55 protein-coding genes and 8 tRNA genes (2 of these 63 running past the window's edge) are annotated in these 55595 nt (G+C 71.0%); 26 read left to right on the forward strand and 37 right to left on the reverse strand.

The genetic code is table 11. The features are described 5' to 3' along the window. The 6 genes from ABIA32_RS19090 to ABIA32_RS19115 all read left to right on the forward strand — a co-directional run. Positions 1-53: the end of a hypothetical protein gene (locus tag ABIA32_RS19090; RefSeq protein ID WP_370096691.1), read on the forward strand. The gene continues 208 nt to the left of window position 1, outside the view; 53 of the gene's 261 nt are visible here — the last part of the coding sequence; its start codon lies beyond the left edge, outside the window; the stop codon is at positions 51-53. A 282-nt stretch (positions 54-335) separates the two neighbouring features. Beyond that, positions 336-728: a hypothetical protein gene (locus ABIA32_RS19095; protein WP_370096693.1), complete on the forward strand. Its 393-nt coding sequence runs from the start codon at positions 336-338 to the stop codon at positions 726-728. 302 nt (positions 729-1030) lie between these two features. Next, positions 1031-1252: a hypothetical protein gene (locus tag ABIA32_RS19100; protein WP_370096695.1), complete on the forward strand. Its 222-nt coding sequence runs from the start codon at positions 1031-1033 to the stop codon at positions 1250-1252. A 389-nt stretch (positions 1253-1641) separates the two neighbouring features. Beyond that, positions 1642-1773 (forward strand): hypothetical protein, encoded by a 132-nt coding sequence (locus ABIA32_RS19105; protein ID WP_370096696.1) that lies wholly within the window; start codon positions 1642-1644, stop codon positions 1771-1773. A 393-nt stretch (positions 1774-2166) separates the two neighbouring features. Beyond that, the gene (locus ABIA32_RS19110; protein WP_370096698.1) at positions 2167-2421 is read left to right on the forward strand and encodes a hypothetical protein; all 255 of its coding nucleotides are present in this window, start codon (positions 2167-2169) and stop codon (positions 2419-2421) included. Between the two features lie 206 nt (positions 2422-2627). Next, positions 2628-2867 carry a hypothetical protein gene (locus tag ABIA32_RS19115; protein WP_370096700.1) on the forward strand — a complete coding sequence of 80 codons (240 nt, stop codon included), beginning with the start codon at positions 2628-2630 and terminating at the stop codon, positions 2865-2867. 127 nt (positions 2868-2994) lie between these two features. Here ABIA32_RS19115 and ABIA32_RS19120 read toward each other — a convergent pair. After that, positions 2995-3070 (reverse strand) — tRNA-Lys (locus ABIA32_RS19120). Positions 3071-3237: 167 nt separating this feature from the next. On the opposite strand from ABIA32_RS19120, the gene ABIA32_RS19125 reads away from it, so the two are divergent. Then, positions 3238-4209, forward strand: a complete 972-nt coding sequence (locus ABIA32_RS19125) for an SPFH domain-containing protein (RefSeq protein ID WP_370096702.1) — start codon at positions 3238-3240, stop codon at positions 4207-4209. Here the strand turns inward: ABIA32_RS19125 and ABIA32_RS19130 are convergent. Beyond that, positions 4190-4930, reverse strand: a complete 741-nt coding sequence (locus ABIA32_RS19130; RefSeq protein WP_370096704.1) for a DNA polymerase beta superfamily protein — start codon at positions 4928-4930, stop codon at positions 4190-4192. The genes ABIA32_RS19125 and ABIA32_RS19130 overlap by 20 nt on opposite strands. 121 nt (positions 4931-5051) lie before the next feature. Between ABIA32_RS19130 and ABIA32_RS19135 the strand changes: the two genes are divergently transcribed. After that, positions 5052-5882, forward strand: a complete 831-nt coding sequence (locus ABIA32_RS19135) for a metallophosphoesterase (protein ID WP_370096706.1) — start codon at positions 5052-5054, stop codon at positions 5880-5882. Positions 5883-6174: 292 nt separating this feature from the next. Here the strand turns inward: ABIA32_RS19135 and ABIA32_RS19140 are convergent, their stop codons facing one another. Together ABIA32_RS19140 and ABIA32_RS19145 are read right to left on the reverse strand one after the other, a co-directional pair. Further along, complete coding sequence (locus ABIA32_RS19140; protein ID WP_370096708.1) at positions 6175-7461, reverse strand: RNA polymerase sigma factor; 1287 nt, start codon at positions 7459-7461, stop codon at positions 6175-6177. A 13-nt stretch (positions 7462-7474) separates the two neighbouring features. Then, entirely contained in the window at positions 7475-7837 is a 363-nt protein-coding gene (locus ABIA32_RS19145; protein WP_370096710.1) for a YciI family protein, read from the reverse strand. Positions 7838-8056: 219 nt separating this feature from the next. Here ABIA32_RS19145 and ABIA32_RS19150 point away from each other — a divergent pair, with 219 nt between their 5' ends. Next, positions 8057-9496: a DHA2 family efflux MFS transporter permease subunit gene (locus tag ABIA32_RS19150; protein WP_370096712.1), complete on the forward strand. Its 1440-nt coding sequence runs from the start codon at positions 8057-8059 to the stop codon at positions 9494-9496. A 183-nt stretch (positions 9497-9679) separates the two neighbouring features. On the opposite strand, the gene ABIA32_RS19155 is transcribed toward ABIA32_RS19150, so the two are convergent. The 3 genes from ABIA32_RS19155 to ABIA32_RS19165 all read right to left on the reverse strand — a co-directional run bounded on the left by ABIA32_RS19155 (position 9680) and on the right by ABIA32_RS19165 (position 13068). Continuing rightward, entirely contained in the window at positions 9680-11926 is a 2247-nt protein-coding gene (locus tag ABIA32_RS19155) for a DEAD/DEAH box helicase (RefSeq protein WP_370096714.1), read from the reverse strand. A gap of 182 nt (positions 11927-12108) precedes the next feature. Continuing rightward, positions 12109-12639, reverse strand: a complete 531-nt coding sequence (locus tag ABIA32_RS19160; protein WP_370096716.1) for a hypothetical protein — start codon at positions 12637-12639, stop codon at positions 12109-12111. A 78-nt stretch (positions 12640-12717) separates the two neighbouring features. Further along, positions 12718-13068: a metallopeptidase family protein gene (locus ABIA32_RS19165; RefSeq protein WP_370096718.1), complete on the reverse strand. Its 351-nt coding sequence runs from the start codon at positions 13066-13068 to the stop codon at positions 12718-12720. 102 nt (positions 13069-13170) lie between these two features. Between ABIA32_RS19165 and ABIA32_RS19170 the strand changes: the two genes are divergently transcribed. From ABIA32_RS19170 to ABIA32_RS19180, 3 genes are all read left to right on the forward strand, one after another. Next, a tRNA-Glu gene (locus ABIA32_RS19170) sits at positions 13171-13243 on the forward strand. 31 nt (positions 13244-13274) lie between these two features. Continuing rightward, positions 13275-13348: transfer RNA gene (locus ABIA32_RS19175), tRNA-Asp, on the forward strand. 28 nt (positions 13349-13376) lie between these two features. Beyond that, a tRNA-Phe gene (locus ABIA32_RS19180) sits at positions 13377-13450 on the forward strand. Between the two features lie 340 nt (positions 13451-13790). On the opposite strand, the gene ABIA32_RS19185 is transcribed toward ABIA32_RS19180, so the two are convergent. From ABIA32_RS19185 to ABIA32_RS19210, 6 genes are all read right to left on the reverse strand, one after another. Continuing rightward, complete coding sequence (locus ABIA32_RS19185) at positions 13791-14981, reverse strand: hypothetical protein (protein ID WP_370096720.1); 1191 nt, start codon at positions 14979-14981, stop codon at positions 13791-13793. Positions 14982-15247: 266 nt separating this feature from the next. Continuing rightward, on the reverse strand, positions 15248-15658 hold the full coding sequence (locus ABIA32_RS19190) for a hypothetical protein (RefSeq protein ID WP_370096722.1): 411 nt from the start codon (positions 15656-15658) through the stop codon (positions 15248-15250). 187 nt (positions 15659-15845) lie between these two features. Continuing rightward, positions 15846-16400 (reverse strand): Clp protease N-terminal domain-containing protein, encoded by a 555-nt coding sequence (locus tag ABIA32_RS19195; RefSeq protein ID WP_370096724.1) that lies wholly within the window; start codon positions 16398-16400, stop codon positions 15846-15848. A gap of 1 nt (position 16401) precedes the next feature. Further along, complete coding sequence (locus ABIA32_RS19200; RefSeq protein ID WP_370096726.1) at positions 16402-16653, reverse strand: hypothetical protein; 252 nt, start codon at positions 16651-16653, stop codon at positions 16402-16404. Between the two features lie 105 nt (positions 16654-16758). Next, positions 16759-17853, reverse strand: a complete 1095-nt coding sequence (locus ABIA32_RS19205; protein ID WP_370096728.1) for an alpha/beta hydrolase — start codon at positions 17851-17853, stop codon at positions 16759-16761. Positions 17854-18004: 151 nt separating this feature from the next. Further along, on the reverse strand, positions 18005-18709 hold the full coding sequence (locus ABIA32_RS19210; RefSeq protein ID WP_370096730.1) for a M23 family metallopeptidase: 705 nt from the start codon (positions 18707-18709) through the stop codon (positions 18005-18007). 381 nt (positions 18710-19090) lie between these two features. Here ABIA32_RS19210 and ABIA32_RS19215 point away from each other — a divergent pair, with 381 nt between their 5' ends. Together ABIA32_RS19215 and ABIA32_RS19220 are read left to right on the forward strand one after the other, a co-directional pair. Beyond that, the gene (locus ABIA32_RS19215) at positions 19091-19726 is read left to right on the forward strand and encodes a VIT family protein (protein WP_370096992.1); all 636 of its coding nucleotides are present in this window, start codon (positions 19091-19093) and stop codon (positions 19724-19726) included. Positions 19727-19770: 44 nt separating this feature from the next. Further along, positions 19771-19844: transfer RNA gene (locus ABIA32_RS19220), tRNA-Asp, on the forward strand. A gap of 257 nt (positions 19845-20101) precedes the next feature. Here ABIA32_RS19220 and bldC read toward each other — a convergent pair. Beyond that, positions 20102-20308: a developmental transcriptional regulator BldC gene (gene bldC / locus ABIA32_RS19225; RefSeq protein ID WP_033321412.1), complete on the reverse strand. Its 207-nt coding sequence runs from the start codon at positions 20306-20308 to the stop codon at positions 20102-20104. A gap of 631 nt (positions 20309-20939) precedes the next feature. Further along, complete coding sequence (locus tag ABIA32_RS19230) at positions 20940-21893, reverse strand: hypothetical protein (protein WP_370096732.1); 954 nt, start codon at positions 21891-21893, stop codon at positions 20940-20942. A gap of 191 nt (positions 21894-22084) precedes the next feature. On the opposite strand from ABIA32_RS19230, the gene ABIA32_RS19235 reads away from it, so the two are divergent. Together ABIA32_RS19235 and ABIA32_RS19240 are read left to right on the forward strand one after the other, a co-directional pair. Next, entirely contained in the window at positions 22085-23212 is a 1128-nt protein-coding gene (locus ABIA32_RS19235; RefSeq protein ID WP_370096734.1) for a Glu/Leu/Phe/Val dehydrogenase dimerization domain-containing protein, read from the forward strand. 354 nt (positions 23213-23566) lie between these two features. Next, complete coding sequence (locus tag ABIA32_RS19240; RefSeq protein WP_370096736.1) at positions 23567-23821, forward strand: DUF3073 domain-containing protein; 255 nt, start codon at positions 23567-23569, stop codon at positions 23819-23821. Positions 23822-24057: 236 nt separating this feature from the next. On the opposite strand, the gene purM is transcribed toward ABIA32_RS19240, so the two are convergent. From purM to ABIA32_RS19255, 3 genes are all read right to left on the reverse strand, one after another. Beyond that, on the reverse strand, positions 24058-25137 hold the full coding sequence (purM, locus tag ABIA32_RS19245; RefSeq protein WP_370096738.1) for a phosphoribosylformylglycinamidine cyclo-ligase: 1080 nt from the start codon (positions 25135-25137) through the stop codon (positions 24058-24060). Positions 25138-25189: 52 nt separating this feature from the next. After that, the gene (gene purF / locus ABIA32_RS19250) at positions 25190-26764 is read right to left on the reverse strand and encodes an amidophosphoribosyltransferase (protein ID WP_370096740.1); all 1575 of its coding nucleotides are present in this window, start codon (positions 26762-26764) and stop codon (positions 25190-25192) included. Between the two features lie 90 nt (positions 26765-26854). Then, complete coding sequence (locus tag ABIA32_RS19255; RefSeq protein WP_370096742.1) at positions 26855-27655, reverse strand: sterol carrier family protein; 801 nt, start codon at positions 27653-27655, stop codon at positions 26855-26857. A gap of 219 nt (positions 27656-27874) precedes the next feature. Between ABIA32_RS19255 and ABIA32_RS19260 the strand changes: the two genes are divergently transcribed. After that, positions 27875-28843 (forward strand): DMT family transporter, encoded by a 969-nt coding sequence (locus ABIA32_RS19260; protein ID WP_370096744.1) that lies wholly within the window; start codon positions 27875-27877, stop codon positions 28841-28843. Here the strand turns inward: ABIA32_RS19260 and ABIA32_RS19265 are convergent. From ABIA32_RS19265 to purS, 7 genes are all read right to left on the reverse strand, one after another. Next, the gene (locus tag ABIA32_RS19265; protein ID WP_370096746.1) at positions 28785-29540 is read right to left on the reverse strand and encodes a hypothetical protein; all 756 of its coding nucleotides are present in this window, start codon (positions 29538-29540) and stop codon (positions 28785-28787) included. The genes ABIA32_RS19260 and ABIA32_RS19265 overlap by 59 nt on opposite strands. Positions 29541-29685: 145 nt before the next feature. Then, positions 29686-30258, reverse strand: a complete 573-nt coding sequence (locus ABIA32_RS19270) for a transglutaminase domain-containing protein (RefSeq protein ID WP_370096748.1) — start codon at positions 30256-30258, stop codon at positions 29686-29688. 194 nt (positions 30259-30452) lie between these two features. Continuing rightward, the gene (locus ABIA32_RS19275; RefSeq protein WP_370096750.1) at positions 30453-31328 is read right to left on the reverse strand and encodes an RNA polymerase sigma-70 factor; all 876 of its coding nucleotides are present in this window, start codon (positions 31326-31328) and stop codon (positions 30453-30455) included. Further along, a complete protein-coding gene (locus ABIA32_RS19280; RefSeq protein WP_370096752.1) occupies positions 31325-31882 on the reverse strand; it encodes a carboxymuconolactone decarboxylase family protein in 558 nt (185 codons plus the stop codon). The genes ABIA32_RS19275 and ABIA32_RS19280 overlap by 4 nt, the downstream gene beginning before the upstream one ends. A 148-nt stretch (positions 31883-32030) precedes the next feature. Further along, positions 32031-34286: a phosphoribosylformylglycinamidine synthase subunit PurL gene (purL, locus tag ABIA32_RS19285; RefSeq protein ID WP_370096754.1), complete on the reverse strand. Its 2256-nt coding sequence runs from the start codon at positions 34284-34286 to the stop codon at positions 32031-32033. Further along, entirely contained in the window at positions 34286-34966 is a 681-nt protein-coding gene (gene purQ / locus ABIA32_RS19290) for a phosphoribosylformylglycinamidine synthase subunit PurQ (RefSeq protein ID WP_370096756.1), read from the reverse strand. The genes purL and purQ overlap by 1 nt, the downstream gene beginning before the upstream one ends. Next, on the reverse strand, positions 34963-35229 hold the full coding sequence (gene purS / locus ABIA32_RS19295) for a phosphoribosylformylglycinamidine synthase subunit PurS (RefSeq protein ID WP_370096758.1): 267 nt from the start codon (positions 35227-35229) through the stop codon (positions 34963-34965). The genes purQ and purS overlap by 4 nt, the downstream gene beginning before the upstream one ends. A 369-nt stretch (positions 35230-35598) precedes the next feature. Between purS and ABIA32_RS19300 the strand changes: the two genes are divergently transcribed. The 4 genes from ABIA32_RS19300 (at position 35599) to ABIA32_RS19315 (ending at position 36505) form a co-directional block, all read left to right on the forward strand. Continuing rightward, positions 35599-35925 carry an Lsr2 family protein gene (locus ABIA32_RS19300; RefSeq protein WP_370096760.1) on the forward strand — a complete coding sequence of 109 codons (327 nt, stop codon included), beginning with the start codon at positions 35599-35601 and terminating at the stop codon, positions 35923-35925. A gap of 163 nt (positions 35926-36088) precedes the next feature. Next, positions 36089-36160, forward strand: a tRNA-Gly gene (locus ABIA32_RS19305). A 94-nt stretch (positions 36161-36254) separates the two neighbouring features. Continuing rightward, positions 36255-36330 (forward strand) — tRNA-Gly (locus ABIA32_RS19310). 99 nt (positions 36331-36429) lie between these two features. After that, positions 36430-36505: transfer RNA gene (locus tag ABIA32_RS19315), tRNA-Gly, on the forward strand. A 159-nt stretch (positions 36506-36664) separates the two neighbouring features. On the opposite strand, the gene ABIA32_RS19320 is transcribed toward ABIA32_RS19315, so the two are convergent. The 4 genes from ABIA32_RS19320 to purD all read right to left on the reverse strand — a co-directional run bounded on the left by ABIA32_RS19320 (position 36665) and on the right by purD (position 42719). Further along, entirely contained in the window at positions 36665-37570 is a 906-nt protein-coding gene (locus ABIA32_RS19320) for a phosphoribosylaminoimidazolesuccinocarboxamide synthase (protein WP_370096762.1), read from the reverse strand. A 139-nt stretch (positions 37571-37709) separates the two neighbouring features. After that, the gene (locus tag ABIA32_RS19325) at positions 37710-39206 is read right to left on the reverse strand and encodes a N,N-dimethylformamidase beta subunit family domain-containing protein (RefSeq protein WP_370096764.1); all 1497 of its coding nucleotides are present in this window, start codon (positions 39204-39206) and stop codon (positions 37710-37712) included. A 186-nt stretch (positions 39207-39392) separates the two neighbouring features. Continuing rightward, on the reverse strand, positions 39393-40898 hold the full coding sequence (locus tag ABIA32_RS19330) for a hypothetical protein (protein WP_370096994.1): 1506 nt from the start codon (positions 40896-40898) through the stop codon (positions 39393-39395). A 567-nt stretch (positions 40899-41465) separates the two neighbouring features. Further along, positions 41466-42719 carry a phosphoribosylamine--glycine ligase gene (purD, locus tag ABIA32_RS19335; protein WP_370096766.1) on the reverse strand — a complete coding sequence of 418 codons (1254 nt, stop codon included), beginning with the start codon at positions 42717-42719 and terminating at the stop codon, positions 41466-41468. 293 nt (positions 42720-43012) lie between these two features. Between purD and ABIA32_RS19340 the strand changes: the two genes are divergently transcribed. Beyond that, positions 43013-43804 (forward strand): SLATT domain-containing protein, encoded by a 792-nt coding sequence (locus ABIA32_RS19340; RefSeq protein ID WP_370096768.1) that lies wholly within the window; start codon positions 43013-43015, stop codon positions 43802-43804. A gap of 223 nt (positions 43805-44027) precedes the next feature. On the opposite strand, the gene ABIA32_RS19345 is transcribed toward ABIA32_RS19340, so the two are convergent. From ABIA32_RS19345 to ABIA32_RS19370, 6 genes are all read right to left on the reverse strand, one after another. Continuing rightward, the gene (locus ABIA32_RS19345) at positions 44028-44675 is read right to left on the reverse strand and encodes a hypothetical protein (protein ID WP_370096770.1); all 648 of its coding nucleotides are present in this window, start codon (positions 44673-44675) and stop codon (positions 44028-44030) included. Positions 44676-44716: 41 nt separating this feature from the next. Then, positions 44717-45469: a GntR family transcriptional regulator gene (locus ABIA32_RS19350; protein ID WP_370096772.1), complete on the reverse strand. Its 753-nt coding sequence runs from the start codon at positions 45467-45469 to the stop codon at positions 44717-44719. A gap of 177 nt (positions 45470-45646) precedes the next feature. Then, positions 45647-47020, reverse strand: coding sequence for an aspartate aminotransferase family protein (locus tag ABIA32_RS19355; RefSeq protein ID WP_370096774.1), 1374 nt, complete (start codon positions 47018-47020; stop codon positions 45647-45649). A 79-nt stretch (positions 47021-47099) separates the two neighbouring features. Further along, positions 47100-47558: an N-acetyltransferase family protein gene (locus tag ABIA32_RS19360; protein WP_370096776.1), complete on the reverse strand. Its 459-nt coding sequence runs from the start codon at positions 47556-47558 to the stop codon at positions 47100-47102. Positions 47559-47570: 12 nt separating this feature from the next. Continuing rightward, complete coding sequence (locus ABIA32_RS19365) at positions 47571-48191, reverse strand: GNAT family N-acetyltransferase (RefSeq protein ID WP_370096778.1); 621 nt, start codon at positions 48189-48191, stop codon at positions 47571-47573. A 142-nt stretch (positions 48192-48333) separates the two neighbouring features. Further along, entirely contained in the window at positions 48334-49620 is a 1287-nt protein-coding gene (locus ABIA32_RS19370; RefSeq protein ID WP_370096780.1) for an adenylosuccinate synthase, read from the reverse strand. A 132-nt stretch (positions 49621-49752) separates the two neighbouring features. Between ABIA32_RS19370 and ABIA32_RS19375 the strand changes: the two genes are divergently transcribed. Both ABIA32_RS19375 and ABIA32_RS19380 read left to right on the forward strand, forming a co-directional pair. Then, the gene (locus ABIA32_RS19375) at positions 49753-50568 is read left to right on the forward strand and encodes a diacylglycerol kinase (protein WP_370096782.1); all 816 of its coding nucleotides are present in this window, start codon (positions 49753-49755) and stop codon (positions 50566-50568) included. A 277-nt stretch (positions 50569-50845) separates the two neighbouring features. Further along, positions 50846-51766, forward strand: a complete 921-nt coding sequence (locus ABIA32_RS19380; protein ID WP_370096784.1) for a class I SAM-dependent methyltransferase — start codon at positions 50846-50848, stop codon at positions 51764-51766. A 40-nt stretch (positions 51767-51806) separates the two neighbouring features. Here ABIA32_RS19380 and ABIA32_RS19385 read toward each other — a convergent pair whose 3' ends face one another. Continuing rightward, positions 51807-53030 carry a cytochrome P450 gene (locus ABIA32_RS19385; RefSeq protein ID WP_370096786.1) on the reverse strand — a complete coding sequence of 408 codons (1224 nt, stop codon included), beginning with the start codon at positions 53028-53030 and terminating at the stop codon, positions 51807-51809. A 13-nt stretch (positions 53031-53043) separates the two neighbouring features. Then, positions 53044-53463, reverse strand: a complete 420-nt coding sequence (locus tag ABIA32_RS19390) for a DUF3151 domain-containing protein (RefSeq protein ID WP_370096788.1) — start codon at positions 53461-53463, stop codon at positions 53044-53046. Positions 53464-53755: 292 nt separating this feature from the next. On the opposite strand from ABIA32_RS19390, the gene ABIA32_RS19395 reads away from it, so the two are divergent. Together ABIA32_RS19395 and ABIA32_RS19400 are read left to right on the forward strand one after the other, a co-directional pair. Continuing rightward, positions 53756-54994, forward strand: coding sequence for an IS701 family transposase (locus tag ABIA32_RS19395; RefSeq protein WP_370096996.1), 1239 nt, complete (start codon positions 53756-53758; stop codon positions 54992-54994). Then, positions 54987-55595, forward strand: partial view of an XdhC family protein gene (locus ABIA32_RS19400; protein ID WP_370096790.1) — the 5' portion only. Its footprint extends 507 nt past the window's final position; 609 of the gene's 1116 nt are visible here — the first part of the coding sequence; its start codon is at positions 54987-54989; the stop codon falls past the right edge of the window. Before ABIA32_RS19395 ends, ABIA32_RS19400 begins: the two co-directional genes overlap by 8 nt.

Below are 55595 nucleotides of genomic sequence, written 5' to 3' on the forward strand. Positions count from 1 at the left end.
TGCGCGGACCGACGCCCGAGGGCGCGAGCCCGACCGCGGCCTACGGCCTCTGAGGCCCCGCTGACGGGGAAGTTCAGCGGGGCCTCGATGCTCTGGTGATCGGCACGCGGCGACACGACCTTGATCCTTGTTGCTGATCGGTGGCAGGAGCGGGACGCGATCAGGATCAAGCTGATCATGCGAGGAGACGCGGCTCGCCGGGCTTCCGGCCAAGCGGGCCAAGCGGAACGCCGATCAGCTTTTCGGTTCTGCCCCTAAAGGCTGGCCATGAACACGTCGCACGCGGTCAACTCTTCCCCGGCTCTCGACGGGCGGGAGCCGGGGAGGGGAACGGCATGAACCTCGTCAAGCGCCTCGCCACCGCGACCGCAGCACTTGGCTTGGCCTCTGCTGGCGTGATCGGCCTCAGCACGTCGGCTCACGCCACGGGCGGGGCCGACTACACCACCGTCTACGGCGCGCACGTTTCCACCAGCAGCTTTAGGAGCGGTTCGTATGAGTACGTTTCGTGGAACATCGACACCTCCGGGTCGCGCACGGACGAGCGGATGTACTTCGAGATCATCTGCAACGGCCAGGTGGTGTGGAGCAAGAGCGTGAACGACTGGTACGACCACGACAACGTGGACAGCGGCCCGTGGATCTACTGCAACGGCAACGTCTATGCGCATACCTTCACCACGGAGTCGGGCATAGGGATCGAGCCGTTGACGGTCTACGACTACTGATTCCGCATCCCCCACGAGCTGTGGGCCCGCCTACGGCCGGGTTACCGAGCGGCTGGACACCGGCCGGACCGCGATTCTCCCGGGCCACGTCCGTGCCGACATTCGCGGGCATGGCGAGGAGGCTGATCTCGGCGCCCCAACCGCGCCGCGCACACAAGGGCGGCCAGGCTGCTTACTCGATCGAGTGAGCGGGATCGTTCCGGCAGGCAACAGGCTCGTGGCGGATCCCCCGGGTGCCCTAGCGTGTCCGCCATGCTCGACGCCGAAGGCATGAAGCAGCGTCAGGAATCAGAGGCCGGCGAGTGAACCGCGGCGAGCTCCAGCGCGCCCTCGACACGGCAGGAATCCGCCCGGACATATACAGCCTCCACGGTGGGCTGCCCGACCAGGCGCTCTGCCTCGGGCGGCGCGGGAAGCGCTGGGTGGTGTACTACTCCGAACGCGGCAGCAACGCGGTCCTCGCCGTGTACGACACCGAGGACGCGGCCTGCCAGGCGATGTACGAGCGGATCATCGGCGACTGAGTGCGGCCCTGGGCGCAGGCGCTGAGTGAGCCACGCGGGCGGGAGATCGCACAGGCCCGGTGCAGTGAATCCTGTGGTGGCCCTGCCGGACCCCGTGACAAGGCCACCATCGTCGCCCCCGCACACAGCAGCGCTACCAGGAGCGAAGGGTGGCCCGCAGCCATCGGGGCGGTCGCGGGCCTTGATCATCCTTGCGGTTGATCGTTCACCAACCCAGCACGACACGCGCCGACCACCCACACGGCGCAGCGAACGTCAAAGGCCCCGCGCCGGCGAACCGGGCAGGGCCTTCCCCTGAATGCCGTCAGGAGTCGTCCTCTGTACCCGCTCCCGGCCGTGTCGACGCGCCTGTTGTCCAGCGACTCGGGGGCGGGTACACGTAGCGGGCGATGGTCGTACTCACCCACCCGATGCAGAACCCGGCGAAGACCAGCAGCGCCCGGCGGAAGGCCGACTCCCCACGCATTCCTGCCGTCAATCCCAGCACCACAGCCCAGGCCACGCCGAGCCCGCAGCTGTAGACCCAGTAGTTCCGGTACCGGCGGATGCTTCTCCTCCACTCACCGCTGCTGCGGATGACCGCCAACACGCGTGACCCGATCAAGGTCCACGCGCAGGCCGACCCGAACGACAAGTACGCACTGCTCATCCTCGAGGCGCAGTAACAGCATCTCAGGCGAGCGGCCCACGACCACCGTCGTGGGCCGCTCCGGAGTGAAGTCTCCCGCCCGGGTCTTCGCCCCCCCAGGCGTCCCGGACGGGTGCTTGCGTGGTCTTGGAGGCCGCGCGGACAGAAATGCCCTCGGTGCCGCGGACTCGGCATCTGGGGCATTCATTGTTGCTGGTCAGGGAGGTACTGGCAGTGAACGTGCTGTCGCCGAGCAGGGCCGGAGCCACCACTCCACACTGGAAGCATGACCACGAACAAAGACGCTGCCGAGCGTCGGATCGGCGGAGTGAGGGTCACTTTCGGCAGGATCGTTCTCGCGGTCGTGACGATCTTGGCGGTGTGGTTCATCCTCATCAACAGAAGCACGGTCAAGATCCACCTTTGGGGGATCACCACGCTCAACGCCAAAATGTGGCTGGTCCTCCTCATCATGCTGCTCGCTGGATGCCTGATCGGGACACTCAGCTACATGCGGAGGCAGGCGCGCCGCCGCCGCTGACAACGTGATCGTGATGCAGCCGCCGCTTGGCCGACCAAAGCCCGGCTCCGCAACCGGTGAGAGGGGTCCATGTCCCCATCGATCTCAGACGCCGACCATCGGCGATCACCCCGAACCCGGCTGAGGCCCCGCTGACGGGGAAGTTCAGCGGGGGCTCGATGCTCTGGCCCACCCCTCATCCGCGCAGGTCCCGCCACAGACCACGTATGACGATCGCCATGAGGGAGCGGGCGAGCGCGGCCAGTCCCAGGGCGACGGGCTGGTCGGACAACCCGGATCTGGGGTTCCACGTTGTTCCTGACGATGTGGCCGCTGATCCCCTGCCCCTTGCTGACATCCGCGAGCACGGCGACGAGGCGGATCTCGCCGATCTCGACCGCCCTGAGCGGGAGTTGGCGGAGCGTCGGGCGCGCAAGGACGGCCGACCCCGCCGCCGGGACTCTTGAACCCTCGACGGGCCCAGATCATTTACCGTTCGTCCCAGCAGCGCCCAGCAGGGATCCGGATCGATCTCCCACAAGACACAGAGAAGCCCTCACTGGAAGCTAACTCCCTGGTGAGGGCCTCATTGCGTGGTGGGGCGCGTGGGGCTCGAACCCACAACCTACGGATTAAAAGTCCGCAGCTCTGCCAATTGAGCTAGCGCCCCGTGGCCGGTCTGCCCGGGTGGGCGGTGGACCGGCCAGGCGTAGCCTACCTGCTGGCACGGCTGAACGTGTCGATCATTAGGCTGCGGGGGCGCCGGACGCGGCGTACAGTCCTGGCTGCTGCCGTAGGGAACGGCACACAGAGGACTGTACGAAGCGGGTGGGGGACATGAGGCGCAAGCGCGTCGTCTACGGGGTGGCCGCGGCGATTGCCGGGATTGTTCTGCTCAATGTCGGGCTGTCGTTCTCCGACGCCTTCGACCGGACCGACGGCGGGCAGGTCGCCGTGGTCCGCAACGGAGGGCCGTTCGACGACAGGAACATCCGGCAGGTGATCCAGCCGGCGTCCGGGCTGACGTGGATCGGGTGGTACTCGGAGAGCCACAAGTATCCGTCGCAGCAGCGGTTCTACACGATCACCGCGGACCCGAAGCGCGGCGACCGCCCCGGCGTCGACGTCGTGCACACGCCCTCCGCCGACGGAGTCGACATGGGCATCGAGGGCACGCTCTACTTCTCGCTCAACCTGGACGACAAGACGCTGCGCGACTTCGACACCAAGTTCGGCACCCGCACCTTCACCGCGTCGGACGGCAACGCCTACCACGCCTACGACGGAGACGCGGGCTGGTCCGCTTTCCTGGACCAGATCATCCGACCGGTGATCGACAACGACCTGCGTCAGCAGATCGGCAGCTTCCGCTGCAGCGAGCTGGTCTCGTCCTGTGCGCTGGTGCAGAACAACGGCTCCTCGCCCGTCGCGCCGGGCGGGGCAGGGGCGAACAGCAACTCCAACATCGCCGCCGTCCAGAACGCCATCAACACCTCCCTCGCCCAGGACCTGGAGAGCACGCTCGGCGACAAGTTCCTGGTCAACCTGCGCTTCAACCTGGTGCGGGTGACCCTCCCGGACAACGTGCAGGCCGCTGTCGACCAGGCCCAGGCCGCCTTCGCCGCGGTCTCCGAGGCGCAGGCCAAGGTCGCCCAGGCGAAGGCCGAGGCCCAGGCCAATCTGATCCGTCAGCAGGGCTACGCCGCCTGCCCCGCCTGCGCGACCATCGACGAGATGAAGGCCATCCCGCCGACGGTCACCACCTTCGCGCCCGGCTCGGGCTTCGCGGTCACACCAGGGTCGAAGTAGCGGAACCCAAGGGGACAGCCAGCTGCGCCAGCCGGACCCGGCGCAGCCAGGCGGTCGCCGGGCGTTCGTCCGGAGCGTCCGGGAGGACGCTCCGGCGCGAGAACTGATCCTCCGCCCAGGCCAGCCGCGCCTCCGCCGCCGACGGCTCCGCGGCCAGCCGCTCGCCCTCGGCGCGCAGGCTCTCCGGATCGGCGACGCGGACCCGCAGCTCACCGCTGCGGTAGAGGTGGACGCCCTGCTCCAGCAGGCGCAGCAGGTGGCGGGCGTGCTTGGCCTGCCGGGCGGGCGGGGCGTCGCCGCGCTCGCCCCTGGCCACCATCTTGCGGAACTGCTGGGTGGCATAGCCGAGATACGAGCTCCGCACCGGCCCGGCCGCGACGAAGGACCGACGCATCGCGATCAGCTCCTCACCGAGCGCGGTGCGCACCTCGTAGCAGTCTTCCGGCAGCCAGACCAGCTCCGATGCGGTCGGATTGCTGCTCAGCGCGAGCCGGCACCACTTCGCCGCCTCGTGCAGGGTGCTGTCCGGGGCGGTCGTCACCCGCGACTCGGCAGGCCGGTGCAGGCCGAAAAGCTGCTCCGTGGGTACGGCGAAGACGCCCAGCCGGTCGAGGTCCGAGCCGGCGTGGGCCAGGCCGTAGGCCGTCGAGCCGACGATGCCACTGAGCAGCACGGCGGGCTCTCGTTGCTCCGGCAGGTCCTTGGCGTCGTCGTCATCCATTCGGGGAGTCTGCACGGCCCGACACCGCGACAGCCACCGAAATTTCCGGCCGACTCCTGGCCACGGCCCTCATCGCCCCTGCAGGATCGACGAGTTGACCAAGACAGGCAGGGAGGCCCGGATGACAGAGGCCCGAAGGCCGGAGAGTCCGATCCGGTACGGCCCGGCGGTGTGGGAGGGGCCGCCGCAGCGGTACGGGCCGGTGGCCCGCGTCGCGGCGCTGTCGGACGTGCACGGCAACGTGCCCGCGCTGGAGGCCGTGCTGGCCGAGCCGGACGTCGTCGCGGCCGATCTGGTCGTGTTCTGCGGCGACATCACCTGGGGCTCGGAGCCGCAGCGCACCTACGAGCTGATCGCCTCGCTCGGCGACCGCGCCCGCGCCGTGCGGGGCAACGGCGACCGCTTCGCCGCCGAGATCGCCGCAGGCAGGCGTGAGCCGGGCAGCGCGCGGGAGCGCTGGATCCCGGCGCAGCACTCCCCCGAGGCCGCGCGCTTCCTCGCCGAGCTCCCGTTCAGCCTGCTCGTGGAGATCGGGACCCTGGGTCCGGTCCTGTTCTGCCACGGTTCCCCGCGCAGCGACCACGAGCTGGTCACCCCCGGCACACCGCCCGCGCGCTTCGCGGAGCTCGCCGCCCTGGCCCCGGCCGAGGCGCGGACGATCGTCTCCGGCCACACCCACCTCCAGTTCGACCGGGCCGTGGCGGGCCTCCGCAGCGTCAACCCCGGCAGTGTCGGCCTGCCGTATCACTGCGGGGAGCCGGGCACCGCGTACTGGGCGCTGCTCGGGCCCGACGTCGAACTCAGGTCCTCCCACTACGACGCCTCCGCCGCCCTGGCCCGTGCCCACGCCTCCGGCGACCCCGCCGCCGCCCGCGTCGAGGAACTGCTGCTCCGGTCGCCGACCCCGGACGAGATCGTCGCGGATGCCGAGTCGCGCGTCTTCGCCAACTGATCGGCAAGTGTTCGGCGACTGATCAACGACGGAGCCGGCCGCGTCGAAAAAACATTGCGGACCCCGAATCGATCTGCCTACGGTAGGTCCACACCGAAAGGAGGTGATCCTGAGTTGAGTACTCCCAGGACGCGTGAGGTGGCTGCGCGCTAGCGCCGCCCTCGCCTACGGCGGTTGGTGCCGTGGGTAGCAACACCGTGCGCGCAAGCGCAATTCACTGCAGTCACCCGGCCCGCAGGCTCACCGGATCGTCCTTCGGTGCCTTGCCCCTCCCCATGGGAGAAGCAAGGAGTCAGCCTGCGGGCCGTCTGCCTTCTCGACCCTCTTTCTCTCCGCCCAGCTCCCACGCCGCGATCCGGCGCAGCCGGTGGGCGCGGTCCGGCTCGGGCAGCGGCACCGCGAGGGAGCGGCGCATGGACGCGGCCGCGTCGGCGAAGCGGCCGGTGCGGGCCAGGAGCTCGGCGCGGATCGCGAGGCGGCGGTGGTCGTGCTCGTCGGGGGTGCGGGCGTCCAGGGTGTCGAGCGCGGCCAGGCCGGCGGCCGGGCCGTACGCCTCGGCGACCGCCACCGCGCGGCCCAGGGCGGCCGGGGTGTTGCCGGGCTGGACGGACATCAGCAGGTCGAAGAGGCGCACGATCTCGGGCCAGTCGGTCTCCACGGCGGTCCGTGCGATCGCATGCTGCGCGGCGATCGCGGCCTGGAGCTGGTACGGGTCTGCCTGCCCGCCGGTGCGGTCCAGTGAACCCGCGAGCAGGCGCAGGCCCTCGTCGATCGCGCTCGCGTCCCAGCGGGAGCGGTCCTGGTCCGCGAGCAGCACCGGCTCACCGTCCGTGCCCAGCCTGGCCGGGCGACGGGCTTCGGTGAGCAACAGCAGAGCGAGCAGCGCCTCAGGCTGTGGTTCGCCCGGCAGCAGCCCGCGCAGCAGCCGGGCCAGTCGCAGCGCCTCCGCGCACAGGTCGACGTCGATCAGCGCGTCGCCCGTCAGCCGGGTGTGCCCGGCGGTGTAGAGGCCGTGGACGACGCCGCAGACCGCGGCGAGGCGAGCGGGCAACTCCTCGGCCGTGGGCACCCGGTAGCGGATACCGGCCTGCTTGATCTTCTGCCGGGTCCGGGTCAGCCGCTTGGCCATCGCGGGCTCGCTGGTGAGCAGCGCGGCCGCGATCTCCTCGACGCCGAGTCCGCAGAGCGTGCGCAGCGCGAGGGCGACCCGGGCCTCGGGGGCGAGCGTCGGGTGGCAGCAGACGAAGATCAGCCGCAGCTGGTCGTCGGGCAGGGCGGCCGCTGAGGGTTCGGGGGTCGGCTCCGGTGCCGTCTGGTCGAACAACTCCGTCGCCTCCCGTTCCTTACGGTCGCGCAGGCCTTCCCTGCGGATCAGGTCGAGCGCCTTGCGCCGGGCCACCACGGTCAGCCAGGCGCGCGGACTCTCCGGCACGCCGGAGGCGGGCCAGTCGCGGAGCGCGGCGATCGTCGCCTCCTGGACCGCGTCCTCGGCGATGCCCAGGTCGCCGACCGTCCGGATGAGGGTGGCCAGGATTCTGGCCCCCTCCAACCGGACGGTCTGCGCGAGCGGGTCCTCCACGGCGCCGCTGCTCCTACTCGGGCTGGGGCTGGGAGAAAGAGGCCACTGGCCGCACCTCGATCGCGCCGTGCCAGGCGCCCGGGATCTTCGCGGCGAGCGCGACGGCCTCGTCGAGGTCGGCGCAGTCCAGCAGGTAGAAGCCGGTCAGGGCCTCCTTGGTCTCGGCGTAGGGGCCGTCGCTGACGACGACCTCCCCGCCGCGCGCGCCGAGCACGCGGACGACGGTTGCGGTGGCGGTCGGTGCGAGGGCCTTCCCGCCGGCAATGTGCTTCTCGGCCTCAGCGCGGAAGGCGGCGTATTGCGGCAGCCACTCCGAGGCGTTCTCGGGCTCGGAGAAGTCGAGGTCGGGGGTGTAGATCAGAGCCGCATAGAGCATGGCGTGCAACCTTTCGGACGCTGTCCGGACCGGGCGGTCGCCCTGGTCCTCACCCTAGGGACGAACGGATCCTCGTGCCCGGGACACTCGGCGGGACAATTTCCCTCCCCGATTTCCTCCCCGATTTGCTACCCGACTTCTGCCGCGATGTGTCCCTTCCGCCAGATGTCGTCCGTCCAGTAGTGCAGGCATACCTCCGGACAGGACGGAACCCTTCCCATGTCCACGCACATCACCTCCCCCTCCTCGCCCTCGTCTCCCTCCGCCGCGCGGATCGACGGAAAGGACGCCGGCTCCGGGACCGGCCACGGCTGGGTCCTCGCGCTGATGTCCGCGGCGGCGTTCATGGCGGTCCTCGACGTCCTCGTGGTCACCACCGCGCTCACCACGATCCAGCGCTCCATCCACGCCTCCCCCGAACAGTTGGGCTGGACGGTCAACGCCTTCACGCTCGCGCTCGCCGTCTCCATCCTCCCGGCGGCGGCGCTCGGCGACCGGTTCGGCCGACGCCGGGTGCTGGTCGCCGGACTGGCGCTCTTCTCACTCTGCTCCGCCGCGTGCGCGCTGGCGCCGTCGATCGGTCCGTTGATCGCGGCGCGGGCGGCCCAGGGCGTCGGCGCGGCGACGATCATGCCGCTGACGCTGGCCATCCTGGGCTCGACCTTTCCTCCCGAGAAGCGCGGCCGGGCCATCGGCATCTGGGGCGGCCTGACAGGCCTCGCGGTCGCGGCGGGGCCGCTGGTCGGCGGCGCGGTCGTGCAGGGGCTCGGCTGGCAGTGGATCTTCTGGGTGAACGTGCTGCTGGGCGCGGTCCTGATCCCGCTGATCGTGCGCCGGGTGCCGGAGAGCCGCGGCCCGGCCGGCCCGATCGACCTACCGGGACTGGCCCTGGTCGCACTGGGCGCGCTCGGCCTGGTCTGGGGCATGGTCCGGGGCAACAGCATGGGCTGGACCAGCGCGGAGATCGTCACCGCGCTGGCCGGCGGCGCCGTGCTGCTGGTCGCCTTCGTCGCCTGGGAACTGCGGACCCGCACGCCGATGCTGCCGATGCCGTTCTTCCGCTCCCGCGCCTTCTCGGCGGGGCAGGCGGCGGGCTTCCTGATGACGGCGAGCCTGTTCGGCGCGGTGTTCCTGATGGCGCAGTACTTCCAGCTGGTCACGCTGTCGTCCCCGCTCGGCGCGGGCCTGCGGCTGCTGCCGTGGACGGCGACGCCGATGGTCGTGGCCCCGCTGGCCGGGGCGCTGGCGGACCGGGTCGGCGAGCGCTGGATCCTCACCGGCGGCCTGGCCCTGCAGGGCGTCGGCCTGGCCTTCGTGGCCCTGATCGCGGGCACCACGACCAGCTACGCCGCGCTCGCGGTCGGCCTGGTCGCGGCGGGCATCGGCATCTCGATGGCGCTGCCGACGGTCCAGACCGCGGTCCTGGGCGCGGTGCCGCCCACCGGGATCGGCAAGGCGGCCGGCAGCAGCAACACCTTCCGCCAACTGGGCGGCGCCTTCGGCATCGCGCTGGCCCTGGCGCTCTTCACCCACTGGGGCGACCTCTCCTCGCCCGCGCACTTCGCCTCCGGCTTCCGCCCGGCGGTCGCCGCCCTCGCGCTGCTCTCTCTGCTCGGCGCCGCCTCCGGCGCGCTGGTGCCGGGACGCCCCCGGCGCTGAGCCGGCACCGGTCGGGGGAGCCGGGCATGCACAGCCGCTTCGCAGGGGGCACACGCCGGACGCAGCGCCGCCGTGTGACGGAGCAGACGCGGCGGGGCAAGGGTCGGCCGGCGCGCCCGAAAAGCGGACAGGCCGCCCCCGCGTGATGCGGGGGCGGCCTGTCCGGTGGGTACTGCTGGTGCGTCAGCTCTTCCAGCGCGGCTTGCGGTCGGCAGCGCCGGGGCCGCCGGTGGCCGGGCGGCCGTAGCCGGCCGGGCCGCGGTCGTCGCGGCGCTGGAAGCCGCCACGGTCGTCACGGCGGTCGTCGCGACGGAAGTTGCCCGAGGCGGGGCGGTGGTCGTCACGGCGGCCGGCGCCGAAGGACGGACGGCTGCTGGTACCGCTGTTGCGGTCACGGTCGCCGAAGGAGGGACGGCTGCTGCCGCCGCTGTTGCGGTCACGGTCGCCGAAGGACGGACGGCTGCCACCGAAGGACGGACGGTCGTCGCGACGCTGGAAACCACCACGGTCGTCACGGCGGTCGCCGCCACGCTCGTCACGGCGCTGGAAACCACCGCGCTCGCCGCCACGGTCGTCACGACGGAAGCCACCGTCACGGTCGTCCCGACGCTGGAAACCACCGCGCTCGCCGCCACGGTCGTCACGACGGAAGCCACCGTCACGGTCATCGCGACGCTGGAAACCACCACGGTCACCACGGTCGTCCCGACGCTGGAAACCGCCGCGCTCGCCGCCACGGTCGTCACGACGGAAGCCACCGTCACGGTCATCGCGACGCTGGAAGCCGCCACGGTCACCGCGGTCGTCGCGACGCTGGAAGCTGCCACGCTCGTCCCGGCGGTCGTCACGGTCGGCGCGCGGGGCGCGGGCCTCGACCACGGCCGGCGCGGACTCATCGCCCACCTCGGCCGTCACAGCGGTCTCGGTCGTGGCGGAGGCCTCCTCGGCCTCGTCCTCGTCCAGGCCGAGCTCGGCGCGCTCGGCGGCGGCGCGGGCCGCCAGGCGGTCGGCCTCCTCGCGGAGGTTCGTGGCGTGGCGGGTGGCCCGCTCCAGCTCCTTGGTCAGTGCGACGACGTCACGCTCGGCCTGCTTGGCCTGCGTGGCCGCCGACTCCGCCTGGACGCCGGTCAGCGAACGGGCGCCGGTGATGCGGACGAGGTCCGCGTCGAAGGAGCCGCCCACGATGTGGCGGGTGGCCTCGACGCCGGCGTCCTCGAGCAGACGGAAGGTGCTGCGACGCTGGTGCGGCAGGATCAGCGTGACGACCGTGCCGGAGCGGCCGGCACGCGCGGTGCGGCCGGAGCGGTGCAGGTAGTCCTTGTGGTCACCGGCCGGGTCCACGTTCAGGACCAGGTCGATGCCGTCGACGTGGATGCCGCGGGCGGCGACGTCGGTGGCGACCAGGACGTTGACGTAACCGTCCTTGAAGTCGGCCAGGGTGCGGGTACGCGCGCCCTGGGTCATGCCGCCGTGCAGGGCGTCGGACTTGACGCCCGCGTCGCGCAGCTGCTCGGCGACCCGGTCCGCGCCCATCTGGGTGCGGACGAAGATGATGGTGCGGCCCTTGCGGGCGGCGATGGCGTTGGTGACCGGGGCCTTGTCCTTGGGCTTCACGACCAGGACGTGGTGGGTCATGGTGGTGACCGCGCCGGCCGACGGGTCGACCTCGTGCGTGACCGGGTTCACCAGGTAGCGCTTGACCAGCGAGTCGATCTCGTTCTCCAGCGTGGCGGAGAAGAGCATCCGCTGGCCGCCGGCGGGGACCTTGTCGAGGATCTCGGTGACCTCGGGCAGGAAGCCCATGTCGGCCATCTGGTCGGCCTCGTCCAGGACGACGATCTCGGTCTCGTCCAGGCTGCAGGCGCCGCGGTCGAGCAGGTCGCGCAGGCGGCCGGGGGTGGCGACGAGGATGTCGACGCCGCGCTCCAGGGCCCAGATCTGCTTCGGCATCGAGGTGCCACCGCAGACGACCTTCAGGTTCAGGCCGAGCACCGAGCCGTACGGCTCCAGCGCGTCGGAGACCTGCATGGCCAGCTCGCGGGTCGGGACCATGATCAGGCCACGCGGGCGCTTGGCGCGGGTGCGGCCCTGCTCCAGGCGGGTCAGCAGCGGCAGGCCGAAGCTGAGCGTCTTGCCGGAGCCGGTGCGGCCGCGGCCGAGGACGTCCTTGCCGGCGAGCGCGTCCGGGATGGTGGCGGCCTGGATCGGGAACGGCGTGGTCACGCCGCGCTTGGCGAGGGTACGGACGATCTCGTCCGGCAGACCGAGGTCGCCGAAGGTGATCGAGGGGGTGTCGGTGGCCTCCGCAGCCTCGGGGCTGTCGGAGGAGGCGGCGTCCGCCAGAACCTCGACAGCCTCGGCGACGACCTCGGCCTGGTCGGCCTGGTCGTTTTCGGGCATGGCGAAGCGGGCGTCGTCAACGAGGAACATGAAAAACCTTCCGGATATCGGCACGCGCCAAATCCGCAGGAATCCAAACCGCCTCGATGCGGTGAGCCACGGAAGTACCGGTACGCGCCAAGGGCGCCTGTACTTACACGGCGCCGGGCAAATTGAGCACAACGATCTACCAAGATAGCGCAGTGGGGGCGGATGCGGCAAACCGCCCCAGTTCACCCCTTGGAAGCGCTGGTCGAAGGGGTGGGAGCGGGTGTCGTGGAGGGGGGCGGCGTGGCGGATGGAGTGGTCGTCGGGCTCAGGTGTTCGGTGGGGGTGGGGCTGGGCTGCGCGGGGGGCGTGGCGGGCGCAGGAGCGCCCGTCGCACTGGGCCCGGGGCTGTTGCCGACCGGCAGGCCGGCGCCGCCGCCCGCACCGCCGGCAGCAGCCGCGGACGGCGCCGCGCTCGGACGGCCGCCGCCCGCACTCGCCGAGGCGCTCGCAGCGGCCTCCGCGCCGGGGGACCCACTCGGGTGGTGCTTCCCCTCGCGCTTGGCGCGGGCGCCGTCCTGCGACGACCCCTCGTCGGCCACGCCCGCCGTCGGCGCCCCGGCCCCGGCCGGCGCGACGGCGGGACCCACCTCCATGCAACCGGCCAGCGATCCGACCACGCCGACCGCCGCCCCGGCCACGACCGCCCACGCCGTGACCCGGCGCACCCCCACTCCGACCTTGCCCAATGCCTCCGGCCCCGCTTCCTCGCCCACGTCCTGGCCCCCGCCCTCTCCCTTCCTCAACGGCGACGGCGACCCAAAGGTCACGGGCCTCTCCGGTTCGCGCGGCGGTCACCCGTAGCCGAGCTCGTGCAGCCGCTCGTCCTCGATCCCGAAGTGGTGCCCGATCTCGTGCACGACGGTCACCCCGACCTCACGCACCACCTCGTCCTCGCTCGCGCACATCCGCAGCGCCGGATTCCGGTAGATCGTGATCCGGTCCGGCAGCACTCCGGCGTACCACTCGCCGCGCTCGGTCAGCGGCGTCCCCTCGTAGAGCCCGAGCAGCTCCGGCGCGCCCACCGGGGGCTCGTCCTCGACGAAGATCACCACGTTGTCCATCAAACGGGTGAGCTCGCTGGGGATCCGGTCGAGTGCCTCCCCGACCAGCTCCTCGAACCGCTCCCGACCCATCTCCAGCACGCCGACGCCCCTGACCTCGATATCGATTTTGGCGATCCCGCTCGCACCCCGTATGCTTCTGAACGTCCCCGACGGCCGCAAGGTAGCCGGGAGGGTCCAACCGCCCTCATCGTCTAGTGGCCCAGGACGCCGCCCTTTCAAGGCGGTAGCACGGGTTCGAATCCCGTTGGGGGCACGGTATTACCGTGCACGCAGGTTGTGCATATGGCTCCGTGGAGCAGTTGGTTAGCTCGCCACCCTGTCAAGGTGGAGGTCGCGGGTTCAAGTCCCGTCGGAGTCGCTCAGGTATCCCCCGCAAGGGGGAGCCTGGCCAGGTAGCTCAGTTGGTACGAGCGTCCGCCTGAAAAGCGGAAGGTCGCCGGTTCGACCCCGGCCCTGGCCACCTTGTTCGATCAGTAGGAAGCCCCGAGCGGATCATCCGCACGGGGCTTTTTCGTTGCCTCACGCCAGCCGATCCCGGCTCGGACTGATCTGAGGTGCCGCCAGGCGCAGCTCAGGAGGCACCACCCATGGACCCGGAGCACTTCGCACTCCTCGAAGAACCTTCCGAGTCAGGCCCTGGAGACGACGGACAATCAGGTCCCCGCTGAGATGGCCGAGATCGCGGTGGAACTGGTCTCACCCTCCAACCCGGAGAACGACTGGGTCGGCTTCGGACGCGGACCGCCCGGAACCCCTCGTGCGGGGTTCCGGGCGGTCGAGCGAGCCGGCTAGCTGATCGGTCAGCCGTCGTTGCGGTCGCCGCGGGAGTCGCGGGAGTCGCGGGACAGGAAGAGCAGGCCCTTCGGGCTGACCAGCTTGATGCCGGTGGCGACCGGGGTAGCCACGCCGGTGCGGGTGTCGACGACCTCGAGCGCCGCGACGTTCGGCAGGTCGCCGGCCTTCGGGGCGGGCTGGGAGGCGAAGAGCGTGCCGGGGCGGAAGCCGCGGGTGTCGGCCTCGTAGATCTTGCCGGCCTTCTGGTCGACCACGAAGAGGACGCCCACGCCGCCGGCCGGGACGATGTCGTCCAGCTGCGGGGTGGCCGCGTCCTTGCCCGTGGCGCCCACGTTGGTCAGGTTCAGCACGCTGAGGCTCGGACGCTTGTCCTTGAGGCCGGAGACGAAGACCAGCTTGCTGTCGGCCTGCGCGTCCTGGATCAGCGTGCCACCGTCGCGGCCGGGCACCCAGCGGTTGGAGTCGGGGTCGGTCAGGCCGAGCTTCTCGGTCTTCGGGCCGCCCTTGACCGGGTTCATGATGCGGGCGGTGTCGTTGACGCCGTAGACACGGGCGAGCTTCGCCGTGGTGCCCTGCAGGGTGAGCGTGAAGGTGGCGGCGGTGTTGTTCGCGCCCGGAAGCGAGACGTCCGGGTTGGAGTGCGCCACGTAGATCGTGCCGTCGGCCGCGACCGAGAGGGCGTCGGTGCCGCCGTTGACGCCGTCCGAGCCCTTCTGCGCCGGGCTCGGGCTGTAGTGGAAGTGCGTGACGACGGCCGACGTCCTGGTCGGCGTGATGGTGTAGAAGGTCGAGTTGAGGTCCTCGTTCACCGTCACCAGCAGGCGGTGGTGGCGCGCGTCGGCCGTCAGGCCGTCGACGCGGCCGGGCAGCACCCAGTGGCGCACGACCTTGCCGGTGCGCAGCTCGAAGCCGACGATGTCGGTCTTGCTGCCGGCCGGGGTGCCGTCGGCGGCGGCGTTGTTCTGGAAGGCGGCGTAGAGCACGTCGCCCAGGCGGGTGAGGTCGTCCGGGTTCTTGTAGCCGGCGGGGGCGGAGGCGAACAGACGCAGCTTCAGCGCCGGCGCGGCCGGCTGGTGCGCCTTCGCGGGCGCGGGCTTCGCGGCGCTGTCGGCCATCGCGGCGGGAACGGCCACGGCGGTGACGGCGGCGACCGCCGTCGCGACACCGAGGGCGGTGCGCAGGGTGCGCAAAGACATGAGTCACTCCAGCGAGCTTCATGGAGGCAGTGCCCCGGCAGCCGCCGGGTCCGCGGTAACCCTGAACGACCGCCGGACACCCGGGCAAGGGCCGCGTCCCGGTTCTGCAGCACTGTTCACCCAAGCGCCGCCGCCCCGTCGCCCGCGCGCCACTCTGGGCGGCGGAGCGGACCGCCCGTCAGCCCCCTCCGTCGCCCCCGTTCCGTCGCGTCCGCGCCGCTGGAACGGGGGGCTGACAGGCGGGCGTCAGGCGGGCGACGGGTGGGCTACCGCGCGCGCAGGGCGAGGCGGGCGCAGAGGGCCGCGATCGGCAGTTCGAGCAGCAGCGCCAGCAGCCAGGCCTGGCTGAGCTCGGCGCCGTGCGAGGTCATCACGTCGAACCAGGCGTCCGTCAGCAGCAGAGCCGCCGTCGCGCCGGCGGTCACCGCGGCGCGCCCGTCGCCGCGGCGGAGCAGCAGGCCGGTGGAGATCAGGCCCGCCGCCTCCAGGACGTCCAGGCCCACCCAGGACCACTCCCCCGACGCGGCCAGCACGCCCATCCACGGCACCAGGGCCAGCCCTATCACGACCAGGACCGTCGGCAGGCCGGGCAGCTTCGGCAGACCGGGCAGCGCCGGCAGAGTCGCCGTACGCGCCGGGAACCCCACGCCACCCTGTATCGCGACCGAGCTCGCCATGACTCCCCCTCAGACCTTCTGCACCGTCAGCCCGTCTGTCGGGCACAGTGATCAGCCTGCTCGGATCGGCACGCGAAATCGGTAGCTCCTACCGCCGACTTGGGGGTGGTGCCAGCTACACCTCCGGCCGGGAGCAAGATACAGACGGGGGTGCAGCCAGCCGCAGCGCAGGGCGTGTTCCGTGAGGTCAGGACCCGTCGGCGAGGCGGGTGAGCACGGCAGGGCGCAGGGCGTCCGCGTCGACGTCGAGGGCGGCGAGCACGTCGACCGCGGCGGGCTCGGGCGGGCTGGGCCCGACCGCGAGCAGGGCGAGCAGCATGTGCTCGGTGCCGAAGCGCTCGTGGCCGAGGGCCTTCGCCTCGCGCAGCGTCTGGACCAGGGCCGCCTTCGCGTGCTCGGTGTAGGCGGGGCGCGGGAACTGGAAGGCGCCCTCGCCGAAGTTGTCGTCCGCGCGGCGCTGGATCTCGGTGACATCGATGCCGAGCGACGCCAGCGCGTCCCTCGCCTGCTGGCCGCCGCCGGACTTGATCCCCGCCGCGTCGAGCAGGCGGACCGTCACCTCGCGGGCGCGGTCGAGCTCGACGCCGCTCTCGGCCAGGAGCGCGCCTGCGGTGGCCTCGGGCACGGCGACGAGACCGAGCAGCAGGTGCTCGGTGCCGATGAAGTCGTAGCCGAGCGCGACCGCCTCGTCCTGCGCCGCGACGATGGACCGCTTCGCGCGGTCGGTGAATTGATCGAACACGTCAGTTCTCCTTGCCCGTGGCCTTGCGCCTGCTCGCGTGCTTCTCGTGCACCGACTGTCGGCTGACCTGCAGCGCGGTCGCGATGCTCTGCCAGGTCCAGCCCTGCTCCCGCGCGTTGTCGACGTGCAGGCGCTCCAACTCTTCCAGCAGCCGACGCAGCGCGACGACGGCGCTGAGCCCGACGGCCGGATCCTTGCCCGTGACCTGACCGAGCAGATCGGCGGCCGGGCTCTCCTTCTCGGAAGGTCCCATGCGTGTCAGGGTAGCCTGACACGCATGGCAGCTGTCAAGGAATCCTGACAGCACGGCACGGGTGTGAACGAACGAGGGGCCGGACGGACGACTACAGGGCCGGGCTCAGCCGAACTGGCGGGAGAGCCAGGCGAGCGCGTCGGGGAGCATGGTCCGCCAGACGTCGGTGGTGTGGCCGCCGCGGGCGACCGTCAGCAGCTGGTTGGGACCGGGCGTGTGCAGGACCGCCAGCAGCGCCTTCGCGTCGGGGACGGTCCCCGGGTCCTGCGCGCTGCCGGCCATCAGCAGGGCGATGTCGGGCTGCCGCTTCTCGTGCTTGAGCAGCGCGTAGGGGTTGTTCGCGCGGGCCAGCGCCGGATCCTTGAGCACCAGCGGCGCCTCGGGCGCGTTGTAGCCGGAGAGGCTGACCGCCGCGTGGAAGGTGCCGGGGTGCTGGACGGTGAGGTTGACCGCGCAGTACGCGCCCGCCGAGTAGCCCATCAGCGCCCAGTCGCGCGCGCCGTGCGCGGTGCGGAAGTTGGCCGCGATCAGCTGCGGCACGTCCTGGTCCAGCCAGGTCGCGGTCTTCGCCGCGCCCGGCACGTCCGCGCAGCCGGGGTCGACGCCGCCGGGCAGCACGTTGAGCTTGGCCGAGACGAGGATCATCGGCTTGACCTTGCCCGCGGCCAGCAGCGGCGCGATCGCGTCCTGGACCTTCATCGAGCCGAACCAGGCCTGCGGCGTCCCTGGGGTGCCTGGCAGCAACTCGACGACAGGGAAGTCGGTGTGCGCGTAGGCGGGGTCGTTGTACTGCGGCGGGAGCCAGACGTAGAGGCTGCCGACGACCCCGGAGGCCGAACCGCGCGCGGTGGTCTGCAGTACGCCCGGCAGATAGGTCTTGAAGCGCAGCTTCTCGCCGGTCTGCCCCGGAGCGCCGCCGTTCGAGGCGCCGCCCGCGACGTTGGTGGCGGTCGCGGACTGGTTGGCGGCACCGCCGAAGAGGTCTTCCCAGTTGTCGTAGAAGGGCCCCATCGTGTTGTTCACGTAGACCAGCACCACGACCACGGCGGCGACCTGGCTGAACATCGTCGCGCCGAGCCGTCCCGCGTAACGGACCGGACGCGGCCCGGGTATCCGGTTCCAGACGAAGGCCAGCAGGGCCATCGCCGCCACCAGCACCAGGAGGGTGACGGCGAAGAACGGCGTCCCGGTCAGGCTCATGAGGACCTCTGCTTGTGCGCGTACCGCGTGGCTCACGCGTCCACGCCCGGCGCAGCGTATCTGGGAGCAGGCTGGGAGTTCCCGGCGGGGCGGCAAACTCTTCCCGAACCTTCACTGGACCGCACTGCGGTCGGGGCGGCAGCCTGAGCTGTCAGAGGCGGCAGCCATGGGCACGGAGGTAGGTCAAGGGGTCGACGACCGCGCCGTACTCGTTGCGGGTGCGGATCTCGAAGTGCAGGTGGGGACCGCGGGTGTGGCCGGTGTCGCCGGAGAGGCCGACCTGCTGTCCGGCCGCCACCCGCTCGCCGGTGCGGACGTCCAGGCGAGACATGTGCGCGTAGAGCGCGAAGTGCCCGTCGGGCAGGCGCAGCACCACCCAGTTCCCGTAGGCGCCACCCCAGCCCGCGACCTCGACGGTCGCCCGCGCGACGGCGAGCAGCGGTGTTCCGGTGAAGACCGCGAAGTCGACACCCGTGTGATAGCCGGCGGCGTACTCGGAGTCGGGCACGCCGAAGACCTGGCTGATCCGGGCCCCCAGCGCGGGGCTGAACCAGTCGGGCGCCGGCAGGGGCACCGGCACCGGCCAGGCGGGGACCGGCGGCCGGTCGTCGAACAGTCCCTCGGCGAAGCGCAGCCGCCCACGCCCGCGCACGAGGGATTCGCCGCGCAGCGCCGCGTCCTGGGCGAGGGACGCGAGCGACACCGGACGCGACGGCCGCACTCCGCCCGCGCCGCCTACTCCTCCGGCCGCGCCCGCCCAGCCCGTCGCGACCGGGTGCGCCCCCGACGGCGCGAACATCGCGGGCAGCAGCGCGCCGACGCCGACGGTGAGCACGGCGCCCCACCCGGTCCGCACGGACCGCACCGGCCGCGCGAGAGCGGCGGGGGCGGAAGGAGCAGCCGAACCGGCGGGACCGGCCGGACGCAGGGGGTCCGGAGGACGCACGGGATCGACCGGACGCGGGAGGGTCCGGTGCGGACCGGCGAGGAGAGGCACACGCAACGTCTACCGGGCCCGACCCGGCGCGGCCAAAGTCCCGTCAGCCGTTCGGACCATTGATCGGCTCGGCCGATTTCGGCGGGTTGCCCGCCGGCCCGGCGCCTGCCGGGCCAGACTGCGGGTGTGAGCAGCGACGATCAGTCCCGCACGCCCTCCCCCGCCCCCTCCGGCGGGCATCCGGGCGAACCGCACCACGGGAACGGGCTCGGCAGCCGCCTCAACTGGCTCCGGGCCGGCGTGCTGGGCGCCAACGACGGGGTGGTCTCGACGGCCGGTCTGGTCGTCGGCGTGGCCGGGGCGGCCGGCTCCTCCAGCGAGCTGCTGACGGCCGGTCTGGCCGGGCTGCTCGCGGGCTCGATGTCGATGGCCGCCGGCGAGTACGTCTCGGTGAGCACCCAGCGCGACTCCGAGCGCGCCGCGCTGGACCAGGAGCGCCGCGAGCTGGCCAGGACCCCGGAGGCGGAGCTCACGGAGCTGACCGGGCTCTACGTCGCCAAGGGCCTCACCGAGGAGCTCGCCCACCAGGTGGCCGTCCAGCTCACCGCCCACGACGCGCTGGCCGCGCACGCCGAGACCGAGCTCGGGATCGACCCGAACGAGCTCACCAACCCCTGGCACGCCGCCGGTGCCAGCTTCCTCGCCTTCACCGTCGGGGCGCTGCTGCCGCTGCTGGCGATCGTGCTGCCGCCGACCTCGGCCCGGGTGCCGGTCACGGTCGCGGCGGTGATCGCCGCGCTCGTGGTGTGCGGCTGGATCAGCGCCAGGCTCGGCGGGGCGCGGGTCCCGCCGGCCGTGGCGCGCAACGTGGCGGGCGGCGCGCTGGCCATGGCGATCACCTACGCGGCAGGCCTGCTGCTCAACGCCTCTTCCTGATTCGACCGGGGCCGCCGGGATGCAGTACAGTCCTACTTGTTCCTGGCTCCGTGGAGCAGTTGGTTAGCTCGCCACCCTGTCAAGGTGGAGGTCGCGGGTTCAAGTCCCGTCGGAGTCGCAGTAAAGATCAGCCCGGATCCACTCGGATCCGGGCTGATCTGTTGTCCGGGACCACCTCTGTGGCTGCCGCGAACCGGTGTGACGGGCATCACTTAACTCATCTTGACGTCGGCTCACGTTCGACCCGCCTCCGGGCCCGCTCATTTTATATGTGCAATTGCACAGCCGGCCAGCGAATTCCGGACACAAAAAACGGCTGCACCGGACCCGGCGGAGTCCGGTGCAGCCGAAAGCTTCTCTACTCGATCAGCCCTTTTAAGCCTCAGTACGCTGCTGCGGAATGCCCGCAAGCAGTGCACGCACCTCCGCCTCGCGGTAGCGGCGGTGCCCACCAAGCGTTCGGATCGACGTGAGCTTGCCTGCCTTGGCCCAGCGAGTGACCGTCTTCGGGTCAACGCGGAACATGGTGGCGACCTCAGCCGGCGTCAGCAGGGGTTCGGCATCAGGGGTACGAGCGGTCATGAGCGGCCTCCTCGGGAGAACCGAACCAACACGGTTCTTTCCTAGAAATTCTGCACCTTGGCATGCGATGCCCGAAATGGCCATCGGCTACCAAGTCGGTAATAGGACGAACGGCTTGTCCTTGGCACTACAACTACACCATCCGTCCAGTCCAATCAGCCAAACCGGCGGAATTGACCCCTGCGGGGCCAAGCTCCACGGATGACGATGGACCGTGTCATAACGGACAGTCGCCGCAAAGCGACCCTCCGTCACAGCACTCCAGACCCCCCGCTTCCCCCGCGAAGGCCCTCAAGGTCCGCAGAACCACTCCAATGTGGGCACAGTGGTCTGCAGTGAGGCTGGTTGTCCTATTTTGACACCCAGTGCGGCCTTCGAGTCAACGGTGAGTCACATCACGTTGATGGGGGATTGACCCGATCCGGGACGTAGGTCCCATGTGGAGAGGGGATAAGCACCCGTGTGACGTCTGAGGAGATGGTGCCACGCATGTCCGACAGGTCCCCTGGATGCCCGCTGGCGTGATCGGTCGTGGCGGAAGTCCGCCAGTGACCCAGTGCTTCGGTGAGGAACCTGTGCCTGACCTGTGCGGACTCGGCGAAAGCGCCGCCGAAGCAGCCAGCGGACCAGGTCAGTTCGCGTACTGGAGCTCCTGGACGCGGCGCCAACGCTCCGTCAGGGAGCGGTAGCAGCGGCCAGCCCGGACCGGGTCACCGGCGCGCAGCGCGGCCACGCCCTGGGCCACCTCCTCCGCCGAGCGGTCCCCGGCCAGACCCTGCTCCGGGATCGCGTGCACCAGGCCGCCGTAGTCGAGTTCGACCAGCGAACGCGGGTGGAACTCCTCCAGCCAGCGGCCGACCTCCTCCACGCCGTCGACCAGCGGGCCGTCGTCCAGGGTCTCCCGCAGCACCCGGAAGCCGCGCGCGACCCGGCGCCTGGCCTGCGCCATCGGCGTGCGGTAGCGCAGCACGGGCGCCGTGCGCCGCTTTGCGCCCGCTTCGTCCTCCTGTGCGCCCGCCGAACGGGGCTCTGCCTCGGGAGCCACGCGGCCCTCCGGGGCCGCCGACCGGCCCTCCAGCGGGGCTTCGGAGAGCTCCGAGGGGATGTACTCGCGCTCCTCGTCGCCGAAGAGCAGGAACCAGCGGACCGGGATGTTCCAGGTGCTGGTCAGGATCCACGGCCGCCCGTCGGGGTGCTGCGCCCGCCAGCGGTCCCAGTCCGACTCCGCCTGCGCCCGGACGACCGGCGGCACCACGGCGTCCAGCAGCGGCAGCGGCAGCTCCTCGGTCAGCTCGGCCAGCGCGAGCCAGCTGCGCAGTCGAGTCCGCCACGGGCAGAGGTAGAGAACCCCGTCCGCCTCGTGCACGAAGGCGTCCCTGCTCTCCTGCTCCGGCACCGCGAGGGGCGGCGTGCCGATCAGGTCCGCCAGCCGACCCCGGTGCTCGTCGACCGCGCCCGGCCGCGGACGCTGCGCGGCGTAGCCCTGCCAGTACGAGCGCTCCGGCTCCGCGAACGCCACCAGCGGCTCGTAGACGCGCAGATATGCGGCGTAGGGGGGATGCACCGAGGTCCGCAGCGTAGGCACCCTCGCATCGTCGCACGCCGAGCCCTCGCTGCGGCCCGGAAGTGCGGGGTCCGTTCCACGGCCCTGTGGCTGACCCCGAGGCGCTCCTCACGTGGGGAGCCCGTACCGCTGGGCGCGGTGGCAGTTCTAGGCTTCAGACAGAACGTCCGCACCACAGCAAGCGGACGCGAGTCGACAATGGAGTCACCACCGTGACCGATGTCAGTGAGCGATCCGGCGTACTCAGCCGAATCTTCTCGAGCGACGCCACCGCGGCGCCCGGCGACAGCCATGAGCAGGTCGTCCTGTGCCACGACCGCGACACCGGCCTGAAGGCCGTCATCGCGATCCACTCCACCGCTCTGGGCCCCGCCCTCGGCGGTACCCGGTTCCACCCCTACGCGACCGAGGAGGAGGCCGTCCAGGACGCCCTCAACCTCTCCCGCGGCATGTCCTACAAGAACGCACTGGCCGGGCTCGACCTCGGCGGCGGCAAGGCCGTCATCATCGGCGACCCGACCAAGATCAAGACCGAGGCGCTGCTCCGCGCCTACGGCCGCTTCGTGCAGTCCCTCGGCGGCCGCTACGTCACCGCCTGCGACGTCGGCACCTACGTCGCCGACATGGACGTCATCGCCCGCGAGTGCGACTACGTCACCGGCCGCTCCCCCGAGTACGGCGGCGCGGGCGACTCGTCCGTGCTGACCTCCTTCGGCGTCTTCCAGGGCATGCGCGCCGCCGCCCAGCACCGCTGGGGCACGCCGAGTCTGACGGGCCGCCGGGTCGGCGTGGCCGGCATCGGCAAGGTCGGCCACTACCTGGTCGAGCACCTGGTGAACGACGGCGCGCAGGTCGTGGTGACGGACGTCCGCGAGGACGCGGTGAACCGCGTCAGGGCCGCCCACCCCGGCATCGAGGTCGTGGCCGACACCGAGGCGCTGATCCGCGCGAACCTGGACGTCTACGCCCCCTGCGCGCTCGGCGGCGCGCTGAACGACGAGACGGTCCCGGCCCTGACCGCGACGATCGTCTGCGGCGCGGCGAACAACCAGCTGGCGCACCCTGGCGTCGAGAAGGACCTGGCCGACCGTGGCATCCTCTACGCGCCCGACTACGTGGTGAACGCCGGTGGCGTGATCCAGGTCGCGGACGAGATCGAGGGCTTCGTCTTCGAGCGGGCCAAGGCCAAGGCCGCGAAGATCTTCGACACCACGCTGGAGATCTTCGCCCTCGCCGAGTCGGACGGCGTCCCGCCGGCGGTCGCCGCGGACCGCCTCGCCGAGCGCCGGATGGCCGAGGTCGGCCGCCTCCGGACGATCCTGCTGCCGCGGGCCCGCTAGCCGCGGACGCCGCGCAGGAGATACCCCCGGACGGGAACCGCGTTCTCACCTGACGCCCCCGTCCGGGGGATACCCCTTGCCCGTACGGGGGATAATCGTGTCGGAACGGTCACTGCGGACGCGCGGCGCCCACTCCCGTGCCTGCCCCATTTTGCGGCTCTGACCTGCATCAATATGGTTACAACCCGGGGTGTTGTGCGCCACGTCGCACAGGCGGCGTACCGTACGGCGCTGTAAGCAGGTACCGTTGTTGCTCTAAGGACCGGCTCTCTCACTTCAGCGAGGAGCCGTTCCGAATCATGAACGCGTGACAAGACTCGGAGCCAGGAGCTCCGTCGTTGAGGGGGTCGAGCCATGGGGCGCGGCCGGGCCAAGGCCAAGCAGACAAAGGTCGCCCGCCAGCTGAAGTACAACAGCGGCGGCTTCGACGCGTCGCGCTTGGCCAATGAGCTGGGCGTTGCGTCAACGGACGAAACGGTCAATCCGGAGCCGTTCGATGACGACGAGGAAGAGGACGACGATCCTTACGCCTCGTACGCACAGCTGTACAACAACGTGGACGACGAAGAAGACGACGTGGACGAGAGCCCCTCTCGCAAACGAGCCTGACGTCACCACCACCTGAAACGACGAAGCCGACCGGGCGATATGCCTGGTCGGCCCTTCGTCGTTCCTGCTCAGTTGTGGGCAAGCCGGGAAGTTGCACTACCAAGGGGCGCGGGGAACTGCGCGACAAGCCACCGGCATGCGAATGGTCCTCAACGCGCAGGGCCATCCGCACAGGGTGGTTGTTCGCGCAGTTCCTCGCGCCCCCCGGGAAGTGCAACTTCCCGGCTTGCCCTAAGTCAGGCGTAGCTGCCATAGAGCGCCGCGCCGCCGCCGTTCGCGTAGGCGTCCGCGCGGGCGACGATGTCGCCCAGGAGCCAGGCTTCCACGTCGCGGTCCTCCAGGACCGCCAGGACGGTGTCCACGGACTCCTGCGGCACGACCGCAACCATGCCGATGCCCATGTTCAGCGTCTTCTCGATCTCCAGCGTCTCCATCCGGCCCACCTCGGCCACCGTCTGGAAGACCGGCATCGGCGTCCACGTGCCGCGGTCCAGGCGGGCGTGCAGGCCGTCCGGGATGACCCGGGCCAGGTTGGCGGCGAGCCCGCCGCCCGTCACGTGGGAGAACGCGTGGATCTCGGTCGCCCGCGCCAGCGCCAGGCAGTCCAGCGAGTAGATCCGCGTCGGCTCCAGCAGCTCCTCGCCCAGCGTCCGGCCGAACTCCTCGACCTTGCGGTCCAGCTTCCAGCCCGCCTCGTTCAGCAGCACGTGCCGGACCAGCGAGTAGCCGTTCGAGTGCAGGCCCGACGCCGCCATCGCGATGACCACGTCGCCCGCGCGCACCCGGTGCGCGCCCAGCAGGGCGTCCGCCTCGACCACGCCCGTGCCCGCGCCGGCCACGTCGTACTCGTCCGGGCCGAGCAGGCCCGGGTGCTCGGCGGTCTCGCCGCCGACCAGCGCGCAGCCGGCCAGGACGCAACCTTCGGCGATGCCCTTGACGATCTGCGCGACCCGCTCCGGGTGGACCTTGCCGACACAGATGTAGTCCGTCATGAAGAGCGGCTCGGCGCCGCAGACGACCAGGTCGTCCACGACCATTCCGACCAGGTCGTGCCCGATGGTGTCGTGCTTGTCCATGGCCGCGGCCAGCGCGACCTTGGTGCCGACCCCGTCCGTCGCGGTGGCCAGCAGCGGGCGCTCGTAGCGCTTGAACGCGCTGGCGTCGAAGAGCCCGGCGAAGCCGCCCAGGCCGCCGACGACCTCGGGGCGGGAGGTCTTGCCGACCCACTCCTTCATCAGCTCGACGGCCAGGTCCCCGGCCTCGATGGAGACGCCGGCTGCGGCGTAGGTGGCACCGGAGGTGGACTGGTCACTCACGGGACGGCCCTTTCGGGTCGGATCTGGAACAGCAGGAAACTTCGGGCGCGGCTCAGGGCCGCCGCAGCGCGTCGGCCGCGCCGGGGCCGCCGAGCAGCGTCTGCACGCCGTCGACGTCCGAGCGGTTGCCGCGCGTGGCCGGGGGCTGCTTGGCGGCGGAGATCTCCGCCTCCAGCAGGTGCTTGCCGAGCAGCTCGGGGTCGGGCAGCTCGACCGGGTAGACCCCGTCGAAGCAGGCCCGGCAGAGCCGGTCCTTGGGCTGGTCGGTGGCGGCGATCATGCCGTCGATGGAGATGTAGGCGAGCGAGTCCGCGCCCAGCGAGGAGGCGATCTCGTCGACCGACAGGCCGTTCGCTATCAGCTCGGCGCGGGTGGCGAAGTCGATGCCGTAGAAGCAGGGCCACTTGACCGGCGGCGAGGAGATCCGGATGTGGACCTCGGCCGCGCCCGCCTCGCGCAGCATCCGCACCAGCGCGCGCTGGGTGTTGCCGCGAACGATCGAGTCGTCCACGACGACCAGCCGCTTGCCGCGGATGACGTCCTTCAGCGGGTTCAGCTTCAGCCGGATGCCGAGCTGGCGGATGGTCTGGTTGGGCTGGATGAAGGTCCGGCCCACGTAGGCGTTCTTGACCAGGCCCGAGCCGAAGGGGATGCCACTGGCCTCGGCGTAGCCGATCGCGGCGGGGGTGCCGGACTCCGGAGTCGCTATCACCAGGTCGGCCTCGACCGGGGCTTCCTTGGCCAGCGTGCGGCCCATCTCGACGCGGGAGAGGTGCACGTTGCGACCGGCGATGGTGGTGTCCGGACGGGCCAGGTAGACGTACTCGAAGACGCAGCCCTTGGGCGCGGCCTCGGCGAAGCGGGAGGTCCGCAGGCCGTTCTCGTCCACGGCGATCAGCTCACCGGGCTCGACCTCGCGGATGAAGGAGGCGCCGACGATGTCGAGGGCGGCGGTCTCGGAGGCGACGACCCAGCCGCGCTCCAGCCGACCGAGCACCAGCGGGCGGATGCCCTGCGGGTCGCGGGCGGCGTAGAGGGTCTGCTCGTCCATGAAGACCAGCGAGAACGCGCCCTTGACCTGCGGCAGCACCTGACGGGCCGTCTCCTCGATGGAGAGGTCCGGCTGGCCGGCGAGCAGCGCGGTCAGCAGGTCGGTGTCGTTGGTGACGGCGGCCCGGCCGGAGCGGGAGACGTGCTCCTCGCCCGGCAGCTGGGCGACCAGCTGGGCCAGCTCGGCGGTGTTGACCAGATTGCCGTTGTGGCCGAGCGCGAGGCTGCCGTGCGCGGTGGCGCGGAAGGTCGGCTGGGCGTTCTCCCACACCGAGGAGCCGGTGGTGGAGTAGCGGCAGTGACCCACGGCGATGTGGCCCTGGAGGGAGTTGAGCGCGGTCTCGTCGAAGACCTGGGAGACGAGTCCCATGTCCTTGTAGACGAGGATCTGCGAGCCGTTGCTCACTGCGATTCCCGCGGACTCCTGTCCGCGGTGCTGCAGGGCGTACAGCGCGAAATAGCTGAGTTTGGCTACCTCTTCGCCGGGGGCCCAGACACCGAAGACACCGCAGGCGTCCTGGGGGCCCTTCTCGCCGGGGAGGAGGTCATGACTGAGTCTTCCGTCACCACGTGGCACAACAACGAGTCTAGGGCAGCGCGGCACGCCGGGCCGACGGCCCAAGATCGGGACGTCGACGGAGCGGTGCTGGACGCGCGTAGACCGGCCTCAGCCCATCACAGGCAGTAGCGAGGACAGATCACTGCGCTCACCACTGGCCGTGAGTTCCGCCACGTCCACCGCGTGGGCCCAGGTCGTCCGGCCGGTGGCCAGTCGGATCCACGGCAGCGGAGCGGTCTCCACGACGTTGGGCGGCGTTCCCCGGGTGTGCCGGGGGCCCTCGACACACTGGACGACGGCGAAGGGCGGAATCCGGAGCTCGACGGCCCCGCCGGGCGCCTGCGCGGCGAGCGCGTCGGCGAGCAGCCGGCAGACGGAGGCGAGGGCGTGCCGGTCGTGCGGGAAGTCACTGATCTTCAGCGCGTCGGCGAGGTCGTCGGCGTGGACGACGGTCTCGACCAGGCGGGTGACGATGTAGTCGTCCAGCAGCATGGCGCCGCGTCGGTACACGAGCCGCTGCTCGGGCCCGTAGTCGGCGTCCAGCACGGCGAGGGCGCCCTCGACGGACGCGACGAACGTCCGCCGGGGATCCCCGGCGGCAGCGCGCTCCTCGGCGTCCTCGGCGATGAGCGCGGCGGAGGTGCGAGTGCCGGCGGCCCAGTCGGCGAGGGTGCGCGCGGGCTGCCCGTCGTCGGGGGCGGCGAGGAAGCGCTGCAGCGCGTCGAGGCAGGTGGCCAGGTGGGCGACCAGCTCGCCGACGGTCCAGCTGCCGAGCCGGGTCGGCAGCGCGAGCTGCGCGTCGTCGAGCGGGACGACGACGCTGCGGATCGCCTCCGCCTGGGCGCGGAGCGCGGCGCGGGACTTGTGCCGGTCGTAGGTGCGGGCACGAGGGCGTGAGGCTGGCGGCATGTCAGGCACTGTAGCCAGTTGCACTCACCTTGGGGGCGCGAGGAACTGCGCGACAAGCCACCGACATGCAGTTGGTCCTCAACGTGCAGGGCCGTCCGTACTGGGTGGGTTTCTCGCGCAGTTCCTCGCGCCCCTGACGGCTGAAGCTGGCGGGATGTAAGTACTGTCGTGGCGTTTTACCGCTTGCCACGCGCAGCGCCGCGCAGGAACCCTGAAGGGGTGACCACCGATCGCATCACCGCCCCCACCAGGACCACCGCCGACGCACCCGCCCCCCGCAGGTCCGCGCGCCTCGCGGCCGGCGCCGCCGGGTTGACCGTCGTGCTCTGGGCGTCCGCGTTCGTCGGGATCCGCTCCGCCGGGCACGATCTCTCGCCCGGCGCGCTCGCACTGCTGCGGCTCCTGGTGGCCAGCATCCTGCTCGGCGGCATGGTGCTGGTGCGGCGCGAGCCGCTGCCCGCGCGGCGGGACCTGCCGCGCATCGTGATCATCGGCGTGATCTGGTTCGGCGCCTACAATGTCATGCTCAACGCCGCGGAGCAGCGAGTCGACGCGGGGACGGCATCGATGCTGGTCAACGTCAGCCCGATCCTGATCGCGCTGATCGCGGGAGTGGTCCTGCGCGAGGGCCTGCCGAAGTCGCTGCTGCTCGGCATGCTGGTCTCCTTCTCCGGCGTGCTGGTCATCGGCTTCGGCTCCTCGCGTGGCGGCGGGGCCGACTTCCTCGGGGTAGTGCTGTGCTTCGCCTCCGCCGTCGCCTACGCCTCGGCGGTGATCATCCAGAAGCCGGTGTTGACGCGGGTCTCGGCGCTGCAGATGACCTTCCTCGCCTGCGCGGTCGGCACCGTCGCCTGCCTCCCGTTCGCGCCACAGCTGATGCACGAGATCCCGAAGGCCCACACCTCGGCGCTCGCCTGGGCGATCTACCTCGGCGCCGCGCCGACCGCCGTCGCCTTCACCACCTGGGCCTACGCCCTCGCCCGGACCAGCGCGGGCCGACTCGGCGTCACGACCTACCTGGTGCCGCCGATCTCGATCCTGCTGGGCTGGCTGATGCTGAGCGAGACACCGACGTGGGTCGCCGTGGGCGGCGGGCTGCTCTGCCTCGGCGGTGTGGCCGTGGCCCGGTTCAGCGGGCGGTCGGTACCGGCGTCCCCGAAGCGATCGTCTGGCGCAGCCGCCGATTGACCTGACGGGTGTGCGTCGCGAGCGCGAGCAGGCTCGCGCCCGTCACCACCGACCCGGCCAGGCCGAGCCCCGCTCCGAACGCCTCCCGGCCGCCGGTCAGCGGCGCGAAGGCGGTGTACGGGTCGTCCGCGCGCACCTGGATCGACACCGTGCTTCCCGGCGTCCCTTCCACCGGGAGCTGCCGATCGCGCACGGTGGTGCCGTCAGCGGTCCAGCTGCCGGAGCACTTGAGCGGGTGATGGCCCTGGCCGGTGTCGCGGTGACACTCGGCGACGGTGGCGGTAACCGCGACGGTCGGGGTCAGCACGGGGCCGAAGACGTTGGCGGCGAAGGTCAGCAGGAACGTCCCCAGGAAGAGCCCGAACCCGGTGCCGCAGCCGATGCCGCGCCGGGTTCCGGGGGTCGCGTTGAGGAAGAGGCCGGTCGGGATCGCCCGTAGCAGCGCCGTCGGCGCGAGCAGCAGCGTGCCGAGGATCTGCCCGAAGGTCCAGGCGCTGTCCGGCTTGATCGCCGTGATCGGCCAGGACGTGATGCTCAGCGCCAAGAGGGCCCAGAACGGCACCGCGAGCACCCGACGGAACGTCCGTGCCTTGCGGGCGCGGAAGACGACGAGGGGCGGCGGCTCGCCCATCGGGACGGGCGGCGGGACGAACGCGTAGCCGCGTTGCGGCAGCTGGGGCATCTGCGGCGTCGCCATGGGTGGTGCTCCTTCGTTCCGTGCGCGCGGGGCCGGTCCCCGTCCAGGGCCGGCCCGCGCATCGGGAACCTGTCACGTTTTTCGCGACAACGTCAACGCCGGGTTGACGTTGTCCCGATATTCAGGACAGCTCCTGCCTGCGCCCTCACTCCGGCAGCTCGCTCGGCAGGTAGGCGTAGCCGCCCTCGCCCGGCACCGCCAGCTCCAGCGCGCGGAGCAATCCCTGCGGCGGAGCCGCGTAGACGCCGGGGTAGTCCACCTCCCCGATCTCCCCCCGCACCGGCCAGGCCAGCCGCTCACGCTCCAGGTCGTACCGGGCGTCCACACCCTCCCGGTTTCCCCGCGCGTCCAACCGCGCCCAGCGCCCGCCGAGATGGACGGCGACCAGGCCGTGCAGCACGAAGCCGCCCTCGCCGTCCTCCAGCCGTTGGTAGCAGAGCCCCGTCGGGACAACCTGGGCCCGCAGCAGCGCGGCCAGCAGATGGGACTTGCCCAGGCAGATCGAGTTGCGCGCCGCGAGTACCTCCGACGCGCGGAACGCCGCGCTGTACGCGCCCGCGTCGGCGGAGTGCAACACCTCGTCGCGGACGAAGAGGTACGCGGCCTCCGGCGTGGCCAGCTCGGCCGCGACCCGCCGGATCTCCGGATGCCGATGGTCGATCATCTCGTCCGCCGCCAGGTACGCGTCGAGATCGTCGGTCACAGGTTGAAGGATCATGACGAAGACTCTGACGGCGGGCCTCGGCTGCCACCGGGAATTCCAGTGGCCGAGACTCCGGACCCGCGCCGATCGTGAACGCCATGACCACCGCACCCCGCCCCGTCGCCCTGCTCACCGGTGCCGGGTCGCCTTCCTGCTCTCCCCCGCCGGGGGCTGGATCAACGGTCAGCTCCTGCAGAGCGACGGCGGCTTCACGGGGTGGCGACGTGGGTCAGCTTGTCCGGGTTGCGGATCAGGCGGATGGCCTCGATCGCGCCGTGCTCGTCCAGGTCGACGGTGAAGACGTCGTCCGCGACTCCGGCCGAGGTGATCAGCATGCCCGGCTTGCCGTTGACGTCGACCTGATGGACCGCCATGTCGGGGATAGGCCGCTGCAGCACCCCGAGGATCCAGCGGGCGACCTTCTCCGCGCCGTGGACCGGGCGGAGCGCGGCACGGATCTTGCCGCCGCCGTCGGACCAGACGGTCACGTCGGGCGCGAGCAGCTCCATCATCCGGTTGATGTCCCCGCCGACGCAGGCTGCGAGGAACTCGTCGGTGACGGCCCGCCGGGTTTCGGACGGGGCGTCGTAGCGCGGGCGGCGCGCCTGCACATGGTTCCGTGCCCGGCTGCCGACCTGCCGGACGGAGGCCTCGCTGCGGTCGACCATCCCGGCGATCTCGCCGAAGGAGAAGCCGAAGATCTCCTTGAGCAGGAAGACCGCGCGCTCCAGCGGCGAGAGCGTCTCCAGCACGACGAGCATGGCCAGCGAGACCGACTCCGCCTGCTCGACGTCGCCGCTGGCATCAGGCGCGGTCACCAGCGGCTCCGGCAGCCACGGGCCGACGTAGGACTCGCGCTGCACGGCAGCGGACTGCAGCCGGTTGAGGGAGAGGTTGGTGACGGTCCGCGCGAGATACGCGCGGGGCTGGGTGATCGCGTCGGCATCGACGGAGCTCCACTTCAGCCAGGCGTCCTGGACGATGTCCTCGGCGTCGGCGGCGCTGCTGAGCATCCGGTAGGCGATGCCGAAGAGCGTTCCCCGGTGCTCTTCGAACGTCTTGAGTGCGTCGGTGTCAGTCGTCACGCCTCCGACGGTATCGCGCAGCGGTCCGAGAATCCCTGACCCACCAGCCCGAAAGCCGAGTTGACCCGGGATCGGAAGTTCTCGACGGCGACCATCACGGTCAGTTCGACGAAGGCGGGCTCCCCGAGCAGCTTGGTCAGCCGCGCCGCCATCTCGTCGGTGACCGCCGGCTCGGTCTCGGTCATCGCCTCGGCGTACTCCATCACGGCGCGCTCCAGCTCGGTGAAGACCTCGCGTTGCTCGCGCCAGGCCGGGACGGCGCGCAGCTTCTCCGCCGGGATGCCGAGCTTGTGCGCCTCCCAGTAGCCGAAGTCCATGCACCAGGAGCAGCCGATCCGCGCCGAACAGGCCATGACGGCCAGCTCCTTGAGGGCGGGGTCGAGCTTGTTCCACGTGGCGACCTTGCGCTCGAACCCGGCGATGCCGAGCAGCACCCGGGTGTTGTGCGCGTACGCCTTGGCGGGGTCGAGGACTTCGCCGTAGGTGCGCCGGGAGTACCACTCGGTGAGGCGGTAGAACACCGTGCGGGGCGGGGTCAGCGAGATGCGGGCCATGGTCGTCGTCTCCTTAGCCGGGGCCCCTCGGCGGGGCTTCCTCAGGGGGGACAGGACGGGCCGCGCGAACGTGACACGGGCCCCACCGCCGCAGCGGTGGGGCCCGTGATCAGCCTCGGACAAGGGCTGGTGTCCGGCAAGCGGCGCCTCAGGCGAGCAGCGCCTCGATCACGCCGGTGTTCGCGTCGCGCAGTTCGTCGAGCGACAGGGTGAAGTGGCCCTGGAGCTCGATCGAGTCGCCGTCCACGACGCCGATGCGGGTGGCCGGGAGACCCCGGACGCCGCACATCTCGGTGAAGCGGAGCTCCTCGCTGCGCGGGATCGCCACGATCGCACGGCCCGCGGACTCCGAGAAGAGGAACACGAACGGGTCGAGCTCCTCGGGAACGACGAGCCGGACGCCATTGCCGCCGCGCAGGGCGCTCTCGGTGAGCGCCTGGATCAGGCCGCCGTCGGAGAGGTCGTGCGCCGCGTCGATCATGCCGTCGCGCGAGGCGGCGATCAGAATCTCGGCGAGCAGCTTCTCGCGCTGGAGGTCCAGCTTCGGCGGCAGGCCGCCGAGGTGGTCGTGGGCCAGCTGCGCCCAGGCCGAACCGCCCAGCTCGTCGGCCGTGTCGCCGAGGAGGTAGACCAGCTGGCCCTCCTCCGCGAAGGCGATCGGCGTGCGGCGGGTGACGTCGTCGATGACGCCCAGCACGGCCACGACCGGCGTCGGGTGGATCGCCTCGGTGCCCGTCTGGTTGTAGAGCGAGACGTTGCCGCCGGTGACCGGGGTGCCGAGCTCCAGGCAGCCGTCCGCGAGACCACGGGTGGCCTCGGCGAACTGCCACATGACCTCGGGGTCCTCCGGGGAGCCGAAGTTGAGGCAGTCGGAGACGGCCAGCGGCTTCGCACCCGTCGCGGCCACGTTGCGGTAGGCCTCGGCCAGCGCGAGCTGGGCACCGATGTACGGGTCGAGCTTCGTGAAGCGGCCGTTGCCGTCCGTGGCGATGGCGACGCCGAGATCGGTGGACTCGTCGACGCGGATCATGCCGGAGTCCTCCGGCTGCGCCAGCACCGTGTTGCCGAGCACGAAGCGGTCGTACTGGCTCGTGATCCAGCTCTTGTCCGCCTGGTTCGGCGACGAGACCAGCTGCAGCACCGTGGCGCGCAGCTCCTCGCCCGTCGCCGGGCGGGCCAGCCGCTCCGCCGTCGGGGCGTCGGCCTGGAGCGCGTCCTGCCAGCTCGGGCGGTGGTACGGACGCTCGTAGACCGGGCCGTCGTGGGCGACGGTGCGCGGGTCGACGTCGACGATCTTCTCGCCGTGCCAGAAGATCTCCAGCCGGTCGCCGTCGGTGACCTCACCGATGACGGTGGCGGTGACGTCCCACTTCTCGCAGATCGCGAGGAAGCGCTCGACCTTGGCCGGCTCGACGACTGCGCACATGCGCTCCTGCGACTCGCTCATGAGGATCTCCTCAGGAGTCAGCGTCGCGTCGCGCAGCGGGACGTCGTCCAGGTCGCAGCGCATGCCGCCGGAGCCGTTGGACGCCAGCTCGCTGGTCGCGCAGGAGAGACCAGCCGCGCCGAGGTCCTGGATGCCGACGACGAGCTGCTCGCGGAAGGCCTCCAACGTGCACTCGATGAGCAGCTTCTCCTGGAATGGGTCGCCGACCTGGACCGCCGGGCGCTTGCTCGGCTTCGTCCCGTCGAAGGTCTCCGAGGCCAGGATCGACGCGCCGCCGATGCCGTCGCCGCCGGTGCGGGCGCCGTAGAGGACGACCTTGTTGCCGGGCCCTGACGCCTGCGCCAGGTGGATGTCCTCGTGCTTCATCACGCCCACGGCCAGGGCGTTGACCAGCGGGTTGCCCTGGTAGCAGGAGTCGAAGACGACCTCGCCGCCGATGTTCGGCAGGCCCAGGCAGTTGCCGTAGCCGCCGATGCCGGCCACGACGCCGGGCAGCACGCGCTTGGTGTCGGGGTGGTCGAACGCGCCGAAGCGCAGCGGGTCCATCACCGCGACCGGGCGGGCGCCCATCGAGATGATGTCGCGCACGATGCCGCCGACGCCGGTGGCCGCGCCCTGGTAGGGCTCGACGTAGGACGGGTGGTTGTGCGACTCGATCTTGAAGGTGACCGCGTAGCCCTGGCCGACGTCGACGACGCCGGCGTTCTCGCCGATGCCGACCAGCATCGCGTCGGACTGCGGGGCCTTCTCGCCGAACTGGCGCAGGTGCACCTTGCTCGACTTGTAGGAGCAGTGCTCGGACCACATCACCGAGTACATGGCCAGCTCGGCGCCGGTGGGACGACGGCCCAGGATCTCGCGGATCCGCAGGTACTCGTCCTCCTTGAGGCCGAGCGCGGCCCAGGGGAGCTCGACGTCCGGGGTGGCCGTCGCGTTCTTGACGGTGTCGAGAGTCATCAGGCGTTCACCAGCCGCTTGAGGATCGAGGTGAAGAAGCCGGTGCCGTCCGTGCCGCCGGTGCCGACCATCGGGTCGACGGCGTGCTCCGGGTGCGGCATCAGGCCGACGACGTTGCCCGCGGCGTTCGTGATGCCGGCGATGTCGTTGATCGAGCCGTTCGGGTTGCCGTCGAGGTAGCGGAAGACCACCCGGCCCTCGGCCTCGAGCTCGTCGACCGTGCGACGGTCGGCGGTGAAGCGGCCGTCCATGTTCTTCAGCGGGATCATGATCTCCTGGCCCGACGCGTAATCGCTGGTCCAGGCGGTCCCGTTGTTCTCCACCCGCAGCTTCTGGTCGCGGCAGATGAAGTGCAGGTGGTTGTTGCGCAGCATCGCGCCGGGCAGCAGGTGCGACTCCGTCAGCACCTGGAAGCCGTTGCAGATGCCGAGGACGGGCATGCCCGCCTTGGCCTGCTCGATGATCGTGGTCATCACCGGCGAGAAGCGCGAGATCGCGCCGGCCCGCAGGTAGTCACCGAAGGAGAAGCCGCCGGGCAGGACCACCGCGTCGACCTGGTGCAGGTCGGTGTCGCGGTGCCAGAGCGCGACCGGCTCGGCCCCGGCCAGCCGCACCGCGCGCTGCGCATCGCGGTCGTCGAGGCTGCCGGGGAAGGTGACGACGCCGACCCTGGCGGTCACTGGCCCTCCTCGACGGGCACGGTCTCGACGCGGACGGTGAAGTCCTCGATGACGGTGTTGGCGAGGAAGGTCTCGGCTGCCTGGTGGATGCGGGCGAGCGCGGCGTCGTCGACCGGGCCCTCCACCTCCAGCTCGAAGCGCTTGCCCTGGCGGACGTCGGCGATCCCCTCGAAGCCCAGGCGCGGCAGCGCACGCTGTACCGCCTGGCCCTGCGGGTCGAGGATCTCCGGCTTGAGCATGACGTCGACAACGACGCGTGCCACGGGTACTCCCGGTGATGAGTGGTGCGGGGGGAGTTCCCAGACTACCGGGGTCACGATGCGAACCTGGAGACTCGTCCAGTGCGACGCGCGTAGATCAGCGAATCGTGCGGAGGTTCACACAAATTGCTACCGATGGGTAGTGGCCGGGCGCCCGCTCGGGACGCCCGCCGAGGACGCCCCACGACACACCTACCAAAAATGCACGATTCTGAGGTTTCGCACCGGTATCGGAGCGGTACCGAAACGACACGAAAATAGCGTCGAAATAACTTGCCTCTTCGATTTCAGGGGCTCCGGGGGGCAGAATGGCAACGCCGGTCGCGACCAGCACCTGCGGTCGCACGGCAATGCCCGAGAGGATTGGCTTCCATGGCTCAGCGCGTTGTGGTCACGCTCTCCGACGATCTGGACGGAGGCGTCGCCGAGGAAACGGTTCAGTTCGGACTCGACGGAAAGTCGTACGAGATCGACCTGTCCACCAAGAACGCGGAGAAACTCCGCGCCGCGCTCGCGCCCTATGTGCAAGCAGGCCGCAAGCAGGCGCGTGGCGCCGCGGTCAAGGCGGCCCCCCGACGGACCGAGATCGCGCCCGACCCGGCGACGGTCCGCGCCTGGGCCCAGTCCCGCGGGATCGACCTTCCCGCCCGTGGCCGGCTGCCCAAGCACGTCTACGAGGCCTTCGCTCAGGCGAGCTGACGGGACAGGCTGACGGAACAGAGGGCCGATTGCCTATGATTTTTCCGGCAATTCGGACATACCGCCCCGCCGTGGTGATCACGGCCCGCGAGATGGGCTAATGTTCTTCTCAGCGGAACGCACCGCAGGCAGGCCGAAAGGCCGGCTCGGCGGGGCGGCTCTCGCAGGTGTAGCTCAGTAGTAGAGCGTCCCTCTTCCAGGGGGAAGGCACAGTGTGCAATCCCTGTCACCTGCTCGACTCTGCTCACCTCGACAAAGGTCGGCGAAGGCCACCGGCGGATGAGGTAGAGTGGGGTGCACCGAAGCTCCAGGGCTGAGGTGAGCATCATGCGGACGTGGCTCAGTTGGTAGAGCATCACCTTGCCAAGGTGAGGGTCGCGAGTTCGAATCTCGTCGTCCGCTCCAGCGCGAAGGGCGCCTCTTCGGAGGCGCCCTTCGTTCGTTCCGGTCCGGCCGGAGCACCGCCGGGGATGTTGTAGAGTTGGTTCCGCCGGAAACGGCAGTGCGGACGTGGCTCAGTTGGTAGAGCATCACCTTGCCAAGGTGAGGGTCGCGAGTTCGAATCTCGTCGTCCGCTCCAGGCGCCCCTCGGGGCGCCTTTTTCATGCCCTCGTCCAGTTGCACCATCAGGGGCGCGAGGAACTGCGCGAGAAACCACCGTGTGCGGATGGCCCTGCACATTGAGGACCATCTGCTCATCGGTGGCTTGTCGCGCAGTTCCTCGCGCCCCTGACGGGGCTTACGCCCAGCTCTGACCCGTGAGGCGTTCGAACGCCTCGATGTAGCGGGCGCGGCTCTGCGCGATGATCTCCGCCGGCAGCGCGGGCGGCGGCTCCTCGGAGCGCGGGTCCCAGCCCGAGGCGGGCGAGGCCAGCCAGTCGCGGATGAACTGCTTGTCGAAGGACGGCTGCGCGTGGCCCGGCTCCCAGGCGTCGGCCGGCCAGAAGCGGGAGGAATCCGGGGTCAGCACCTCGTCGCCGAGGACCAGGCTCTCGCCGTCCTCGCCCAGGCCGAACTCGAACTTGGTGTCCGCCAGGATGATGCCGCGCTCGCGGGCGATGTCCCTGGCCCGGCCGTAGACGGCGATGGTCGTCTGCCGCAGCTGCGCCGCGATGTCCGCGCCGACCCGGCGGGCGACCTCCTCGTAGGGGACGTTCTCGTCGTGCTCGCCGACCTCGGCCTTGAGCGCCGGGGTGAAGATCGGCGCGGGCAGCTCGGAGCCGTCCACCAGGCCCTCGGGCAAGGTGATCCCGCAGACCGTGCGCTGCGCCTTGTACTCGACCAGGCCCGAACCGGTCAGGTAGCCGCGGGCGACACACTCCACCGGGAGCATGGTCAGACTGCGGCAGATGAGCGTGCGGCCCTCCCACTCCGCCGGCGCACCGGCCGGGACCTCGGTGGAGACCACGTGGTTGGGGACGATGTCCGCGAGGCGCTCGAACCACCAGAGTGAGAGCTGCGTCAGGATCCGGCCCTTGTCCGGGATGTTCGTCGGCAGCACCCAGTCGAAGGCGGAGGTGCGGTCGCTGGCGACCATCACCAACTGGCCCGCCTCGTCGCGATAGAGGTCGCGCACCTTTCCGGTGTGCAGGTGGATCAGGCCGGGCACCTGCACCGGCTCGGGCTTCTCGACAAATCCGCTCAAGGTGGTTCCCTCGGGACTTCAAGACAGGGGTCTTTTTGGGTGGGTGGCCGTCCCTGAGTCTTTCATGCGCCGGGCCGGCCAGCGGCAATGCACCGTTCCAGCACCACCCCCTCACCGCCCCAGCACCGCCCCGGCACGGTCAGTGCACCTTGCAGATACGATCCAGCAGATTGGCCGTGGCCCGCTGGATCCGCTCGTCGGTGTGGCCGGGACGGTCCAGCGCGGGCGACCAGGCGAAGGTGCCGCTGGCGAAGACGTGGGCCCCGCTGGGCGCGCGGTAGAGCGAGGTCTCCTGGTGCCGGGCGACGCCCTTGGCGTCCCGGTAGGGCGAGTGGGCCAGCAGCACGCGCTCGGTCGAGACCGGCAGCGGGACACGCGGGAAGTAGCGGTCCGACTCCCCCGCGACCAGTCCCGGCAGGGCGTCGCCGTCCTGGAGGCCGGTGCCCTCCCAGAGCCAGTGGTCGGTGTTGTGCACGACCATCGGGACCGGCTCGGGCACCCGGCCCGCGTACTGGATGCCCATCACCTGCTGCTCCGGCTCCCCGAGCTCGCGCCAGAGCACGCTGGGCGGCGCGTCGGCCTGGCGCTTGCTGCAGGTCAGCAGCCGGTCAGGGTCCCCGGACGGGCCCGGGTGGAGCTGGACCTGCCAGTACATGGTGTTGGCGGAGAGGAAGACGAGCGAGGTGCCGCCGTCGCGGGCCTCCTCGACGGCGCGGCGCATCGGCGCGGACCAGTACTCGTCGTGGCCGGGGAAGACCAGGCCCCGGTAGCGGTTCGGATCGATGCGGCCGGCATGCAGGTCGGTGGCGTTGGCATAGGCGAGGTCGTAGCCGTAGCGCTCGGCCCAGCGGATGAAGTCGTAGGCGTGGCCGATGTGCAGGGGCAGCCCGGCGCCGGCGTAGGGGCGGTCGAAGGAGACCGTCGTCGCCGCCTCCTCCTCCCCGAACAGCTCGCCCTTCTCGTTCCAGGCGTGGTAGAGACTGGCGCCGGTCCGGCCGTCCTCCGGGTAGAGGTTGTACGCCTGCCAGGTGACGTCGGGCAGGAGCAGCAGCAGGTCGGCGTCCCGCCCGGCCCGGACGGTGAAGGGGATGTGGCTGCGGTGCCGGTGGTCGGCCGTCGTCAGCACGGCGACGTGCGCGCCCGGGGTCCAGTGCGTCGGGATCTGCAGCCGCCAGGACATCCACCAGTGGTGGCAGGAGACCGTCCGCCCGGCGACCAGCGGCGGCGGCTGCACCAGGCCGGAGACGCGGGGGCTCGCGGCCACGTGCCGTGCGCCCGCACCGCCGTAGTGGCCGATCCGGTAGACGTCGACGGTGAACTCCTGCGGCGGGTTGACGCTGACGCGCAGGTCGAGCGAGCCGCCGAGGTCGGTGGCACCGGCGGCGAAGCCCTTGATCTGGCCGCCGACGTCGTCGGAGGTGCGCGGGCGGCCGAGGGCGGGCCGTGGGTCGTAGTCGGGCGCGCGTCGGGCGGCCGGGAGCAGCGCCGGGTCTACGTACCAGGGGACCATGAGGCCGGTGTCGTCGAAGTACTGGTCGGCGCCGCGGAGCCACGGCAGGGGGCCTTGGCCGAACGGGTCGGTCACCCCGTGCGCGAGCGCGCCGGACTCCCAGCGGCGGGTCTGCTCTGCACCCACTGCCCCCGCTCCCCTCCTGGGACCTGGCTCCCACGGAACTGACGAACTGTTATGCGAGGCTCCGTTACCGTGCGCTGCCGGGAACTCACCGGCAGTATGTCCATCGTAAGCACAGCTGCGGCTTCATAGCAGTGGCCGAGGTGGAGGTTGACGCTCCGTCACCATGCTGTTGCTCCCTCGCCGTCGTCACCGCAGTCGGGCGGGGCGGTCGGGGGTGATGCCCAACTCCTCCAGCCAGGCGCGGAGCGGCTGCTCATCCCCGTGTTCGACCGCGAGCGCGACGGGCGCGCCCAGATCGGTACGGCGACGGCCGTCGACCAGCAGCACCGGCCCGTCCAGCCAGTCCAGCCCCGGCTCGGCTCGGCCCGACTCGACGGCGGCCCGGCAGACGAGTGCCTGGAGGCCGTCGGCGACGGCGTCCCGACCGCTGCGGGCGGCGGGCAGGGGCCCGCGCTGCGCCTCGACCTTCGCGGCCAGCGCCTCGCCGTCGTCGCGCAGGGCCCGGAGCGCGGCGGAGAGAGCGACGAGCGCCGCGGCCGATTCCGCGCCCGCGCCAACGGCCGCAAGCAGCGCGGCGGACTGGTTGCGCCACTGGCGCAGCACGATCTCGTGGGGGTAGTCCGCCCAGTCCAGGCCGCGATCTTCCGCCGCCGGGGCGGGCGCGGCGACGGGACCGGCGTAGAAGAGCTCGGCGGCGAGGAAGGAGGTGGCCTCGTCGATCCGGCCCGGTTCCTCCAGCAGATCGCAGGCGGGGCGCTCACCCAGGCGGCTCTCGAAGCCCTCCGCGAGGCGGTCGCGCCGGGAGAGCTCGGTCAGCGCGGAGACGACGCCGGCGTTGAGCCGCGTCGGGCAGCGGCCGAGCCGCCAGGCGGGCAGCGCGACCCTGGTCAGCAGCCGGTCCCAGCCCGCGTAGGCGAGGCCGACTTGCTCCTGGGCGGCGATCCGCTGCCCGTAGTCGACCTGCCGCGCCCGCTCGGACGCCCAGCCGGCGACGGCGCGCTCCAGCTCGGCCGCGTGGCCGCGCGAGCGGCGCAGCAGCCAGCGGGCGGGTATGGACGCCCAGACCCCGCGCCGCCCCTGGTGCGCGCCGAGGAGCGCGTCCAGCCCGTGGGTGAAGCGCCGGGCAGCGGAGATCTCCGGATCGAGCGAGCAGGCGGCCCCGGCGACGACCGGCGCGAGCAGCGCGCGCAGCTCGGCGACGCGCATCCACCACAGGAAGGGCGAGCCGACGACGAGTGTGGGCGGCGCGGGCGTCCGTCCGCCGGGTGCCGCCTCGTCCTCCAGCCAGCTGTCACAGTCCGGCGTCAGCGCGACGGCGCCGGGCGCGGGCACCTCCATCCGCTCGGCGAGCTCGCGCACCAGCCGGTAGAACTCCGGCGCGTCGCGCTCGGCGAGCAGCACGGCGGGCGTCCGCGAGGGCCGCGCCCTGCGCAGGGCCGCGGCGAAGGCGGCAGCCCAGCCGAGGGTGAGCAGCGCGACGGCGACGACGGCGTACCTGGCCACGTCCCAGGCCCCCGCGTCGGCGCTGCCGGCCGCGCCGAGCCGCCCGGTGAACCGCCCGGCGATCAACACGGCGGCGACAGCCGCGGGCACCGCGGCGGCGGCGAGCGCGAGCCCGCGCAACCGGAGGATCGCTGCGGCGCGGGCGACCGCGGCGTCAGCGCCTGTTCCCATGCCCATGCTGCTGCCCATGCTGCCCATGGCTCGGATCACCCCCTACCGCCGACGAGAAATCGAGCCGTTGTGGCTTTCGCACGTCCTACGCCCCTGTCCGATCCGACGCACGAGCCCGGCCCGGTGTTCCTGCCTCGGCCCGGAACCACTCGGATCAGTGATTCCCTGTGGACCGCAGCTTCCCCCCTGGCGTGGTGGTGTACCCGCGCAGGCGACCCCCGCGCTCCGGGGAGCGCGCCGGTCCTGGGCACCATACGGCGGCGTGCGGCGATGCGTCAGCCGGATGCGGTTCCCATCACCCGAAGGAATGTGCGGGTGGGCTAAACGCTGCGCGCTGGGCGTTCGTCTGCTTTCCGCCTGTGGCATTGGGCCGAAGCGGGGAGATCAGCCAGGCAGCACCCCAAGCCGCGGGGCTCTGCTGATCTGCGGCTACGTCGGAGGGACGTTGCAGCACCTCAGGGGCGCGGGGAACTGCGCGAACAACCACCCTGTGCGGATGGCCCCGCTCGTTCGGCGGCCCAGCTCCCCGGGTGGCTTGTCGCGCGGTTCCGCGCGCCCCTGGGTGGTGCAACTACCTCAGGTGCCTCAGAGTCCAGCAGCCTTAGCCGCGATGTCACTGCGGTGGTGGGAGCCCTGGAGGGTGATCTTGGAGACCGCGTCGTACGCGCGGGCGCGGGCCTGGGTGAGGTCCTTGCCGGTCGCCGTCACGGAGAGTACGCGGCCGCCCGCGCTCAGGACCGTCTCGCCGTCGTCGGCGAGGCGCGTGCCCGCGTGGAGGACGTAGGCCGTGCCGTCCGCCGACTCCGCCTCGGCGAGGCCGCCGATCGGGTCGCCGGAGCGCGGCGCAGCCGGGTAGCCCTCCGAGGCCACGACCACCGTCACCGCCGCGCCGTCACGCCAGCGCAGCTCGGGGAAGGTCGCCAGGTGGCCGGTCGCCGCCGCGTACAGCAGGCCGCAGAGGGGGGTCTTCAGGCGCGCCAGCACGACCTGCGTCTCCGGGTCGCCGAAGCGCGCGTTGAACTCGATCACGCGCACCCCGCGCGAGGTGATCGCCAGACCGGCGTAGAGCAGACCGGAGAACTCCGTGCCACGACGCCGCAGCTCGTCGACGGTCGGCTGGAGGACCATCTCCTGGACCTCCTCGACCAGCTTCGGGTCCGCCCACGGCAGCGGCGAGTACGCGCCCATGCCGCCGGTGTTCGGGCCCGCGTCGTCGTCGCCGACGCGCTTGAAGTCCTGGGCAGGCTGCAGCGGGACGACCGTCGTGCCGTCGGTGACCGCGAAGAGGGAGACCTCGGGGCCGTCGAGGAACTCCTCGATGACGACGCGCTCGCAGCTCGCCGCGTGGTCGAGGGCCTCCTGGAGGTCCTCCGTCACGACGACGCCCTTGCCGGCCGCCAGGCCGTCGTCCTTGACGACGTACGGCGGGCCGAAGGCGTCCAGCGCCTCGGCCGCCTCCTCGGCGGTGGTGCAGACGTAGGAGCGCGCGGTGGGAACGCCTGCCGCGGCCATCACGTCCTTGGCGAACGCCTTGCTGCCCTCCAGCTGGGCGGCCTCGCCGCTCGGGCCGAAGACGGGGATGCCGCGCCCGCGGACGGCGTCGGCGACGCCCGCGACGAGCGGGGCCTCCGGACCGACGATGACGAACTCGGCGCCGAGCTCCACGGCGAGGTCGGCAACGGCCCGGCCGTCCAGCTGGTCCACGGCGTGGACCTGGGCGACCGCGGCGATGCCGGCGTTGCCGGGCGCGCAGTGCAGGGAGGTGACTTCGGGATCGAGCGAGAGCGCGCGGCACAGGGCGTGTTCGCGGGCGCCGCCGCCGATGACAAGGACCTTCACAGCACAAGAGCCTAGTGCCTGCCGCAGGCGACCCGGCCCGCGCGAGGCGAAATGTCACGACGAAAGCGACAATTCGCAACAATTCGGCAACCGGTCAGATCCGTGCCTCGATTGCACCCCCTCGTACGGGTGAGATGTAAATCAGCCGCAGGGAGTGCGATCATCGCGCCGACCTTGCAGAACCTCCACGATTTCGCACAACAATCCGACCCGAACCGCCACCACGGTCAGCCATTTGGCGGTAAGAAGTATCTCTTGGAAGCCGAGCAGGCCGAAGGACAGGGAGTTCCACGGTGAGCCAGCCGGAGATGCAGCCCGAGGAATCCTCCTGGGGCAAGGAGGCCGGGGCTGAGGACACATCAGCCGCCCCCGCTCCCGCCGTGCCCGCGCCGCGCTCGGCAGGCAGCGGCCATGATCTGAGCGTTCGCCAGTTCCCCCTGGGCGACTGGGGCGAGCCGGCCGAGCGGCTGGAGGAGCTCTACCGCTGGTCCGAGGAGCGCGCGGTCGAGGCGATCGACTGGTACCACCGCGACCGCCGCTGGAAGCGCAGGGGCGCGCGGATCCTGCGCGGCCTCGCGGCGGTGCTGGGCGCGGGCGGCGCGGTACTGCCGCTGGTCGCCCTGACGGGCGTGTGGAAGGCCGGTCACGACTGGGGCTACGTGCTGCTGGTGCTGGCCGCCTGCTGCGTGCTTGCGGACCGGGTCTTCGGGCTGACCAGCGGCTGGATGCGCGACATCAGCACGGCGCAGGCGCTGCAGCGGCGGCTGGAGGCGTTCCAGTTCGACTGGGCCTCCGAGTGCGTGCGCGAGGTGCTGGGCCCCACGGAGGGGACGGCGAGCGAGGCGGCGGAGCGCTGCCTGGGCGTGCTGCGGCGGTTCTGCGAGGACGTGTCGGACATGGTCCGCACGGAGACCTCGGAGTGGATGCTGGAGTTCCGCGCGTCGATGACACAGCTGCCGACGCAGGCCGCGGGCGTCTGGGGCGGCCGCGTCGAGGGCGCCGGCGCGCAGGTTCGCGTCCTCCCCACGATGGGCAGCCGCCCGACGATGCCACGGCAGAGGCCCCCGGAGTCCCCGCTGCGCTAGGCAGACGCACCTCGGGGAAGTTGCAACCACCCGGGGGCGCGAGGCTCTGTTCGATGAACTGCATGCGCGAGAAACCACTGACAGGGGGTACCCCCGGCCGAAGGCTGGGGGAGGATGGCCCTGCGCGTTCGGGGCTCTACCTGCGCGGGTGGCTTGTCGCGCATGCAGTTCAACGAGCAGAGCCCCGCGCCCCTGAAGGTGCAACTACATGCGGGAGCGAAGGCTAGGCGAAGACGATCATGGAGCCCTGGGCCAGCGCGCGCGTCGCCGCGGCGTGGAGGCCGATCCAGGCGTGGCGTTCGCGGGCGTAAGGGCCGTCCTGGCCCGGTGGGGGGAAGGCCGGGCCCTCCAGCGTCGTCGGCGCAACCGGGCGGACCGGGACCGGGGGGAGCTGGTGGTCGATGCCGATGTGCGGGGCCACCGACTCCAGCTCCTTCAGGAGCCTCTGCACGGAGCCCAGTGGGCCGCCCGTCGCCAGCAGGGCGTCGTCCACCACCGGCACGTCGAAGTCCAGCGGGACGTACGCCCCCGCATGGTCGAAGTGCCACACCAAGTGGCTCTGCTCCGCCGTCGCCTCGAACATCTCCAGCAGCTGCTCGTAGTCCCCGCCGAGCTCGTCCACCGGCGTCACGTCCAGGCCGGTCAGCTGAAGCAGGTACGCGCGTCGCAGAAAGTGCAGCGACTCGTAGTCGAACGCCGCCACCGGCTCGACATCCCCGCTCAGGCCGGGCATGTACTGGAAGACCGGCACGGCCGGCAGGCCCGCCGCCGCGAGGGACGCGTTGTAGATCTCCAGATCCTCGCCGAACGGATTGTCAGGGCTGAGCACCAGCAGGTCGACCAGTGGGACGAGCCAGATGTCGCAGGCCAACACGCTCTCCTGAACGATCTAGGGGCCGGGGCCCGTCCACCCTACTGCGTCGTTCGAGGCGACGTGTCCGGTTCGCGCGGGGTCGGGACCTGCGCCAAGGAGCGGCCGCACAGCACGGACATCTGCCGCAGCGACTCCTCGTTGTAGTCGCGGAGCATCGCATGCACCGATTCGACGTCGCGGGCCTCGATCAGGTCGACCAGCTCCAGGTGGCGGGACCAGCAGAACGAGGCGATGTCCTCACGGCCGCGCAGGTACCCGGCAGCGAAGATCCAGTACTGGACCCGGAGCCAGTCCAGGTAGTCGCTGATCCGCCGGTTGCCGGTGAAGGCCCCGAGCTCGCCCCAGAACCGCCGGTCGCAGCCGACCAGGACGTCCAGATGCCCCCCGCGGGCCGCCCGGACCGCCGCGTCGGCGCGGCGGCGCAGGGAGGGGACGGACGCCCAGTCGAAGCCGGACCAGCGCTGGTCGACCCGGCGGAACACACCGTCGATGACCAGCGAGCGGGCCTCGACGATGTCCACGAAGTCGTCCCAGGTGAAGCGGGGGACGGCGAAACCGCGGCCGGGCTCGACGACGAGCATCCCCTGGGCCGCCAGGTCGACCAGGGCCTCGCGGACCGGCGTCGCCGATACGCCGTAGAGATCGGCGATCTCCTTGACGGTGAAGTGGCGGCCCGCGCCGAGGCGGCCTGCCATGAGTTCGTCGCGGAGGGCGCCCGCGACCTGCTCGCGCAGCGAGCTGCGCTGGACCACGGGAGCGAACGGGCGGTCGGTGGCTCTGCCAGATGGCATGACCAAATCCTCCGCTTCGCACGTCTTCGCGGAGATCATCCGCATACTGCCGGTCCAGGCCCCCCAATGGTAAGGCCCCGCACCCCCCACTCGGAGGGGTTGCGGAGCCGAAATGGTGTAGACCAAGTCACGAGCCGATTAAGGCCGGCCCGCAGAGGCGCCAGGAAGCGTCGCAGGTCAGACCGTGTGGGCGTCGGTCAGGGTGAGAACCTCGTCGAGGATCGCCAGACCCTCCTTGGCCTCGGCCTCGGAGACGTTGCACGGCGGCACGACATGGAAGCGGTTCATGTTGGTGAACGGCCACAGACCGCGCTGCTTGCACGCCGCCGCCAGCTCGGCCATCGGCGCGTTGGCGGCGCCGGCCGCGTTGTACGGGGTGATCGGCTCGCGGGTCTCGCGGTTCTTCACCAGCTCGACGGCCCAGAAGACGCCCAGGCCACGGACCTCGCCGATGGACGGGTGGCGCTCGGCCATCGCGCGGAGCTCCGGGCCGATCACGGTCTCGCCGATGTGCTTGGCGTTCTCGACGATGCCCTCGTCGGCCATGGCGTTGATCGTCGCCACGGCGGAGGCGCAGGCCAGCGGGTGGCCGGAGTAGGTCAGGCCGCCGGGGAACGGGCGCTCGGCGAAGGTCGCCGCGATCTCGCCGCTGATGGCGACACCGCCCAGCGGCACGTAGCCGGAGTTGACGCCCTTGGCGAAGGTCAGCAGGTCGGGGGTGACACCCCAGTGGTCGGCGGCGAACCACTCGCCGGTGCGGCCGAAGCCGGCCATGACCTCGTCCAGGATGAAGACGATGCCGTAGCGGTCGCAGATCTCGCGCACCCCGGCGAGGTAGCCGGCCGGGGGGATGAGGATGCCGGCCGTCCCGACGACGGTCTCCAGGATGATCGCGGCGACGGTCTGCGGACCCTCGAAGGCGATGGTCGCCTCCAGGTGCGCCAGCGCGCGCTCGCACTCCTGCGCCTCGTTCTCGGCGTGGAAGTTGGAGCGGTAGGCGTACGGGCCCCAGAAGTGGACGATGCCGGAGACGCCGGTCTCGTTCGGCCAGCGACGCGGGTCGCCGGTCAGCGCGATCGCGTTGGCGGTGGCGCCGTGGTACGAGCGGTAGGTGGCGAGCACCTTCTGGCGGCCGGTGTGCAGACGCGCCATGCGGATGGCGTTCTCGTTGGCCTCGGCGCCGCCGTTGGTGAAGAAGATCTTGTCCAGGTCGCCGGGCGTGCGCTCGGCGATCAGGCGTGCGGCCTCGGAGCGGGCCTCGATCGCGAAGGCCGGCGCGAAGGTGCAGAGCTTGGCGGCCTGCTCCTGGATCGCGGCGACGACCTTCGGGTGCTGGTGACCGATGTTGGTGTTGACCAGCTGGGAGGAGAAGTCGAGGAAGCGCTTGCCCTCGTAGTCCCAGAAGTACGAACCCTCGGCCCCGGCCACGGCGAGGGGGTCGATCAGGGACTGCGCCGACCACGAGTGGAAGACGTGGGCACGGTCGGCAGCCTTGACCGCCTGTCCGAGTGCCGGGTCTGCGCTGATTTCCGAGGCTGGGGAGATCGTCATGCGCACCAGCGTATTTTCGGGCCGACCGCCCCCGGAACCGACAGCCTGTCTAGTGATCCGGAGGCAGGGCGACAGGCTGTCAGCCGCTCTCGTTCACCGGCATGACGTAGAGCAGGAAGGGTGTCTTCTCGCCGTTGCGGTCGTAGACGGCGCGGGCCCGGTAGTTGTCGTCGGCGGTGTTCCAGCGGATCTGGTACCAGCCACGCGCGCGGCCGATCCGGCGCAGCTCGGCGAGGATCGCGTCGACGGTGCCGCCGCCCCGGTGGGCCGGGTCGACGAAGAGGTCGTGCAGAAAGCCCCGGGTGCCGCGCAGCGGCGAGTGGTCCGGGCTGAAATGGGCCAACCCGATGGCCGTCCCGTCAGCGTCACGCGCGAGCAGACACTCGACAGGGTGGTTTACGTCGTGGATCCAGGCCCAGGACTCGGCGAGCCGCTCCTCGGTCATGTCGACGTGGTAGAACTCGGCATAGCCGATGAAGAGCTCGCGCCAGCGCGAGTGATCGGCCTCTGTGGGCGCGGAGATGACGATGTCCGACATGGTGATGCCCCCTCAGCCCTTGCTCTGCTTCCCGTCCTGGCCCTGCGCGAGACGTTCGGTCAGGCGGGCCTTGGCCGCCGGCCATTCGTCGATGTTCATGCCGAAGTAGACGCTGTCGCGCCAGCTGCCGTCGCCGCGCTGCACCTGCCGTCGCAGCACGCCCTCGCGCTCGGCGCCGAGGCGGGCGATGGCGTTCTGCGAGCGCTCGTTGTTGATGTCCGTCTTCCACTGGACCCGCCCGAAGCCGAGGTCCTCGAAGGCGTGGGTGAGCAGCAGCAGCTTGGCCTCGGTGTTGGCCCCGGTGCGCCAGTGCGAGCGGGCGTACCAGGTCCAGCCGATCTCCAGGCGCTCGTGCTGCTCCTGGATGTCGAGGTAGGCCGTCCAGCCGACGGGCCGCTCGGTGGCCAGGTCGACGACGGCGAAGGCGAGGTAGCGGTCCGGGCCGTTGAGCAGCGTGTCGGCGAAGCCGGCCAGCTCCTCGGCACTGCGCGGGTAGGGGCGGATCCAGCGGAAGACCTCTTCCGCGTGCGCGCCGAGCGAGTCGAACAGCGCGGGGACGTGATCGAGGGTGAGCGGCTCCAGGCGGATGTGACGTCCGGTGAGCACGACGGGCAAGGGGGTCTTCGCGGTCATGCTCGAACGGTAGCCAATTTATGCACTAGTGGCAATCAGATTCTGCACTAGTGCAATGTTCTGCGGGGCGGACATGCAAAAGGCCCCCGCCCGAGAAGGGGCGAGGGCCTGAGCGCAGCGACGCGGACTGCGGACTGCTGGACTAGTCCAGCAGCGAGTGCACCTGGATCGTCTCGGTCCGGCCGGGGCCGACGCCGATGGCGGAGATGCGGCAGCGGGAGAGCTCCTCCAGCGCCTTGACGTAGTCCTGCGCGTTCTTCGGCAGGTCGTCGAAGGTCTGCGCCTTGGTGATGTCCTCGGACCAGCCGGGCAGGTTCTCGTAGATCGGCTTCGCGTGGTGGAAGTCGCTCTGCGAGTGAGGCACCTCGTCGACGCGCTTGCCGTCGACCTCGTAGGCGACGCAGACCGGGATCTCCTCCCAGCCGGTCAGCACGTCCAGCTTGGTGAGGAAGATGTCGGTCAGGCCGTTGATCCTGGTCGCGTAGCGGGCGATCGGGGCGTCGAACCAGCCGCAGCGGCGGTCACGGCCGGTGGTCACGCCGCGCTCGCCGCCGATGCGGCGCAGCGCCTCGCCGTCCGCGTCGAACAGCTCGGTCGGGAACGGGCCCGAGCCGACGCGGGTGGTGTAGGCCTTGAGGATGCCGATCACGCGGTCGATCTTCGTCGGGCCGATGCCGGAGCCGGTGCAGGCGCCGCCCGAGGTCGGGTTGGACGAGGTGACGAAGGGATACGTCCCGTGGTCCACGTCCAGCAGCGTGCCCTGGCCGCCCTCCATCAGCACGACCTTGCCCTGCTCCAGGGCCTGATTGAGGATCAGCGCGGTGTCGGCCACGAAGGGGCGCAGCTTCTCGGCGTAGCCGAGGTACTCCTCCAGGACCAGCTCGGCCGGGATCGCGCGCCGGTTGTAGAGCTTGACCAGGATCTGGTTCTTGTCGTTGAGCGCCGCTTCGATCTTCTGGCGCAGGATGCTCTCGTCGAAGAGGTCCTGCACCCGGATGCCGATGCGGTTGATCTTGTCGGCGTAGGCGGGACCGATGCCGCGACCGGTGGTGCCGATCTTGCGCTTGCCCAGGAACCGCTCGGACACCTTGTCCAGGGTCCGGTGGTACGGGGTGATCAGGTGCGCGTTGCCGGAGATCAGCAGCTTGGAGGTATCCACGCCACGGTCCTGCAGGCCGGCCAGCTCGGAGAGCAGCACGGCCGGGTCGATGACGACACCGTTGCCGATCACCGGGACGCAGTTCGGGCTGAGGATGCCGGACGGGAGAAGGTGCAGGGCGTACTTCTGATCGCCTACGACCACCGTGTGACCGGCATTGTTGCCGCCCTGATAGCGGACTACGTAGTCGACAGAGCCTCCGAGAAGGTCAGTTGCCTTCCCCTTGCCCTCGTCTCCCCACTGAGCGCCGACCAGCACGAGTGCGGGCACAGGCGTACACCCCTTTCGGGCGGGGCAAAACACACGGCGGAAGGTCGCCGCACTGGCCCCGGATAGACCAAGCCCCTGGCGCAAAAGCGCAAGGGGCTCTTACACCGAGAGATTACCCGAGGAAGGACCACGGTGTCGGCTGAGCGTTCGGTGGGCGAGCCCGTGTTGGTCCTGGTCTCCCCGGCGGCGCTGGCTCTGGACGGGGAGTCGGTCCGGGTGGCCAGGGACGTGCTGGGGGCCGCGCTGCCGATGAAGGCCGTCGTGTCGGAGAGCCTGATCGATCTCGAGCGACTGCTGGCCCGACGTGGTCGTCGCCGACCGGTAGTGATCGGCGACGACCGGTACCTGCAACAGGTGGTCCAACTCCTCCACCAGCAGGCGACGCTGGGTGCGGCCCCGGTCGGCCTCATCCCGGTGGGCCGGGGCCACGGGGTCGACCTGGCCCGCGCGCTGGGCGCGGAGACGCGCCCGGTCCAGGCGGCACGCGCGATCGTGAGCGGCGCCGATCGGCGACTCGACCTGCTGGTGGACGACGACGGCGGGGTAGTGCTGGGGGCGGTGCACATCCCCGGCGGGCGTTCGCCGAGGGCGAACAAGGTGGCGTCCGCCTGGTGGACAGAGCTCGGTCGGCGGGTCGCGCGGGTCGTGGCACCGCCGACGGAGCGGGAGGCTGCGCCTCCGCCACTGCGCGTCGAGGCGGACGGCCAGGTTCTGGCCGACCCCGCGCATCCGATGCGTGCGCTGGCTCTGCGGAGCGCGGCGGGGAGCGCGGAGCTGCGGATCAACGGACAGCGGGGGCGGGGTGCGCCGTTGATGGTGCAGGCGCAGCGGGTGACGGTGGGCGGCCGGCTCTTCACGTACGAGGCGGACCATGAACTGAGCGCGCCGGTACGCGAACGCACATGGACGGTGGAACCGTCGGCGTGGTCTCTCAGGGTCCCCGCGTAGAGAAGTTGCAACCACCCAGGGGCGCGGGGCTCTGCTCGATGAACTACATGCACGACACACCACCCTGTGCGGATGGCCCTGCGCGTTCGGATCAGTACCTGTGTGGGTGGATTGTCGCGTAGTTCCCCGCGCCCCCGGAGGTGCACCAGGCACCGGGGCGTGGGAGTTTTGGGAGCGGTGGTCAAAGACGGCTCAGGACTCTTGAAGCCGCGATCGGTGATCTCATAGCCTCGACCGCCCAGACCCTCACCAGGGGTCGATGACGGTCGGAGACTTCGTGATTCCAGAGCAGCCCGCCGCGCTCCCTGCCACCTTGGACGACGTCCGTGGCTGGTTCTTCGGTGTCGACCGGTTCCTGTTCGTGTGGCTGCTCGAGCGCCAGAAGCGCTCCGCGATCGCAGGGGACCTCATCGAAATGGGCGCCTACCTCGGCCGCAGCGCGATCCTGGTGGCCGACTACTTGCGTGACGGCGAGACCTTCACCGTCTGCGACTTGTTCGATTCACCTGCCCCGGATGAGGCGAACTCCGGCGAAATGGACATGTCGTACCGGGACACGCTGACGAGGAAGGCCTTCGAGGCCAACTACCTGGCCTTCCACGACGCGCTGCCGAATGTCATCCAGGCCCCCACGTCCGTCCTCTCGGACGGACGGATCCAGCCGAAGTCGGCCCGGTTCATCCACATCGACGCCTCCCACCTGTATGAGCATGTGATCGGCGACATCCGATTCGCCAAGGAGGCTCTGACGGACGACGGCGTGGTGGTCCTGGACGACTTCCGCTCCGAGCACACCCCTGGTGTCAGCGCCGCGGTCTGGGAGGCTGTGGCCACCTTGGGCCTGATCCCCGTGGTCGTGACGCACAACAAGTTCTACGGCACGTGGGGGGACCCGCACCTGGTTCAGGAGGAGCTGGTCACGGACCTGTCCGGCCATCGCGATCTGACGGTCTACGAGGAGAACGTCCGAGGTCGTCGCCTGGTGCGACTGCGCAGCAAGGCCAGCCTGCAGCCTCCGGCATTCCGACGCTCGCGCGTGTACGACCAGGTCATGGCCGAACGAGCCGTCGAGGCCAAGCGCGGGCGCCGGGCTGAGGCACCGTCGCAACTGTCTCATCGGGCGAAACGCTTCGCCAAAGACTTCCTGCCGCCCGTCGCCACGCGCGCATTGCGCAACGCGCGCCGCACGGACAACTGAGCGGCCGACGCCGCAATGTTGCGGGGGACCCTATGCGTCGTCAGACGGTGACGTCCAGGGACTCCAGGCCCCGGATGACGTAGCCGGGCTTCCAGCGCGGCTCCGCCGCAAGAGTCAGGCCGGGTGCCAGCCGGAGCAGGGCGCCGAAGGACTCGGCGAGCTCCAGGCGGGCCAGCGGGGCGCCCAGGCAGAAGTGGATGCCCGCGCCGAAGGTGATGTGCGGGTTGTCCGGACGGCCCAGGTCGAGGCGGTCGGGGTCGGCGAAGCGGTCGGGGTCGCGGTTGGCGGAGCCGAAGAGCAGGGCGATCTCGCTGCCGCGCGGGATCAGTTGCCCGCCGACCTCGATGTCGTCCAGCACCCAGCGCTCGAACATCTGCAGCGGGGTGTCGTAGCGGAGCAGTTCCTCCACCGCCGTCGGCATCAGCGCCTCCGGCGCGGCCCGCAGCCGGTCCAGCTCCGCCGGGTTGCGGAACAGGGCCCACCAGCCGCTCGCCGTCGTGTTGACCGTCGCCTCGTGGCCCGCGTTGAGCAGCAGCACGCAGGTGGAGATCATCTCCTGCTCGCTGAGCCGGTCACCCGCGTCCAGCACCGCGATCAGCGCGCTGACCAGGTCGTCCCCCGGCTTGGCGCGGCGCTCGGCGATCAGTGCACGCAGGTAGTCGGAGAACTCGACGCTGGCCCGCACCGCGCGCCGCGCGGTCTCCTCGGTCGGGTTCAGCTCGAACATCCCGGTGATGTCGGCCGACCAGGGCCGCAGCAGGCCACGGTCCGCTTCGGGCACGCCCAGCATCTCGGCGATCACGGCCACCGGCAGCGGCTCGGCCACGGCGGCGACCAGGTCCCCGCCCCCGTCGGCCACGAGCGCGCCGGCCAGTTCCTCGGCCAGCCGGCGCACGGTCGGGCGCAGCGACTCGACCATGCGCGGCGTGAACGCCTTGCCGACCAGGCGCCGGATCCGGGTGTGGTCGGGGGCCTCCAGGTCCAGCAGGCCGTTGCCGTTCAGGACATGGAAGGGCTCGTGCTCGGGCGGCGGGGCCTGCCGCCCGAACTCCTCGTGGGTGAAGCGGTGCAGATAGGTACGGCCGAGCCTGCGGTCCCGCAGCAGGGCGTTGACATCCTCGTAGCGGGAGACCAGCCACTGCCCGCTCGGCTCGTACCAGCTGACCGGCGCCTCGGCGCGCAGTCGCGCGTAGGCGTCGTAGGGGTGCGCCACGAACGTGGGCGACCAGGGATCGAAGGCGGCTGCCCCGCTCGTGGCACTCATCAGGCGGCGGCCGTTACTGCTTGAGCTCGGCGTAGGCCTCGGCACTGCTGTCCTGCAGGAACTGCCAGCAACGGGCCGCCTCGTCCGTCTCCTTGATCGCGTCGGCCGCGCGGGCGAGCGCGGCGAGGCAGCGCAGGAAGCCGCGGTTCGGCCGGTGGTCCCACGGGATCGGGCCGTGGCCCTTCCAGCCGGCGCGACGAAGCTGGTCGAGACCGCGGTGGTAACCGGTGCGCGCGAAGGCGTACGACTCGACGACCCGGCCCGCGGTGAACGACTCGTCGGCGAGCTGCGCCCAGGCCAGCGAGAAGGTCGGGAACTGCGCCGCGACGTCGGCCGCGGAGACACCGCCCTCGGCCAGCATGCTGTAGGGCTGTTCCTCCTCCGGCAGGAGGGTGGGCGCAGGTCCGCCGAGCAGGTTCTCGTGAAGGCTCATGCCTGCAGTCTGCCACGACGCCCTGCCCGGGGATCCAGCCCTCGGGGAGGGCCGCCGCGGAACTCGGCACGACGAAGTCAGCCCACCCGGCCGAGTCTCGCTCAAGCACCGCTCCAGGGCTTCTCAATTGCTGCTCAAGTGCTGCTCAGGTGCCCTTCGTCCAGAAATGATCCGGGATCGTGTACACCTCACGAAGTATCGAAGCAGCGCTATGGGCACCCCCCACGGACGGGTACCGTCGGAGTTCTATCGACGGGGGAGGGTAGCGATGGCAGAGCGATCCTGGACTCCGATGACTCCGGCTTCGGCCCTGGAATTCGCGGATTTCCTGTCCGACCTGATCTTCAGGTCCTTGCCCAGAAGTGACCAGCGAAGATGGGCGCGGGTCTATCTGCAGGGCCTCGTGATCACCCCCGGAAAGAAGACCATTCGAAATATTGCAAGCGAATATGAAGGACCGGTGGAACAGAGTCTCCAACAGTTCATCAGCAAGTCACCGTGGGAATGGTCTCCGGTTCGCCAGGATTTGGCGCGCTATGTCGAATCGCGCATCCCACAGCGGGCGCAGGCCTGGGTGGTCCGGCCGCTGGTGATCGAGAAGGCCGGCAGCCATTCGGTGGGCGTGGCCAGGCAATTCGTCACGCAGCTCGGCCGGGTCGCCAACTGCCAGCAGGCCGTCGGCATCTGGCTGGCGTCCGCGGACGCCAGCTTCCCGGTCGAGTGGAGCCTGGTGCTGCCGCGCCCGTGGAACACGGATCCGGGGCTGCGCCGCCGCGCCCGGATACCCGAGGCGGCGGGGGTGCACACGCCGGAGCAGGCGGCGCTGAACGGCGTGCGGCACATGATCGAGAAGTGGCGGCTGTCCCCTCGGCCCGTGGTCATGTCGCTGCAGAACTCGAACGAGCTGGAGATCGTCTCGGCCTTCCAGGCCCTGGACATCCCCTTCGTCTTCAAGGTGAGCGGCTCGCTGCCGATCACCACCGGCCACGACTCCCGTGGCCATCTGGGCCAGGGCCGGACCAGGGCACTCGACCTGATCAACCTCTGCCGAGCGCAGCGCCGCCCCGTCGAATGGGACTGCCCGCGCCGCGAGGAACGGCTGGTCACCCCGTTGGTGGCGCAGGAGGTGCTGATCCAGCCGGCGCAGCCTCAGGGCGGCGGTGGACCGGAGGGCAGTCCGATGCTGTTACTGGGGGCCTGGTCGGGAGCGGGTGAGCAGCCGGACGAGTTCTGGCTCAGCAACATGAGTCAGACCTCCCCCGCGCACGTCTTCCGGCTGGCCAAGCTCGCGGACCGGGTGGAGCGCGACTACGACGACATCCTCGAACCCATCGGCATCAGGGACTTCGAGGGCCGCTCCTTCCGGGGCTGGCACCACCACACCACGCTGGTCTCGGCGGCCCACGCGGTGATCCTTCTCGGCGCCCGCCAGGCGATCGCGCCGATGCCGCCGCCGACCTCGGCCTACCTCTACACCCCGGACCCGCGCCCGCGCTGGGTCGGCTCGGAGGGAGGGCAGCACCGTGCTTGAGATCTCCGCCGAGCTGGACGGCTGGTACGCGGAGGAGCGCGAGTTCGCGCTGGCCACGGTGGTCCGGGTGAGCGGCAGTGCGCCGCGCGGGATCGGCGCGGCGCTGGCCGTGGACGAGTCGGGCACCGCGGTCGGCAGCGTCTCCGGCGGCTGCGTCGAGGGCGCCGTCTACGAGCAGTGCCGGGAGTCCATGCGGACCGGCCGCAGCAGCCTGGAGCACTACGGGTACAGCGCGGACGACGCGTTCGCGGTCGGGCTGACCTGCGGCGGCGAGCTGGACGTGCTGGTGACCCCGCTGCTGCACGGCTCGGCCCCACGGGGCGTCCTCTCGGAGACGCTGGCGGTGCTGCGCGACGGCCGGCGGGGCGCGCTGGCGCGGGTCGCGACCGGTCCCGAACTGCTGGTGGGCCGCGCGCTGTTGGTCCATGCGGACGGCTCGCAGCGCGGCACGCTGGGCGTTCCCGCGCTGGACCGAACGGCGGCGGCGGAGGCGCGCGCGCTGTTGGCCGCGGGGCAGACGGCGACGGTGGACATCGGCGTGCGCAGCAGTCGCTGCGGCCAGGCGGTGAGCCTGCTGGTGGAGACGAACACCCGACCGCCG

This window comes from Streptacidiphilus sp. MAP12-20 (assembly GCF_041262525.1).
In the GTDB taxonomy this organism is placed as follows: Bacteria; Actinomycetota; Actinomycetes; order Streptomycetales; family Streptomycetaceae; genus Streptacidiphilus.

Coding starts and splice junctions, on each gene's coding strand:
- ABIA32_RS19265 (WP_370096746.1), bottom strand. CDS start 29,540: ATGGCGACGCCGCAGATGCCCCAGCTGCCGCAACGCGGCTACGCGTTC.
- ABIA32_RS19395 (WP_370096996.1), top strand. CDS start 53,756: ATGACTCCGGCTTCGGCCCTGGAATTCGCGGATTTCCTGTCCGACCTG.
- ABIA32_RS19390 (WP_370096788.1), bottom strand. CDS start 53,463: ATGAGCCTTCACGAGAACCTGCTCGGCGGACCTGCGCCCACCCTCCTG.
- ABIA32_RS19360 (WP_370096776.1), bottom strand. CDS start 47,558: ATGTCGGACATCGTCATCTCCGCGCCCACAGAGGCCGATCACTCGCGC.
- ABIA32_RS19270 (WP_370096748.1), bottom strand. CDS start 30,258: ATGATCCTTCAACCTGTGACCGACGATCTCGACGCGTACCTGGCGGCG.
- ABIA32_RS19255 (WP_370096742.1), bottom strand. CDS start 27,655: ATGCCGCCAGCCTCACGCCCTCGTGCCCGCACCTACGACCGGCACAAG.
- ABIA32_RS19095 (WP_370096693.1), top strand. CDS start 336: ATGAACCTCGTCAAGCGCCTCGCCACCGCGACCGCAGCACTTGGCTTG.
- ABIA32_RS19135 (WP_370096706.1), top strand. CDS start 5,052: ATGACAGAGGCCCGAAGGCCGGAGAGTCCGATCCGGTACGGCCCGGCG.
- ABIA32_RS19190 (WP_370096722.1), bottom strand. CDS start 15,658: ATGGCGAGCTCGGTCGCGATACAGGGTGGCGTGGGGTTCCCGGCGCGT.
- bldC (WP_033321412.1), bottom strand. CDS start 20,308: ATGACCGCTCGTACCCCTGATGCCGAACCCCTGCTGACGCCGGCTGAG.
- ABIA32_RS19350 (WP_370096772.1), bottom strand. CDS start 45,469: ATGCCATCTGGCAGAGCCACCGACCGCCCGTTCGCTCCCGTGGTCCAG.
- ABIA32_RS19185 (WP_370096720.1), bottom strand. CDS start 14,981: ATGTCTTTGCGCACCCTGCGCACCGCCCTCGGTGTCGCGACGGCGGTC.
- ABIA32_RS19155 (WP_370096714.1), bottom strand. CDS start 11,926: ATGTTCCTCGTTGACGACGCCCGCTTCGCCATGCCCGAAAACGACCAG.
- ABIA32_RS19145 (WP_370096710.1), bottom strand. CDS start 7,837: ATGCTCTATGCGGCTCTGATCTACACCCCCGACCTCGACTTCTCCGAG.
- ABIA32_RS19365 (WP_370096778.1), bottom strand. CDS start 48,191: ATGACCGCGAAGACCCCCTTGCCCGTCGTGCTCACCGGACGTCACATC.
- ABIA32_RS19110 (WP_370096698.1), top strand. CDS start 2,167: ATGACCACGAACAAAGACGCTGCCGAGCGTCGGATCGGCGGAGTGAGG.
- ABIA32_RS19130 (WP_370096704.1), bottom strand. CDS start 4,930: ATGGATGACGACGACGCCAAGGACCTGCCGGAGCAACGAGAGCCCGCC.
- ABIA32_RS19150 (WP_370096712.1), top strand. CDS start 8,057: ATGTCCACGCACATCACCTCCCCCTCCTCGCCCTCGTCTCCCTCCGCC.
- ABIA32_RS19330 (WP_370096994.1), bottom strand. CDS start 40,898: ATGGGCAGCAGCATGGGCATGGGAACAGGCGCTGACGCCGCGGTCGCC.
- ABIA32_RS19200 (WP_370096726.1), bottom strand. CDS start 16,653: ATGGGACCTTCCGAGAAGGAGAGCCCGGCCGCCGATCTGCTCGGTCAG.
- ABIA32_RS19355 (WP_370096774.1), bottom strand. CDS start 47,020: ATGACGATCTCCCCAGCCTCGGAAATCAGCGCAGACCCGGCACTCGGA.
- ABIA32_RS19115 (WP_370096700.1), top strand. CDS start 2,628: ATGACGATCGCCATGAGGGAGCGGGCGAGCGCGGCCAGTCCCAGGGCG.
- ABIA32_RS19240 (WP_370096736.1), top strand. CDS start 23,567: ATGGGGCGCGGCCGGGCCAAGGCCAAGCAGACAAAGGTCGCCCGCCAG.
- purL (WP_370096754.1), bottom strand. CDS start 34,286: ATGACTCTCGACACCGTCAAGAACGCGACGGCCACCCCGGACGTCGAG.
- ABIA32_RS19280 (WP_370096752.1), bottom strand. CDS start 31,882: ATGGCCCGCATCTCGCTGACCCCGCCCCGCACGGTGTTCTACCGCCTC.
- ABIA32_RS19105 (WP_370096696.1), top strand. CDS start 1,642: ATGGTCGTACTCACCCACCCGATGCAGAACCCGGCGAAGACCAGCAGC.
- ABIA32_RS19205 (WP_370096728.1), bottom strand. CDS start 17,853: ATGAGCCTGACCGGGACGCCGTTCTTCGCCGTCACCCTCCTGGTGCTG.
- ABIA32_RS19385 (WP_370096786.1), bottom strand. CDS start 53,030: ATGAGTGCCACGAGCGGGGCAGCCGCCTTCGATCCCTGGTCGCCCACG.
- ABIA32_RS19300 (WP_370096760.1), top strand. CDS start 35,599: ATGGCTCAGCGCGTTGTGGTCACGCTCTCCGACGATCTGGACGGAGGC.
- ABIA32_RS19125 (WP_370096702.1), top strand. CDS start 3,238: ATGAGGCGCAAGCGCGTCGTCTACGGGGTGGCCGCGGCGATTGCCGGG.